We start from the raw sequence: 54930 nt of genomic DNA, 5'->3' as shown, positions 1-54930 counted from the left end.
GTTCCGAACCAAATGCGTCAATGGGTCGGTGATTTTTTCGACCAAGCTCTTGTCCAGTTCGGTAGCTTCACCCAAGGTGACCATCTCGACTTTCTTGCCCAGCTTGTTGGCCAAGTCTCTGAGCATCCGCGGAAAGCGGCTGAACACGATCGACATGGGAATCATGCGGATCGACATCACGGACTCTTGCAAATCCCGTGTGTTGCGATCCAGATCAGCCAACCCCGCGAGCAACTGCTGATAGGCCCCCGCGTCGAGGCCGCGGCTGTTCTGCGCCAACATGGCCTGGGTGATCACCAATTCGCCGACCAGATTGATCAACTGGTCAACCTTGTTCACTGCCACACGAATGGTGGTGGACTCCATCTGCGCTTGGCTGACCGCCTTGGGCTCCGCAGCGCGGGCTGCGGCTGCAGGCTGCTTGGCAGACGGGGCATCCGACACATTTGCAACGGACACCTCCGTCCGATCGCTCGGCATACCCGGGGACCCATTGAAGAATCCATAGGGTGCTTCCGTGGACACCTCGCCCGCTTGCAGCAGGGCTGCTTCCGGATCAGCTTCCACACTGGCCGAACCGTCTTCTGCACCGATCCTGACCTGGTCTTTCGACACATGGAAGGCGAACAGATCCAGCAGGTCATCGTTGGTGGAAGTGGTCTCGACCGCGAACAGCCGGATACCCTGCTCGTCAGAAGGGACGTCGCGAATGGAGCCGAGGCCGGGAATATCGCGGAACAATTCCTTGATGGCGTCAGCCTGTTCCAAACGCTCCAGCGGACCGATACGGATCTCGAGGGAGCGCGCGCTACCCGGTGCGGCTGCCGCAGCGGGAATGGATGGGGCAGGCGTGACCGGAGCTGGCGCAGGCACAGGAGTCGGCGCTGGCGGCGGTGGGGGGGGGGGCGCCACGGCCGCCACAGGTTCGGCAGGAACATTGCCGGCAGCCAATTCACTGATTCGGCGAACCAGTTCCGCCGTGGATACGGCTTCGCCCTGGCCTCCCGCTTGGTGCCTGGCGAGCAGGCTGCGGGACGCATCGGCAGACTCCAGCAGCACATCCACCATTTGGGGAATGGGCTGCAGTTCATGGCGCCGCAAGCGGTCCAGCAGCGATTCCATTTGATGGGTCAACTCTGCAACATCGGAGAATCCGAAGGTTGCAGCCCCTCCCTTGATGGAATGCGCGCAACGGAAAATACCGTTCAATTCTTCGTCATTGGCCGCACTCAGATCCAGGTCCAGGAGCATGTGCTCCATCTGGTCCAGGTTCTCACCCGCCTCTTCGAAGAAGATCTGATAGAACTGACTGAGATCGAAGTCCGCGCCACCGCCCGCGCCTTCTTGATAGGTATCCGCCATTAGGGGCTCCAGTACTTAGGTTATCTGCACGCGATGGCGTTAGCGAATGACTTTTTGAATCACTTCGATCAAGCGGTTCGGATCGAAAGGCTTCACGAGCCAGCCCGTGGCGCCTGCGGAACGTCCCGCCTGCTTCATCTGGTCGCTCGACTCGGTCGTGAGGATCAGAATGGGAATGGTCTTGAACCGGGGATGCTCACGCAGCTTGCGGGTCAGGCCGATTCCGTCGAGTCTTGGCATGTTCTGGTCGGCCAACACCAGATGGATATCGTGGGTTTCGGCCTTTTCGAGCGCGTCTTGCCCATCTACCGCCTCCACCACGTGGTACCCCGCCCCGGTCAGGGTGAAGGACACCATCTTTCGCATGGACGGTGAATCATCAACGGCAAGAATCGATTGCATGTAGGGCTCCACTCACTTGAATATATAAGGTAACCAGTTACGGGCGCGGGCTCAGAACAGGTCGATTGATCCTGCATCCATTTCGCTCTGCGTGACAGGATTGGGACGGTCGGGGGCCATTTCAGCGAAGGGCGCGGCTTCTTCGCCCTCTTCGGTACCCATGGCTTCGGAGGCCAGGCGGAAAGCGCATCCTTGAAGCACCTTCGTGGTGTGCCAGATCAGTTGGGAGGCCATGTCCTGGAATTGCAGTTCAGTGACGGCACTGCGAAGTGCCGTCCGCAGCGCGGCGAGTTCCGCCGAATCGCCGACCACATCGTCGGTCAACGCACCGTTGGCTTCGCCGAAGCGTGCCAGCAGGTTGTCGGTCGCATGGCTGAGCAGGCCCTCCAGTCGGTGCAGATCATGCATGACGACCAACAAGGAGTCTTGCAATTCTGCAGCAACCATGACTGGCACTTGAACCCCTGGGCCGCCAGGGCTAGTTAGCGTAGATTGCATCGTTTCTCCAGAACTGCAAGCGGCTGCAGGGCAAACAAATTCCAATTCGGCAAGACGCTGGTGGCGGAATCCACTGGCAAAGACGTCCCATGCAAACCATTCTCTCGGCTTTCCTCGATCACCGCCGCACGGGACAAACACCCTTGTTTGTTCCAATATGTATCCTATGATAGCGTTCCCCATGCCATCAGGAGTAACGGATCGACCCTTGCGCATCCTGCATTTAGAAGATTCTGTAGCGGATCATGAGTTGGCTTGCATTACGTTGCGCCGCGCCAACGTGGTGTATGAAATCCACCACGTGGACACACTGACATCGTTCATAGAGCAACTCGATGCAGAGCCTTTCGATCTGATCCTTGCGGACTACCGCCTGCCCGGCTTCACTGCGCTGGACGCTTGGAGTGTGGTGGCGCAGCGGGAGCCCCATCCGCCCTTCGTCTTGCTTTCCGGTGCCATCGGCGAGGCGGCAGCGGTGGATGCGATGCGGCTGGGCATTGCGGACTACCTTCTCAAAGACGACATGGCGAGGCTGCCGCACGTCATTGACCGCGCCATCGAAGTGCACGAGGCTCGGCGCGCGAGGGAGAAAGCCACGGCCGATCTGGCTGCGTCCGAACGGCGGCTGGCAGAACTCACCGAGCATTTGCAAAGCTCGATCGAAAAAGAACGGGCCGCCATTGCCCGCGAGATCCACGATGACATTGGCGGTGCATTGAGTGCCGTGCGCTTCGATGTGGGCTGGATCAGCCGGCATGCCAAGGACGACGGGACGCAAGCCCATGCGGCGGCCGCCACCGAGATGCTGCAGCACGCCATCGAGGCGAGTCAGCGCATCATGATGAATCTGCGCCCACCCATCCTGGACCAGGGCTTGGTGGCCGCCGTGCAATGGCTGGCGGAAAGTTTCGAGCGGCGCACCGGCATTCCCACCCGGGTGCACACGAGCAAGGACACAATCCACGTGGATGCAGCCATTCAGCTGGTGGCTTACCGCACGGCGCAGGAAGCCCTGACCAATGTCTTCAAATATGCCGAAGCACGACAGGTCGGCGTCGACCTGTCGGACAGCGAGGGGGTACTGACACTGGAGGTCACCGACGACGGACGGGGCATGGAGCCTGCCATGCGCGAGAAGCCCAAATCATTCGGTCTCAAAGGCCTTCAAGAACGAGCGCGCACCGTGGGAGGATGGCTCGACATCAGCAGCCATCCCGGCAGCGGAACCGCCGTCATCCTGTCGGTGCCGCTGACACCCCAAAACATTTCAGAGGAGGAGGCACCATGATCCAGGTCGTGCTGTGTGATGACCATGCGGTCCTGCGAAGGGGCATCCGTGACACGCTCTCGGAGGCACCGGACATTCAGGTGACGGGCGAGGCCAGTGGCTACTCCGAGCTGAGGGAGGTATTGCGCACCGCGCCTTGCGACGTGCTGCTGCTCGATCTCAACATGCCCGGTCGCAGCGGCCTGGAAGTGCTCGCCAGCCTTCGCGAGACGGACTCCGCCGTCAAGGTACTGGTCGTCTCGATGTATCCCGAGGATCAATATGCGCTGCGGTGCCTGCGCGCGGGCGCACAGGGCTATGCCAACAAAGCAGGCGACCCGGTGGAGTTGATCGAAGCCGTGCGCACCGTGATGAAAGGCCGCAAGTACCTCACTCCGGAGGTAGCGCAGATGCTGGCGGACAGCCTGGCGCAGCCGAGTCCCGAGTTGCCCCACGAGGCGTTGTCGGAGAGGGAACTGCAAACCCTGGTGAAGATTGCGTCCGGCAAACGCCTGTCAGACATCGCGGAAGAACTGATGCTGAGCCCCAAGACGGTCAGCGTCTATCGGTCCCGCGTGTTGGAAAAACTCAAGCTCACCAACAACGCGGAACTCACGGTGTACGCCATTCGCAACCAGTTGGTCTGAAGGCCTGGCCGCCTAACGCTGTGAAGCGAAAAGATCGATGGATTGCTGCATCAGCGCCATGACGGGCTGCTCGAGCATGGGCAGGGTCGCCGCAATGCCCAGAAGGCCCACGGTCAGCGTCACGGGAAAACCCACCGCATAGATGTTCATCTGCGGCGCCACGCGCGAGATGATGCCCATGGCCATGTTCACGAACAGCAACAGGGCAATCATGGGCAAGGCAATCCAGAGGGCACTGGAAAAAAGCGAAGCGCCCAGATCATGCAATCGCAACTGCCCCAGGGCCTGCATGAAATGACCATTCACAGGAAAACTGTCGAAGCTTTTCACCACCGCCATCAACACCATCAGGTGGCCATTGATGACGACAAAGAGCAGCATGGCCATGTGCCCGAAAAACCGGGCCACGGCACTCACCTGCGTGTTGCTGGAGGGATCGAAGAACGATGCGAAGTTCAGCCCCATCTGCAGGCCGATCACCTCGCCCGCCAGTTCCACCGCCGTGAACACCAGGCGCACCGCAAAGCCAATGGCGGCCCCCACGGCCAGTTGCTGGGCCACGGCACCCAGAGCCTCGCGCCCGTTGATGTTGATGATGGGCTGATCCGGCAGGGCGGCCTGCGCGCAAACCGAAATGAGGAAGGCCAAGCCGATCTTGGCCCGCATCGGGATCACGCGCATGGAGAACACCGGCGCCACCATGAACATGGCCAGGATGCGCAGGAAAGGCCAGAGGATCGGTGACAGCCAAGCCACCAGTTGGGCCTCTGAAAACGTGATCACGACACGACCGACGGGATGGATTCGATGGTTCTGCGGATGAAGTCCACGAGCGAAGTGATCATCCAGGGGCCGGCGATGGCGAACACCACCATGGCGGCAATCAGCTTGGGCACGAAGGCGAGCGTGGCCTCATTGATCTGCGTGACAGCCTGAAAGATGCTGACGAGCAGCCCCACCACCATGACCACGCCCAGCACCGGCATCGAAATCATCAGCAGCAAAGTCAGGGCGTCTCGCCCCATCGTCAAAACCATTTGCGAGGTCATGCGCACTCCTCAGGTGGCGAAACTGGCGGCCAGGGAGCCGATCAGCAGATTCCAGCCGTCCGCCAGCACGAACAGCATGAGCTTGAACGGCAATGCGACCAGCACAGGCGACAGCATCATCATGCCCAGGGACATCAGGATGCTGGAAACCACCATGTCGATGACCAGGAACGGAATGAAGATCATGAACCCGATCTGGAACGCCGATTTAAGCTCGCTGGTCACAAATGCCGGCACCAGCACGCGCAGGGGCGCGGTTTCCGCCGTGGCCCCTGCATCGAGCTTGGCCAGGCGGGCGAACAGGGCGAAGTCGGACTGGCGCGTCTGCTTGAGCATGAAGCCGCGCATGGGGGCCTCCGCCCTCTCCAGCGCCTGCTCGAACGTGATGGTGTTCGCGGTGTAAGGCACGTAGGCGTCCTGGTACACGCGATCGAAGGTGGGCCCCATCACGAAGAACGTGAGAAACAGCGACAGACCCACGATCACCTGGTTCGGCGGTGCCGACTGGGTGCCGATGGCCTGGCGCAGCAGTGACAGCACGATCACGATGCGGGTGAAGCCCGTCATCATGAGCAGCACTGCCGGCAAAAATGACAGGGCCGTGAAGAACAGCAGCGTCTGAATGGGCACCGAAAAGCTCGCGCCCGCGTTGCCCGAACCGACCAGCACGGGCAACGAACCCGGTGCCGCTTGTGCAAGTGCCGCCGGAGCGAAAACCGTGGCGGCAACCGCCAACGCCCACCCGCTCCAGGCGCGCCGGCGATCAGCCATGGGGCGCCTCTTGCCCCCGCAACTTGGCTGCGGCCACCTCATCGGCAAAGGACGGCGCAGGAATCGCGCCCCGGGGCGCTCCGGCAGGCACGGAAGGGTCGATCACATGCAGGCAACGGATCTGCTGCGCCGTGACCCCCAGGACCAGCCAGGTCCGCTGGTGCTCCGGCCCCACTTCCACCGTGATCACGCGTTGCTGTGGCCCGATGCCCACGGTGGAGACCACCTTGGAGGCGGCGCTCGCCGCCGCTCCCGGCCCGCCGCCCTGGCGTTGCTGCATGCGCCGGATCCACCAAGGCAGCGTGGCAATGGCCGCCACGAAGAGCACGACGATGACCAGCGTCTGCGTCATGTTGCCGCCCGCGCTATCCACGGCTGACCCTTCGCAGGCGTTCCGAAGGCGTGACCACATCGGTCAGGCGGATACCGAACTTGTCGTTCACCACCACCACCTCGCCCTGGGCAATGAGATAGCCATTGACCAGCACGTCCATGGGCTCGCCAGCCAACGCGTCCAGTTCGACCACCGAGCCTTGTGCCAGTTGGAGGATGTACTTGATCGGCACCTTGGTCCGGCCCAGCTCCACCGACAGCTGCACCGGAATGTCCAGCACCATGTTGATGTCGTTGACCGGAGAGTCCGAGTTGGCCGAGAAAGGCCGCACCGGGTCGCCAGCCAGGGGGCCACCCTGGTCCGCTGCAGGCTCGTCCGTTCGCTTTTGCTCCTCCAGCGCCTCGGCCCAGCCAGCAAACGGATCGTCTGCGCTGGCGTCCTTGTTGTCGTTGTCGCCTTCAGTTGACATTCTTTTCTCCCAGCCAGCTCAGATCGGAATTGCGCAGGCATTCCTCGATCCGGATGGCGTATTTCGCGTTGTGCGTGCCGTACTGGCACTCAAAAATGGGCACGCCTCCGATGGAGGCACGGATGCGGGGTTCACGGTCGAGTTCGATGAAATCGCCGGGCTTCATGGCCAGCAACTGCTCCACCGTGGCATCGGCCTTGGCCAGTTCCGCCACCAGCGTCACCTCGGCGGCCTGGATTTCCCGCGTGAGCACGCGCACCCACCGACGGTCCACTTCGATGGAGTCGCCCTGCGTGGACGAATACAGCACATCGCGGATGGGCTCCAGCGTCGCATAGGGCATGCAGATATGAATCGCGCCGGACAGATCCCCGATTTCCAGTTGGAAAGCCGTGGAGACCACGATTTCGCTGGGGGTCGCGATGTTGGCGAACTGGGGCTGCATTTCCGAACGCTGGTACTCCAGTTCGAGCGGATAGATGCCGTGCCATGCCTTCTTGTATTCGGCACAGATCACATCGACCAGGCGGTTGATGACCCGCTGCTCGGTCGGGGAAAAATCCCGCCCTTCGATGCGGGTCTGGAACTTGCCGACGCCGCCATACAGCGTGTCGATGATGCCGAACACCAGGGACGGCTCGCACACGATCAGTCCGCTGCCACGCAGCGGACGGATGGCAACGATGTTGAAGTTGGTCGGCACCGCCAGCTCACGCAGGAAAGCGCTGTAACGCTGCACCGACACCGTGCCCACCGAGATTTCCGGGCTGCGCCGGATGAAATTGAACAGGCCGATGCGGAAGTTGCGCGCGAACCGCTCGTTGACGATTTCCATCGTCGGCATCCGGCCGCGCACGATGCGCTCCTGGCTGGAGATGTCGTAATTGCGGACCGCTCCGGTCTCGGCCACTTCCTCGACCGACTTCTGGCTCTCACCCGTGACACCCTCCAAAAGGGCATCGACCTCTTCCTGCGACAGAAATGAATCACTCATGGCAGTCTCCTGTCGCCGTCACTGGATGATGAAACTGGAGAAAAGGACTTGCCGCACAGGATTCGTATCAGCGGCAGGCTTGGCACGCGGTGCCTCTTCTTCGTCCTCCACCTCCTGGCTGGCGGGGCGCTTGCGGGGCTTGGGCACCGTGTATCCCAAGGGCTTGGAGACTTCGCGCCGGATGTCGGTCGCCAGTTTTTCCTTGCCTTCGCGGCCCAGCAACTCCTCGGAGGTGCGCTGCGACACCAGCATCAGGATGGCGCTGCGGATGCTCGGCAGGTAGAGCTTGACCTGCTCTGCCGTTTTCGCATCGGCCAGTTCCAGAGTGAGACCGATCTGGGCGAATCGCTCTCCACCAGTATCGGCCAGGTTCACGACCATGTTGTCGATGGGCAGGAAGGTGGGTGCCACCTTGGGCGCTGCCGGAGCGTGGGGGCGGGCCTCCGCGCCCTCTTCGTCTTCGGCGTGGCTGCGGCTGCTCATGATGAACCAGGCCGCGCCTGCACCAGCGATGACCAGCAGGGCAACGACCACACCGATGATGAGCATCTTCTTGCTCTTGGCCTTGGGTGGCGCTGCGGCGGCAGGATTGGCAGACACGTTGGGATTCCTTGCGCAACAAATTCAGGACAGGGCGGCACAGCGAGGGCCGCACAGGCGGCACACCTCATTCGATGTCCCCATTATTGGGCGTCCCGGCTTTCGATAATAGCCAGAATAAAAGCCCAAAACCATGGCTTTCAGCCTCCTAGGGCGGCGCTTCGTCCAGAACCGATGCGGGATGCCGGCCCACCCGGACATGCCGCCCGCGGCCATTCTTCGGCCCGGTGCGCCTGGGCCGGCTCGCGTTCAGGCAAAGACGTCCAGCGCGCGGGCGGAACCCGAGGGGCTCTTCACGGCCAAGCCCGCTCCCGAGCCCACGCCGGCGGCGGCCTGCACCTGGGCGTGCCGTGCCGGTCCGTCGCGGTCCGAAGCGGGGCGGCGGCCGTCGCTGCCCGAAGCCCCTGCACCGTCGCTACCCGACTGCCCCACGGTGACACCGGACAACTCCAGCCCCTCGCTGCGCAACAGATCCCGCAGTTGCGCCGCGCTGGAGTCCAGCCATTCGCGGGTGTTGGCTTGGTCACTGCGGAACGTGACATGCGCTTCATTGCCCGACAGCGACACCATGACCTCCACGGGCTGGCCTTCACGATCGATGGTGAGTTCGGCGTTCTGTGTTTTCTGGTGCACCCAGTAGGCGACCTGTTCGGCGATCTGGTCCTCCACCCCCACCTGGGATGGGTCGGCCAGCACACCTGAGCCATCGTTGGCCACCGGCGCGTCGCTCAGGGAAAAGCCCATTCCGGACTCCGCTCCGGAAGCGCCACCCCGTGACGATTGCCCATCGGAGGCCCCGGACTCCATGCCACGCTCCGAAGAGCGCAACGCCACCGCTTCGGCCAGCGCGCCAGCGACCGGCACAGCCGCACCCAGGGCATCCTGCGGTGCCCGCGCCAATGCCGGCCCCCCGGCGGCGCCCGCTCCATCGCGCCGGTCCGGCGCCAAGGCAGCGACCGCTGCGGTCAATGCGCCAGGCATCTCTGCCGAAGCCGGCTTCCTGTCTTCCTTGCCCAGCGCATTGCGCAGGCCGGCAGCACCCGTTCCTGCCGCGGATGGGTCCACGCCCAAACCGGCAGCGGAGGAACCCGCAGCCGCCGAAAGGCGCGCCTGAAGGCCCTTATGAGGCGTGCTGCCAGGGACCACCGGTGCAGCCGCATCGGACAGATCCGTTGCACGGTCCATCCAGGCCGTCTGTCCGACCAGGCTGCCCGAGTCCATCAGGCCGTTGAATCCATTGGCCCAGGCGCCCGTTCCCGCGTTGTCGCCCAACACCCGGCCCAGCGGTTGGCCCAGCATGCCCTGCTGCGCACCAGCCTGTGCCAGGATCTGCCCCTGGCCTTGGGGCAGCTGGGTAGGAAACTGCCCCCCCTGCAGCGCCGCCAGTGCGGCAGGGTCCAACGGCAGTGCACCGGCTTCGCCGGCCTGCAGCCAGATGGCCTGGGCCGCGCTTGGATCGGCCGGCAGGGCCCCTGCGGTGCCATCCCCGAATGCAGTGGTATCCATGGCGGCCAGCAGCAGGGAGAAGCCACCCTGCCCCGCGGCCTGCTGCGTAGCATCCTGCGCTGAGCTGGCCTTGCCGGCGGCACGCGCGCCGCGCGTCTCGTGGGTCGTGTGCGAGCTGTTGATGCGTGTCGGTTCCATGTTCACCACTCCTTCGGCCCCTGCTGGCCCTGGGTTGCGTTTTCCTTGCCGAATTGCAGCGCAGCGCGCTCATCGGTTTGCTTCTGATCGCGACGCGCCTGGAGCTTGTCCATCTCGCGGCGCCGTTTCTCGACCACTTTCCTCAATGCCGACAGCCGCAACTCGGCCGCCAGCACGGCACGGGTGGCATGTTCCACGCGCCCGGCCTGATCGCCCACCACCCCGGTCTGCAGGCCGACCGCATGGGCGAGCCGGTCCATGAACTGGTAGTGGTGGTACATGACTTCGGGCTTGACGGTGGTGTCGGCCTGCGCGCCCCAGCGTCCCTGGGTTTCCAGCGCGTAGCCTTCCAGTTGCTGCAGTTGGGCCTGCGATGCCTGGCGCGCGCGCTGCGCGTCCTGCAGCACCTGCCGCGCCTCGTCGCGCTTGCGCTCGGCCATTTCGACGGCCACCAGAAAAGCATTCAGCGAAGACATGGTCGGTTCACCCCTGGCCCATCAATGGTTGAGCACCGCGCCCATGAAGCCCAGGCTTTCGCCCATGGGCGCCGCTTCGAACATGTTCTGCTGCAAAAAGTCCGCCATGGCGGGCTGCAGCCGGATGGCTTCGTCCAGCGCCGGGTCGGAGCCGCTCATGTAGGCGCCCACCTGGATCAGGTCACGGCTCTTCTGGTAGCGCGAATACACCGCGCGGAACCGCCGGGCCAGTTCGAAATGCTCCCGCGACACCACGTTGTGCATCACGCGCGAGGCCGACTGCTCGATGTCGATGGCCGGAAAGTGCCCCGTTTCCGCCAGCGCGCGGGACAGCACGATGTGCCCGTCCAAGATGGCGCGCGCCGCATCGGCGATCGGGTCCTGCTGGTCATCGCCTTCGGACAGCACTGTGTAGAAGGCCGTGATGGAGCCCACCCCGTGCAATCCGTTGCCGCTGCGCTCCACCAGCGCAGGCAGCTTGGCAAAGCAGCTGGGCGGGTAACCCTTGGTGGCGGGCGGCTCGCCGATGGCCAGCGCGATCTCGCGCTGCGCCATGGCATAGCGGGTGAGCGAATCCATCAGCAGCAGCACATGCTTGCCCCTGTCGCGAAAGTGCTCCGCAATCGCCGTGGCGTACGCGGCGCCCTGCATGCGCAGCAGCGGCGGCGCATCGGCGGGCGCCGCCACCACGACGGCGCGACCCCGGTCTTCCTCTCCGAGGATGTCTTCCACGAATTCCTTGACCTCGCGGCCACGTTCGCCAATCAGGCCGACGACGATCACGTCGGCCTGCGTGTAGCGCGCCATCATCCCCAGGAGCACGCTCTTGCCCACGCCCGAGCCGGCGAACAGCCCCAGGCGCTGGCCGCGCCCCACGGTGAGCAGGGCGTTGATGGCACGCACGCCCGTGTCCAGGGTCTCGCGCACGGGATCGCGGTCCATGGCGTTGATCTGGCGCCGGTCCATGGGCTCGGAATTCACGTTGACCACGGCACCGCCATGGTCCAGCGGAATGCCCTGGGAATCGATCACGCGCCCCAGCAGCCCGTCACCCATCGGCAGCCGCAGCACGCCGGCGGCCGGCGATGGCCGGGCGTCCTCGCCGAGCCTCGGCTGGGGCACATATGCCGCCGCAGGCACCACGCTGGCCCCGCTGGACAGCCCGTGGATGTCCCCCGCCGGCATCAGGAAAGCGCGGTCGGCCGAGAACCCGACGACCTCCGCCAGCACCGGCTCGTGGCCAGGCATCTGCACCATGCACTGCGACCCCACGGGCACGCGGATGCCAACGGCCTCCAGGACCAGCCCCGTCAATCGGGTGAGCGTGCCGCGGGTTTCCAGGGGCGCGCCCTGCGCGACACGGGCCCGCGCATCCGCCATGAAACGGCCCCAGGCCGTGTCCGCCGGGCTCTGGACATCAGCCCCAGCGGGTGCATCCGGCAACAGCGAAGTTTCAGGGAGGGTGTCAGCCATGGGCCTTCTCCCCTTCGGCATCCCAGGCGGACGCCAGGCCCAGCGCGGCGATCGCACGCTCCCAGCGCCGGCCCAGCGAGCCATCGATCACCGTCCCGGCCGACTCCACGAAGCAATCGCCTGCGGCCACGGCCGCATCGGGCAGCCACTGCACCTTGGCCCCCGCATAGGCTTCGCCCAGCGGTTTTTCAAGCACCTCCCAGTCGGCGGGATTCATGCGCACCGTGGCCGGGCGGCCTTCGGCGATCAGCATCCCCAGGGCTTCGCGCACCACGGGCAGCAAGGCCTGCGGCTGGCTCGACAATTCCTGGCGGATCACCTGGCGGGCGATGTCGCAGGCCAGCTGCAGCACTTCCTGCGCGACATGCTGCTGCATGTGGACGAGGCTGGCCTGGGCGGCCTGCACCACCTGGTCCATCCGCTGCGCGACCTCCTGGCCCTGGCCGGCGATGTAGTCGTCCATGCGCTGCTGCCATTCCAGCCCGGCCTTTTCCTCGCCATGGGCTTGGCCCTGCTCGAAGCCCTCCTGCCGCGCCGCTTCCAGGGCGCTCAGGTGCGTGGCCTCGTCGAAGACGACCGGCAGGGGTTCCGGTTCGGGCTCTGGCGCCGGGGGCAGCAGATCCGATCCGTCCACGGCGCCGAACTGCCACTGGGTCACCTCCCCGACCTCTTCGCTGGGGATGAACCGCGTGTAGCTGCGCGGGTTATACGAATGCGTCATCACCGCCGCCTCCGATCACGATCTGGCCTTCATCCGACAGGCGGCGAACGGTCTTGAGGATTTCCTTTTGCTGGGCCTCGACTTCGGACAGCCGCATCGGGCCACGCGACTCCAGGTCTTCGCGCATGGCCTCGGCGGCGCGCGACGACATGTTGGCCAGGAATTTCTCGCGCAGCTCGGGCACGGCGCCCTTGAGCGCCACGATGAGCGTTTCGGACGCCACTTCCTTGAGCACGGTCTGAATCGCACGGTCGTCGAGCTTGGCCACGTCGTCGAAGACGAACATCTTGTCCATGATCTTCTGGGCCAGGTCGGGGTCGTAGCCCCGGATCGACTCCAGCACCACGCTGTCCATGTTGGAGCCCAGCAGGTTGATGATCTCGGCCGCCGCCTTGACGCCGCCCAGCGAGCTCTTGCGGATCTTGTCGCCCCCCGCCAGCACCTTGAACAGCACCTCGTTGAGGTCCTTGAGCGCAGTGGGCTGGATGCCCTCCAGCGTGGCCACGCGCAGCAGCACCTCGCTGCGCTGGCGGTCGGTGAGCTGCATCAGCACGGCGGCGGCCTGCTCGGAATCCAGGTGCACCAGGATGGCGGCGACGATCTGCGGGTGCTCGTTGCGCAGCAACTCGGCCACCGACAGCGGGTCCATCCACTTCAGGCTTTCGATACCGGAAACGTCGCCGCCCTGGAGAATCCGGTCGATCAGCAACGCGGCCTTGTCGTCGCCCAGCGCGCGCTTGAGCACCGAGCGCACGTAGTTGCTGGTGTCGGACACCAGCAAGCTCTGCGCCGCGGCGTCGCCGGAGAAGCGGTTGATGACCGAATCGACCTTCTCGCGCGAAACCGAGCGCATGCGGGCGATGGTCTCGCCCAGTTTCTGCACTTCCTTCGGCGACAGATGCTTGAAGACCTCGGCGGCTTCCTCTTCGCCGAGGGACATCAGCAAAATCGCAGCATCGTTCAGGCCTTGGTCATCCATGGAAAGCTCGTGGTTTCATGCGTCGGTGGGAAATCATCGCACGGCGCCGCGTCACGACTCGCCGTTGACCCACGTCTTGAGGATATTCGCCACAGCCATCGGGTTCTCCTTGGCCAGCACACGGGCCTCTTCCAGGCGCAGTTGCTCGGGCGTCTGGGCGACCTCCTCGGGCTTGGACGGCGCGGCCAGCGCCGGGCGCTGCGGCTCTTCCGCCTCGATGGCGTCGAGCTGGCCGCCCTGGGCCACCGGAATCGCCCGGGGCTTGCCCATGCCCTTGATGGCGGGGCGCACCAGGCCGAGCAGTACCATGGCCGCGAACAGGGACATGCCCACGGGCCAGCCCAGGCTCTTGGCCAGTTCGATCATCTCGGGCTGCTTCCACAGCGGCAGGTCCACCACGGGCGTGGAATCGACCAGGAACGGCGTGTTCATGAGGTTCACCGAGTCGCCACGCTCCTTGTTGAAGCCGATGGTTTCGCGCACCAGCGCCGTCATCTGCTCCAGTTGCTCGGGCGACAGGGCCTTGTTGGTGGGCGCCTTGCCCGCGGCTTCCGCCACGGCCTGGTAATTCACCACCACCGCCGCGCTCACGCGCTTGAGGGCGCCGCTGCCGCCGCGCGTCACGCGGACGGTCTTGTCCACTTCGTAGTTGGTGATGGATTCGCGCTTGCTGCCCGTGCCCTGCGCGCCCTGCTGACCGGCGGCCGTCGGTGCGGGGTTGGCGCCATTGATGGGCGCGGTCGAAGGCTGGGGCGGCTGGTTGCTGGTGGCGCCGGGCACGCCGCTGGGCGGCTGGGCGCCCTGGGTGCCGGCGCTTTCCACGACCTGCTGGCTGCGCACGGCGCTGGCGTCGGGCGTCTGGTTGGGGCGGTGCTGCTCGGAGGTGGATTCGGTCTGGCTGAAATCGACCTCGGCCGTCACCTGCGCCTTGACGTTGTTCTTGCCCACCACCGGCTCCAGGATGTCCAGGATGCGGCGCGTGTACTGCTGCTCGATCTGCTGCACGTAGCTCAGCTGCTGTGCGTCCACGCCCGAACCGGCGGCCGTGTCGGGGGACTGCGACAGCAGCTTGCCGGTATCGTCCAGCACGCTCACGGCGGAGGGCGACAGCTCCGGCACGCTGGAGGCCACCAGGTGCACGATCCCGGCCAGTTGCGTGCGGTCCAGGAAACGGCCGGGGAACAGGCTCAGCAGCACCGACGCGGAAGGCTTTTGCTGCTCGCGGAAGAACCCGTTCTGGTTGGGCAGTGCCAGATGCACGCGTGCGCTTTGCACCGAAGACAGCGCCTGGATCGAGCGGGTCAGCTCGCCCTCCAGGCCGCGCTGGAAGTTCAGCCGCTCCTGGAACTGGGTGACGCCGAACCGGTTCGTCTCCATCAGCTCAAAGCCCGTCACCGAGCCCTTGGGCAAGCCCTGGGTGGCCAGGCGCAGGCGCACGTCGTGCACGCGCTCGGCCGGAATCAGGATGGCGCCGCCGCCCTCGGCATATTTGTAGGGCACGTTCATCGTGGACAGCTGGGCCACGATGGCACCGCCATCCTTGTCGCTCAGGTTGGCGAACAGCACCCGGTAGTCCGGCTGGCGGCTGAAGACCACCGCGGCGACCACGGCAGCGATCAGCAAGACCATGCCTGCGCCCAGGCGCATCCGCTGGCCCCGTTCGAGCGCGGAAAACCGCTGCATCCACGAGGGGTTGGCGGGACTGATGACAGGGACTTCAGCAACTGCGGACATGGTGCTTTCCAAAAGGTCCGACCCGGCAGAGGGTTGGCGTGGGGCGATTATTGGACGAGCCCCTTGCCGACGTAGCCGAGATAAGGCCGTCGTTTCACCATCTATTCCCCAGGATGGCGCAGCGCCGGCCCCCTAGGATTGCACCATCCCGCCATTCCTTCGGACACAGCCATGGACCTCCGCATATCAAGCCCCACCACGCCACTTGCAGGCGCTGGCCTTGCGCGCCGTGCCGCGGCACCGCAGGACTCGCAGGAAGTGGGGTTTTCCTCGGCGCTCAAGGGCGCGCTGCAGTCGGTCAGCGCCTCCCAGAACCGGGCGGCCGACCTGCAAAAGGAAGTGCAGATGGAAAACCCGGCCGTGAGCCTGGAAGAAACCATGGTGGCGATCCAGAAGGCCCAGATCGGCTTTCAGGCCACGCTGCACGTGCGCAACCGCATGGTTCAGGCCTACACCGACATCATGAACATGCAGGTTTGACGCCAGCCTGCAATATCGAATCCATCATTTGCTATTATTTTTACAGCGAAATGCCCTAGTGCTTATTGCACTGGAAGGCCATTTGACTGGTAATTCCTTGCACCGCTGCGGTTGATACAGCCGCGCCGCATGGGCTTTCGATTCACTGCACCGCCCGCCTCAACCCCTCTCGGCGGCGGCGCCGATCCTGAAAACAACACTGCCGAAGGCGCACTGCGCGCCAGCCTGCTGGCCGCCACCGCTCGCTGCACTGCGCGATGGCGCCGCTTGGCACTGGCCGGGCAGGCAGCCCGGCGAGGGAACGCCCCCCGCCCTCCTCAATGCATCATCTGCGGTTGGCGCTCCAGCAAATGCTCGAACTGCGACAGCCAGGGTTCCGCCAGGCAGCGGATCTGGGCATCGTTGCTCAGGATGCGCTGCATGATGCGCGTCTTTTCACGGCGGTGCTCCGGCAGCAGATCGTGCTCCTGGGCCTTGAATCGCAGTTGCTCGATGAGCACCGCGCAGGCGCCTTCGTAGCGAACCACGCCGTCCCAATCCTTGAGCTTGGCAGCCTCCAGCATCTTGGCGCTGCTGTCTTCGATGGCTTTGTAGTAATCGATGAGCATTTCAGACATTCTTAGTTTCTCCCACCGGAGGCCGAAGGACGGCCGCCGGCACCGATCTCGCCCCAACCCTGCGCCACCGGCACGATCAGGTTGACCACTTCTTCCACCAGGGTGACGTCGTTGCGCAGGTTGGCCATGGTGAGCCGGCCCACGCAGTAGTCATACAGGGCCCGCAGATTGGCAGCCAGTTCACCACCCTGGGCGGGATTGAGCGCTCCCTTGAGGCCCTCTTCGATGATGCGCACGGCCTTGCCCAGTTGACGGCCCTTTTCCTCCACATCGCCGCGCTGCATGGAGCCGCGGGCCGCGTTGAGCGACTGCACCAAGCCGTCGAACAACATCTGGATCAATTGATGGGGCGAGGCGCCATCCACACTGGATTGCACACCGACCTGCCGATAGACCGAGGCGGCGCGGGAACTGACTGGCGTGTACATCGAGAACTCCTTCATGCTACTTACATTCAATATCGGCAGATCAAGAAGGAACTCAAGGACATTTACGAGGTGTTTTGGCGTTCTGGCAGGGTGGCGCAACGGCGAGTGAACCCAGGGTTCAAGCCGGCCGCGCGGCGGCGGCGGGCTCGGACACCGGGCTTACTTGTTCCACTGGGCGACCTGCTGCGTGATGTAGCTGTTGAGGGCCGAGAGACTGCCCATCTGGGTGTCCAGCGCGGTGTATTGCGCGCGCATGCGCTTTTCCAATACGGCCGCGCGGTTATTCACCTTTTCCTGGTCGGACGTGTTGCGCTTGACTTCCAGGTCGAGGGCGTCGGACTTGTTGTTCATGAGGCCGTCCAGCGACAGCAGTCCAGAGGTGAACGACTTCATGCGAACGGCAGCGCCAGTGCCCGTGCCGCCCGAGGCCGGGTCGGACGCGAACAGCTGCTTGAGCGTGTCGGGCGTTTTCAGCGCGTTGTCCAGCTTGGTGTTGTCCACCGTCAGCTTGCCGCCGCGCTGCACTTCCAGGCCGATGTCGGAGAGCGTCTGCAAGGCAGACGTACCGCCGACTGCGGCACCGATGGCCGCCCGCAGCGAGTTCTGCAGCCCGACCGCCGTGCTGTCGCCCTGCAGCACGCCCTTGGTCTTGCTCTCGCTGTCGTATTTGGTCGAGGAACCCAGCAGGTCATTGACGGCGTTGTAGGCATCCACGAAATCCTGGATGTTCTTCTTCATCGTGGCGGTATCGGCCTTCACCCCCATCTCCACGTCGGTCGTGGTCACTTGCGACACCGTCAGGGTCAACCCGGGAATGGCTTCGGTGAACGTGTTGTCCTTGGACGTCACGCTGATGCCGTTGATCTTGGCCTGCGTGTTCTGTGCGTACTGGATGGTATTGGCCGCCAGACCCACTCCCGGGGAGTTTTGCGGATCGAAGGCGAGCTTGGAGAGGCCCGGCGCCGCCGGATCTTCCGCCACCTGCACGCGAAAGCCCGACTCTTGCCCGGTGGTCTTGGAACGCAGCAGGAGCCGCTCCCCGGAGGCATCGCGCAACACGGTGGCCGTGACGCCGGCGTCGCCCTCGTTGATCTTGGCGGCGATGTTCGTGATCGTGTCGGTCGCGCTGACCGAGACATTGATCGGCTTGGAGGACCCCACGCCGAAAGTCGGTGGATTCGCAGTGGAATCCCAGGTGCCCAACTGGATGGTCATCGTGCCTGCGCCAATGACAGAGTCCTTGGCGACGGCGGTAGAAGCATTCGATTGCGCGCGGGCCAGTTGCTGCACGCTCACACCGAAAGACGATGCGCTGGCAATTCCCGACACCGTGGCCGTGACGGCCGCACTGTTGGAAGAGCTGACCGCCATGCCGTTCCATGCGCTGTCCCGGGTCAGCTTGGCCGCGGCGTCCGACAAGGTCGAGAGCAGCGACTTCACCTGGGAGAACGTGGAAATCTTGGTCTGGATGGTGTCCGCTTTGGCTTGCAGCTGAACGAGGGGCTGCTTTTCCAGCGCCACCGTCTTGGTGACGATGGTTTCGACGTCGAGCCCGCTGCCAATGCCTATCGAGGTAATACCCATTTTGGTCTCCCAGGCAGCCGGGGCCGCCATCAACAATCAATACACGATTGTGGCGAGAATCGCTTCGATCTAAAAGCAGGAAAAGCGGCGACAGGAGTGGCCCTGTCGCCGCTTAAAAGGGTTCGGACCGCTCCGATCCCCCTTTTTAAGCCACTGATCAACCACGCAGCAGAGACAGAACGCCCTGTGGCAGCTGGTTGGCCTGTGCCACCATCGCGGTGCCGGCCTGTTGCAGGATCTGCGTGCGCGACAGGTTCGCCGTTTCCTTGGCGAAGTCGGCGTCCACGATCCGGCCACGCGATGCCGACAGATTCTCGGCCTGAATGTCGATGTTACCCACCGAGTTCTCGAAGCGGCTTTGCAGAGCGCCGAGGTCGGCACGTGCGGAGTTCACCTGATCGATCGCGCTGTCGATCTTCTTCAGGGAAACCCATGCGTCCTTCTGCGTCGCGACGGTCACGGTATCGATGCCCTTCTTGGCGGTGCCGGTGGCGGCCGCGAGCGTCGGGGCGGCGAAGCCCGTGTTCGCCACGGAGAAGCCGGTGGTGCCGCCGAAGGTGATGGTTTCCGGCACGGGAGGCGTTGCACTGTTCAGCTTGGACGAAGCGAACTCCAGGTCGTACGTGCCGTCGTCCTTCTTGGTCAGGAAGGCGGTCACACCGGTGTCGGCGGACTTGTTGTTGATTGCGGAAACCACTTGGCCCAGGCGTTCCACACCAGAACCGGCAGCCTTGATTTCGCCCAGATCGATGGCGGATGCCGAGCCCACCTGGATCGTCAGGCCACCGGCAGCGATCTTGGTGCCGAAGCCCGTGACCGTCGTGTCGGAAGCATTCAGGGAGGTCACGCTGCCCGTGGAGTACTCGATGTTCGACAGGCCCGCAGCCGACGAATTGGTCAGGGCGCCGACGGTGATGTTTTCACCGGAGTTGGCACCGACCTGGAACAGGGCGCCAGCAAAGCTGCCGTCCAGGATCTTCTGGCCGTTGAAGCTGGTTTGCTTGGCGACGCGGTCGATTTCGTCGGTGAGCTGCTTCACTTCGGACTGCAGTGCAGCGCGGTCCTTGGTGCTGTTGGTGGCATTGCTGGCCTGCACCGACAGTTCACGCATCCGTTGCAGCATGTCGCCGACCTTGCCCAGGGCGCCTTCTGCCGTCTGGGCCAGCGAGATGCCGTCGTTGGCGTTGCGGGCTGCCACGGTCAGACCCTTGATCTGGGTGTTCATGCGCTCGGCGATCGACAGGCCGGCGGCATCGTCCTTGGCGCTGTTGACGCGCAGGCCGGAAGACAGGCGCTGCATCGAGGTGGTGAGAGAGTTCGCAGACATGCCCAGATTGCGCTGTGCGTTGAGCGAAGCAATATTGGTGTTGATGGTAGAGGCCATTGAAATGCTCCTTGGTAACTTAAATTCCGGCTAGACCGCCGATCACAACGCTGACCCCCATGGCCAGCTGCCAAGACCGGGGCGGCAGTCACGTGAACCCATCCATCGCTTGCCGGTCAACAAATTCGCTTGAACCTGTTGGTTAGGTTATCGGGCAGGCCCTGGAGAACTTGAGCGTCTCCACGCAAAAAAATCGACTTTCCCCGGCACCGCCCGGGTCAGCCACCTCCCACAAGGGTGGATATGGACGGTTTTCCGCCCTTTTTTCCCCACGCCAGGAAAACCCCACCTGGGGAGAATTCTCCCAACGCTAGGGTTGCCCGCTGATGGTGGTGTCCTTGGCCACGGCAGCTGTGCCTTGTCCCTTTTGCGAAGGAGTTCCGTAATGGCCTCGACGATCAACACCAACATCGCCTCACTCAACGCCCAGCGCAATCTGGGAATGTCGGCAGCCTCGCTGACGACCACCATGCAGAGGCTGTCTTCCGGCCTGCGCGTCAACAGTGCCAAGGACGATGCGGCCGGCCTGGCCATCGCCGAGCGCATGAACACCCAGGTCAAGGGCCTGGCCGTGGCCTCCCGCAACGCCAACGACGGCATCTCGCTGGCTCAGACGGCAGAAGGCGCCCTGGGCAAGGTGGGCGACATGCTGCAGCGGATGCGCGAACTGGCCGTTCAGGCCAGCAATGCCACGAACAGCAAGGCCGACCGGGCCGCGTTGCAGTCCGAAGTCAAGCAACTCACCGACGAAATCGACCGCGTCTCCAAGCAGACCAGCTTCAACGGCCAGAAGATCCTGGACGGCAGCTTTGCGGGCGCCTTGTTCCAGGTGGGCGCCAATTCCGGCGACAACGTCACGCTCGGCGCCCTGGCGGACACCCGCGCCTCGGGCCTGTCCAGCATCATGTACTCGAGCACGAGCACCGCGATCGCCGTGGACGCGTCAGATACGTCGATCTCCGCCTTCGGCAGCGCGATCCCCGCGGGCGGCCTGACGATCCAGGTCGGTTCGGGTTCCGCCATCGACCTGGGAAGCATCAAGGCCGCCGGCTCCGGCGTGGAACGTCTCGGCCAGGTGATCTCGGCGATCAACAACAAGACGGCCGATACGGGGGTGACCGCCTTCCTGACCAAGAACGACGACGGCAGCTACGGGCTGGAGTTCGCCTCCTCGAAACTGACGAATGCCGTTCCCCCCGTGCCAGAGACCGTCACGTTCGGCGGCACGACCGGATTCACCGTGGCCAATACGGGCTTTACCCCGCCCACGCTGACGAACGCCACGGGCACCGGCCAGAAGGGGATCGACAGCGTCGATGTCGGAACGCAGAGCCAGGCCTGGGTGGCTCTTAAAAAGATCGACAGCGCGATCGATCAGGTCAATTCGGCGCGCGCTGACCTCGGAGCCCTGCAAAGCCGCTTCGAAAATGCCATCGCCAATATCGACATCCAGGGCGAAAACATGTCGGCAGCCCGCGGCCGCATCGTGGATGCAGACTTTGCCAAGGAAACGGCGAACCTGTCGCGCACGCAGATCCTGCAGCAGGCGGGCACTGCGATGGTGGCCCAGGCGAACCAGTTGCCCCAGCAGGTGCTGAAACTCCTGCAGGGCTGAAGAAGAAGGCATCCGGGGCTAATACACTGCCGTTGGAGGCCGAAATCTTCGGTCTCAGCGACATTTTTCATTCTGGAGTACGCATGCCTTCGCCTTCCATCGAGCAATTCATCGAAAGCTTTCTGACCGCCGTCGATTTCCAGGAGCCGGTGGAGGTCACCGCGGATACCGAACTGCGTGCTCTGCCCGAGTGGGACTCCCTTGCCGCCCTGGGTGTCATCGTGATGTTCGACGTGGAGTACGGGAAAACCATCGTGGGCGACGACCTGAAGAACTGCGTCACGGTCACGGACCTCTACAAGCTGTTGGGGTAGACCACCATGGGCCTGTCCACCCTGCACAACGTGCGCTTTGCAGGCATGGCGAGCTGCGTGCCCAAGCGCGTGGTTTCCAACCTCGAGGATTGCCCTCCGAAAATCCGCTCGGAGCGGGAAAGGCTGGTTCGCAACATCGGCATCCAGCAGCGCCGCCTGTGCGCGTCGTGGCAATGCTTTTCCGATCTGGCGCAAGACGCCACGGAAAAGCTGCTGCAGGAACTGCAGTGGGCCCGCGAAGACGTGGATGCGCTGATCGTCGTGACGCAGTCGCCCGACTATCCCATTCCCTCCACCGCCATCATCCTGCAGGACAAGCTCGGGCTGTCGCAGTCCACGATCGCGTTCGACGTGAATCTCGGCTGCTCTGGCTACCCGTTCGGGTTGCACCTGCTGGGCAGCATGATCGCGTCCGGCACGGTGAAAAAGGGCCTGCTGCTGGTGGGAGACCGCTCCGCAAGCGAAAAGGACCCGCTGTTCTCCGACGCCGGCACGGCGACCGCACTGGAATTCGATCCTTCAGCCGCGCCCATGTATTTCGACCTCAACAGCGACGGCAGCGGCTACAAAGCCATCATCAAACCGGTGGGTGGGCATCGGGAGCCCTATGCCTTTCATCACAGCATCCCCACACGCGACGAGGACGGGGAACTGCAATGGCCGGACCGCCTCCTCCTCGACGGACCGGCCGTGCTCAGCTTCTCCACGCAGAAAATTCCTCCGGCCGTGGAGCGCACGCTGCAATATGCAGGCGTGTCCAAGGACGATGTGGACTACTTCGTCTTCCATCAGGCCAACCGGATGATCAATGAAACCATCCGCAAGAAGCTGGCACTCCCCCCTGAGAAAGTCCCATCGACGCTGGCCGACTATGGCAACACCAGTGGGGCGACCCTGCCGGTCACCATGACCGCGCGCCTGAACGAAACGCTGGCCAGCGGCACGCACAAGCTGCTGCTGAGCGGCTTCGGCATCGGCCTGTCCTGGGGCACGTGCATCCTGGACATTGCAGGGGCACGCTTCCCGGCCATGCTGGAGTCTTGACCCGATGGACGCAACGCCCACCCCCTTCCACCTGCAGGGACAGCGCATCCTCGTCACGGGGGCCACTTCGGGCCTGGGCCATGCCATCGCCATCGCCTGCGCACGCATGGGAGCCCAGGTCATCGGCGTGGGCCGAGACGAAGAGCGCCTCACCCGCACGTTGCAGGCACTGCAAGCCGTCGCACCGGCAGCCGAGCACCTCGTGGTGCGTGCAGACCTGACCCAGCCTACCGATCGCTCCGCGCTAGTGGAGCAGATCGCTTCCGTGCCATTGAACGGCATCGTCCACAGCGCAGGCATTTCTCGCCTGTCTCCCGTGCGAATGATCACGGAACAGCATCTGCGCGAAGTGCAGAGCATCAACGTGGACGCCCCGATGCTGCTGACGCAGGCCCTACTCAAGCGCAACCTGATCGCGCCGGGCGGATCGATGGTGTTCATCGCCTCGATCGCCGCACACATCGGTGTGCCGGGAGTGGCCGCCTACTCGGGCACCAAGGCCGCATTGATTGCGATGATGCGCTGCCTCGCGATGGAGGTCGTCAAGCGGGGCATCCGGGCCAACTGCCTCTCGCCCGCCCTGGTTGAAACGCCATTGCTCGACGCCACCGCCACGCTCGTGGGCTCGATGGAAAAGGAGCGAGGCAACTACCCGCTCGGTTTCGGCCAGCCGGAGGACGTGGCCAATGCCACCGTGTTCCTGCTGTCCCAGGCCAGCCGATGGATCACCGGCACGACGCTGGTGATGGACGGCGGCCTCACCATCAGTTGATCCCCCCTCATGGCTACGCCCTCCACGGATACGTCCGCTCCGCATCGGAACCTGCTCATCGTGGGCGCTGGTGGCTTCGGCCGCGAAGTCCTGACGTATATCGAAGACGACAACCCGCTGTTTCGCCCCAAGGGCTTTCTGGATTCGCGCACTTCGGCGCTGAACGGCATGCAGCGCTCGATCGGCATCGTGGGCGATCCCCTGACCTACACCCCCGTGGATGGCGACGTTTTCATGGCCGCACTGGGCGATCCGATGGCGAGATACAAGTACACCGAGGTACTGCGATCGGTCCACGACGTCGACTTCGCCACGGTCGTGCATCCCCAGGCCCATGTGACGCGGCATGCCCGGCTGGGCCGTGGCTGCATCATCGCACCCCGTGTCGGCATTTCGGTGGATGTCCAGCTGGGCGATTTCGTGTGCGTCCAGGAATATACGGTCATCGGGCACGATGTCCGCGTCGGGGATTGGTGCCAGATCAACAGCCACTGCTCCATCGGCGGCGGCGCGAAGATCGGCAACTTCGTGTCGATCCATCCCAATTGCGTCATCACCAGCGGCACGGTCATCGGCGACAACGTCAAGGTCGGTGCGGGCAGCGTGGTGTATGGCCGCATTCCGCCCAACATCACCATCATGGGCAATCCGGCCCGGCGCTTTTCCTGGAGTTGAACGTCTCCGGCGCCCCGGCACCGCATGCCCCCGCGAGCGACCCACCATGGCCTCACTGCCCCCTTCCTTCCCGCCCGACGCCTTGGTCAGCCGCATCAACCTGGATCGCTTCCAACTCGATGAAGCACTGCTCGCCATGCTGGACCTGTACCGCCGCGACCCGCATTTCTGCATACCTGAGCAGGCGCGCGAGATCTTCGCCCGGCGCGGGGACCGGACGCGCTTCATCCTGCTGGGAACTAAGACCTTCGCGGAAGTCTTCATCCGTGCAACCCGCGACCAAGGCTGGGCCCTGGCCGTGGTGGATGATTTCAAGCACGCCAGCGGCGAGGACTACTACGGCGTGGACATCATTTCCACCGACCGCTTCCTTGCGATGCTGCGCGAGGACCCGGACATCATTGCCATCAACTGCTGCCGGACGGATTATTCAAGGCGGTTTTTCGACCGGCTCTGCACCCGCCACGGCATCGCCCATTTGAACCACGAGCAGGTCACCCGGCTCTTCGGCATGAATGACCGGGTGGACTACCGCACGGCCGACTGGGCCCCTGCCATCAGCAGCAGGTTCGATGAATTCCTGGCGCTGGAGCGGCGGCTTGCGGATGCACACTCCGTGAGCACATTGCGCAGCGTGCTCCTGTTCCACCTGAGCTGCAATCCCGAGTGGTATCTCACTGTGGCCAGGCCCTATTCGACGCTGTACTTCCGCTCGGGCCTGCTGACATTCTCGGACCACGAGAGGTTCGTCGATTGCGGCGCCTCCATCGGCGAATCCACGACCGGGCTGCTGGGCCTCACGGGCGATCGCATCGAACACTCCTGGATGATCGAGCCCGATCGGCTGAACATCGAGGTGCTGCGCAAGCTGCAGCAGGGCTACGCAGGCACCGCGCTCGAATCCCGGATTTCGCTGCATCCCTTCGCCGTCGGGGAGAACGACGCGGAAGCCCCGTTCCACCATCTGGGAGGGCATGGCGGCAGCATCGCCGTCGATCCGAGCGCGCCCTTGGAGACCGTGCGCATCCGGCGCATCGACGATCTCATCGATGCGCCTCCGACCTTCATCAAGATGGACATCGAAGGATTCGAGATCCCGGCGTTGCGGGGCGCCCAGGCGGCCATCCGCGCCGGCCTGCCCAAGATGGCGATCTCCGCCTATCACCGCGCGACCGACCTGCTGGACATCCCGGCGCTGGTGGATGCCGTAGCCCCCGGCTACTCGATCGGGCTGCAGCACCACACCGAAGATCGCTGGGATACCTGCCTGTATTTCTATCGCTGAAACGCCTCTCCAGAGGCATTCACTCCACTACCCAGAGGGCACCGCAGGATGGCCAAGATTCGGGGCGGCCTTGACCGCGTTCTACTGAAATATCCGGAAATCGACCCGGCCAAGGTCCGGCTGATCGGCTGGGGCGCTGGACAGGCGTTCACGGACTACTACCCGCTGCTGGGCCTGCCGGTGGAATACACCGTGTGCCCGTTCACCGCCCACCAGGACAGGCAGATCCATGGCGTTCCCGTCCGCAGCCCCGAAGCGCTCATGAAGGAACCGCATGAGGAAGTGCTCCTGGTGATCTTCGCAGCGCATTCGGCGGAAATCATGAACCAGATCCGCAACCTGTGGGGCGACTACCGCTGCGTGCCGGCGCTCACCCACAGCGGCCGGCATGGAGACATCGACCAGCTCCAGGCTTTCTCCAGGGTGTTCGAAGGACTGTCCCTGCAGCGCAAACCGCCCCTGCGAACGCCTTCGCTCGGCATCTTCGTGCAGGGCCCGGTGTTTCCCTATACCCCCATGGCACTGGCCTGGCAGCGAATGGCGTGCCCCGAGGCGCATCTGTGCTTCGTCACCTGGGATCACCAGTCCGCCGCCAGCCTCGATGCCTGCCGACCATGGGTGGACGCCGTGATCACGCTTCCCCAGCCCCAGAACATGGTGGACAGCCGCAATGCCATCATTCGCTCGGCCAAGGCGGGCGCCCGGCATCTGGCCGAAGTGGGCGTGCCGTACTCGGTGCGCATGCGAAGCGATACGGTCGTCACCGGATCGCTCTACCGGGCGGTGGAAGAACTGTTCGACGATGGCAGCAGGAACGAGGGGAAGTTCGGCTTCCTGGCGCATTCGTCCTGGAAGCAGATTCCCTTCCATTTCTCCGAGCGTTTTCTCGTGAGCCGCACCCAGGACATGTGCGAGCTGTGGGCACTGCCGGAAGACCTGCGCGGTGCGTCCGAGATCCAGCACCGGACCGACGAGCCCTACCAGCAGATCCAGAAGGCGGCCGTCGAATGCCTGCTGTGGCAGAGCCTGGCGCGCAAGTGGGGTGAGCCGGCCCGGGACCTCGCCGATGGCTACCGGTTCGCCGCGAACCATCTTCTGCCGATGGACGAGTACGCCGATGTCCTGTCGCTCAAGAGCGTCCCGCTGTTCAATCTGACCCTCAACAAGGGCTTCGTCGGCACGCCTGCCTGGTGGCGGGAGGTCTACGCCGATCTGCCCTCGGCCATGCGGCAGGCGCACGAGGAAAGCGCTCAGGGCTTCACGATCGCCGAATTCTTCAGTGGCCGGGTCGGCTGACGGCCCCCGACCCGTTCAATAGAGCACGGCGCGCCGCTCGGGCGTCATGGGCTCGAGGGCTTCTCCACGCTCCAGCCTTTGCACGAAGTCCGGGTTCGCAAGGAGCGCGCGGCCCCAGGTGACCATGTCGAGATGCCCCTCCTGGATTTCGTGCTCGGCATCCGCAGCGGACAGCGAAGCGCCCCCCATCAGGAAGTGGGGCCAGAGGGGACGCACACGGCGCACGATTTTTCCGGAAGTTTCGGCATAGGGCGCATCCGCGCAACTGATGTCCAGTTGCCTCAGTCCCAGGCGATCCAGCTGGGGGATGAGATGCTGCAGCATGTCGTCGAGGTCCGGCCACTCGTACAGTCCGCCCATCATCCGCGCAGGCGAGAGGCGGATCATGAGTCGCTGGGGGCCGCAAATGGGCAGCAGGCGCTCCACGAGTTCCAGCACGATGCGGCAACGGTTCTCGACCGATCCTCCATAGGCATCGGTCCGGTCATTGATGCGCGCATCCAGGAACTGGTCGATCAGGTATCCATGTCCCATATGGATCTGCACGCCGTCGAAACCTGCATTCAGGGCGCGCTGCGCGGCCTCCTCGAAAAGACGGTAGATGGCCGGCATCTCCGACGCATGCAGCGCACGGGGCTGCCCGTAGGGCTGGCCATTCTGGCGGTTGATGCCGGCCGCTGGCCGATCGGTGGAACTGACCGGCGCCATGCCGCCAGTGAAGTCCGGGTGCGAGATCCGCCCGCAATGCCACAGTTGCGCCACGATGCGCCCGCCGGCCTCCTGCACCTGCCGGACGGCGGGGATCCAGCTGTCGGCCTGCTCGTCGTTCTGCAGGTGGGGCACGTTCCGGTAACCATCCGCCGAAGCATGGACCACGATGCCTTCCGTCAGGATGAGCGATACGCCGGCAGCGGCACGCCGTGCGTAGTAGGCAGCGATTTCGTCCGTGCAGCGGTGCTGCGCATCGGCAAAACCACGCGTCATGGCGGCCATGGCCACACGGTTGCGCATGGGACCGAACATGTCGTGGTGAACGAAGGGGCTCAGCAGTTGCAGGCTCATGGGGCGAACATTCCAGTGAAATAAGGGTGGTCGAGATAGGCGGCCAGACTGTCCTGCCATGTGCGCTGACGATCCAGCCCGCGGGCCTTCAGCGCAGCGTTGCGCATCACCACCGCATCGGGGCGCACGGCTTTTTCCTTGCGGGCCATGGTTTCCGCAGGAACACGCGCGATCTCGATGCGGCGATCCAGCCCCAATCGGAGCACGATCTCCCGCGCCAGTTCGAAGAAAGAGGCTTGCCCATGGGAAGCCATGCAGAACCGGCCCGTCTCGCCGCGCGCCAGCAACAGCAGGCTGTTGTAGGCCAGATCGTCCGTGAGCGTGGGCTGCCAGATGCGGTCACCGATCTCCATGCGGTCCACGCCGGAGCGCAGCAGTCCCGCGAGGTGCGGAATCAGCTTGCCGACGAAATTCTTGTCGCGCGCATGCTCTCCGAAAAACCCGCCCATGCGCACAGTGAGCGCCTGCGGCGATGCCTCCAGCACGATCTGCTCCGCCTCCAGCTTGAGCCGTCCGTACACGCTCAAAGGACGGGGGGGCGTGGCCTCGTCCACTGTCTGGCTTCCGTCGTAGATCAGGAAGGTCTGCGGGTAAAAAAAACGGGCCCCGCATTCGCGGGCCAGCTCGACCACGTGGCGGGTTCCTTCGATCTGCACCTGCGCCGCCGCGTCCGCATGGTCCTCGCACCAGTTGACGTCGGAACACACGGCGCAATGGATCACGATATCGGGCCGCCAAGCGCGCAAGGCCTGGGCCTGCTCGCGCTGGCGCACATCGAACGCGTGGCGGTCGAGGGCCGCGACCAGGGCAGTGGGTACCTGCTCAGCCAAGTGGCGGGTGAAAGCCTGCCCGAGCATTCCGCCGGCACCCGTGATCAGGATGCGCGAGCCCTCCAGGGCGGACAGTTCGTTGAATTCACGCAAATCGTCGCCCCTCATGTTCAGATCCAGACAAGAACAGGTCGGCAGCCATTTCGGGGACGCAGCGCATCACCTCGTTGGGCCGGTACGGCAGGGCGCCGACGAGCAGTCGGCCCGGCGCCTTCCAGACAGACCACCAGTGCTGCGCGAAATCCTGCATCGATACCGGCGAGCCCGATCCCACATTGCGCACCCAGGGCCTGCCCGCCTCGACGTCACCGCGCTCAGCCGCATGCCGGAATGCCCGGGCGACCGCCTCCACGGGGACGTAGTCGCGCACCTGCGCACCGGGTGTCATCGAAAAATCAAGGCCCTGCGATGCGGCCAGACGCAATGCCGGCCAGAAGTTCCCGGCGTACTGGCCTTCGCCGAAGACCGAGAAGATCCGCAGGTAGCACAACTCCATGGCGTGTTCGATCGCGTGCGCATGCGCAGCCTGGAAACCTGCGGCCTTGGATGCCGCGTAGCCATACGCGGGTGCCAGCGGTGCGCTGGCCGGAATGAAGTCGAAGGCATCCGCGCTGCGACCGTATTCCGCGAAAGTGCCCGCCAAGACCGACCGCTTCACGCCAGCGGCACGCGCCGTATCGAGCAGTTGCAGCAAAACGGTGACGTTCCAGTAGAACAGGGCCTGCCAGTCGGCCTGCTGCGGCGGGACGCCCGGCGACGCCAGGTGCATCAGCACGTCCGCCCCGGCCAGATCGGCGGGCGCCAACTGGTCCATGGCGCGGCTGAGCCACACAAGGCGAGGATGCACCGATGCAGGCGCGTCGGCCGGATGCCTCAGGACGGTGACGCGATGGCCCGCCTCCAGCAGGGATGCCAGCACGTGTCGGCCGATGAACCCCGTCCCTCCCGTCAGGAATACATGCCGCTCAGTGGTCATTTGGTGGCCCTTCCGGCATCTCGAAGGGGCTGGCGAAATCCTCCATCCGCGGATGCTCGCGGTCACGCACCGACAGCACAGGATGGTCATCGGGCCAGGGAATGCCGGCAGAGTCCCAGCGGATGCCGGCATCATGCCGAGGTGCGTGGGCCGAGGTGACGTGATAGACGATGGTCGCGCCCTCGGTCATTGCATAGCAGCCGTGGGCACACCCCGCCGGAATGTAGACCTGGTTGCCAAGCTCGGCGTCCAGCTCGAAGGTGGCAAAGCGACCCTGTGTCGGCGAGCCTCGGCGCAGATCGACCACCACATCGAAGAGGCGGCCGTGGCTGCAATGCACCAGCTTGGCATGGTGGTGCGGCGGCAACTGAAAGTGCAGCCCGCGCAGCACGCCACGCCGCGATACGCTGTAGAAACTCTCCACCCAGTCGCAGTAGAGCCCCCGGGCAAGGAACGCCTCGCGGCTGAAGGTCTTCACGAATCGCCCGCGCTCGTCGGGCCGCACTTCGGGCTGGATCAGGTAGCAGCCCGGCAGAGGGCTTTCTTCGAAGCGCATGGTGGGTGCTAGAAGTTGACGCCGAAATAGGTTTCGATGCGATCGGCCACAAAGTCGATCATGGCCTCGCTCAATCCGGGGTAGATGCCCAGCCAGAACGTGTGCTCCATGACCGTGTCCGTATTCGCCAGGCTGCTGGCCACCCGGTACGTCTGTCCCTGCATCGAAGGCTGCCGGGTCAGGTTGCCGGCGAACAGCAGCCGCGTGCCGATGCGGCTCTGCTCCAGGTACTCCAGCAGATCGACGCGGCGGGTACCGGCCGCTTCGCGCAGCGTGAGCGGGAATCCGAACCACGAAGGCTGCGAATTCTCCGTGGCCTGGGGAAGCACCAGGAACTCCTCGCAGCTTTTCAGCCGGCCAGCGAGATGCTCGAAATTGCGCTGCCGTGCCGCGATGAAACCGGGCAACCGGTCCATCTGCGCCAGGGCACAGGCCGCCTGCATGTCGGTGATCTTGAGGTTGTAGCCGACGTGCGAATACGTGTACTTGTGGTCGTAGCCTGGCGGCAGATCGCCCAGTTGCCAGCCATACCGCTTTCCGCAGGTGTTGTCCTTGCCGGGCCCGCAATAGCAGTCCCGCCCCCAGTCGCGGAATGACGTGACGATGCGTGCCAGTTCATCGTCGTTGGTGAAGACGGCGCCGCCTTCGCCCATGGTGATGTGGTGGGCCGGATAGAAGCTCAGGGTTCCGATATCACCGAAGGTGCCTACCAGCCGTCCGTCGTAAGTGGACCCCAGGGCGTCGCAGCAATCCTCGATGAGCCACAGTCCATGCTTGCGGCACAGCGCTTGCACCGCTTCCAGGTTGTAGGGATTGCCGAGGGTGTGGGCCAGCATGATGGCCTTGGTGCGCGGCGAGATCGCAGCTTCGATCAGCGCGACATCGATGTTGTACGTGCCGAGCTCCACATCCACGAAAACCGGCACCGCGCCATTCTGCAGGATGGGATTGACGGTGGTGGGGAACCCCGCCGCCACACCGATCACCTCGTCGCCCGGGCGGATGGCCCTCTGGCCCAATGCAGGAGACGTGAGCGCCGAGAAGGCGAGCAGATTCGCGGACGAGCCGCTGTTCGTCGTGAGCGCATGGCGCACCCCGAGGTACTCGCGTAGGCGCTTTTCGAACGCATCGTTGAAACGCCCCGTGGTCAGCCATCCGTCGAGCGACGCAGCCACCATGTTCTGCAGTTCGGCCTCCCCGATCACCTTACCGGAGGGTGGAATGGCCGTGGCGCCCGGCAGGAATGGCTGGGCGCGATACGCGTGGGCCGCGTATTCGCCAACGAGCGCGGCGATCTGCTCGCGAATGTGGTGCAACTTGTCCATAGAATTTCAGCGCTCAGCGGCGCAATACGATTCGATCTGACGCTCGGTCACCTGGCGCATGTCTTCGCCGCGAGCGTGTGCGGAATGCCATTGGGCAATGCTCTCCACGGCCTGCGCCAGCGACCACCGAGGCCCCCAGCCCAACAGAGAGCAGGCCTTGCTGCTGTCGAGCCGAAGCATCTGCGCCTCGTGCACGCCCTCGGGCCCGGCCGCGAAGCGGCATTCGACAGGGCAAGGCCACGCGGCAGCCAATTGACGAATGACGTCGCCGACGCTTCGCACGTCCTGCTCGGCGGGCCCGAAATTCCAGGCGCCCGATGCCACCGGACCCTTCTCGACGAGTCTCTGCGCCAATTGGAGGTACCCGGCCAGGGGCTCCAGCACATGTTGCCATGGCCGTACGGCAGCGGGATTGCGCACGTCCAGCGGATCGCCGCCGCAGGCGGCTCGCAGGAAGTCCGGAATCAGCCGGTCGCGGGACCAGTCACCGCCGCCGATCACATTGCCCGCCCGCGCCGTGGCTAGCGCCACACCGTGATCCGCGTGCCTTGCCGGGGCGAAAAACGAGTCGCGGTAACAGGCGGCCACCAGCTCGGTGCATGCCTTGCTGTTGCTGTAAGGGTCGAACCCGCCCAACGCGTCGTCCTCGCGATAGCCCCAGGGCCACTCGCGGTTCTCATAGCATTTGTCGCTCGTCACCACCACCACCGCGCGCACCGACGGCACGCGACGGACGGCGTCCAGAAGGTGCACGGTACCCATGACGTTGGTCAAATAGGTGCCGACCGGATCGGCGTAGGACTTGCGCACCAGGGGCTGTGCAGCCATGTGGATCACGATCTCCGGCGCCGCCGCTTCCAGCGCGCCCGCAAGCAACGCCGCATCCCGCACATCGCCGATGACCGAATGCATGCCTCGCGCGGCCCGGGTCAGCGCGAACATCGCGGGCATGGAGTCCGCCTCCAGCGCATACCCCGTCACCTGCGCGCCCAAACGCTGCAGCCAGAGCGACAGCCAGGTGCCTTTGAAGCCTGTGTGGCCCGTGACGAACACCTTGCGTCCGGACCAAAAACTGCTGTCGGGACCGCTCACCATGACTTCCAGGGCGCATGGCCCCCCTGCCAAAGCTGTTCGAGATAGTTCTTGTCCCGCAGCGTATCCATGGGTTGCCAGAAGCCTTCGTGCCGATAGGCCCGCAACTGCCCAGACCGCGCCAACGCCTCGAGCGGAGGGCCTTCCCACACCGTCTCGTCGGAGTCGATCAGATCGAAAACGGCAGGAGACAGCACGAAGAACCCGCCGTTGACCATGCCGCCGCCGCCATCGGGCTTTTCGCGGAACGACAGCACGCGGTCGCCCTCCATGTCCAGCGCGCCGAAGCGGCCGGGTTGCCGGGTGGAGGTGAGCGTGGCCTGCCGTCCATGCGCCCTGTGGAACCGGATGAGTGCCGTGATGTCGATGTCGCCCACCCCGTCGCCATAGGTGAAGCAGAAGGCCTCGTCCTCGCTCACGTAGCGCCGCACACGGCGCAGGCGGCCACCCGTCTGGGTGGCATCGCCGGTGTCCACCAGGGTCACCCGCCAGGGTTCGGCATACCGCTCGTGAACGTCCATGCGGTTGTTCACCAGATCGAACGTCACATCGGACATGTGCAGGAAATAGTTCGCGAAGTACTCCTTGATCACGTAGCCCTTGTAGCCGCAGCACACCACGAAGTCATGGATGCCATGGTGCGAATACATCTTCATGATGTGCCAGAGAATCGGGCGGCCGCCGATCTCCACCATGGGTTTGGGCTTTTGCTGCGTCTCCTCGCTCAGGCGGGAACCCAGCCCCCCCGCCAGGATGATGGCCTTCATGCTTTTCCGCCCATCGATGTTTCGGAGCCCTGAAGCGCCCGGGCATAGGCCGCCTGGAAATGCGCCACCCGGTCCTCGATCCCGGCGCCCACGAGGGCCGGGCGCTGCGCCTGATCGACGCCCGCCTGCACCTTAATGCAAATACCACCGTCTTCCGCGAACACCTTGCGCGTGAAGGCGTGGCCGTCGGCATGGATGTGTTCCATCATCTTGGCGCCGGCAGGCGTGGTCCCGGTGAACTCCACGCCCACAGTCCTCGAGTGAACCGAGGTCTGGCGAGACGTGGTCGGCTCGAACGACTGGACATGGAAGCTGTAACCCATGAACGACGTAACAGTCAGGTTCGGAAAAATATGGTGGTGGGTGTAATGCGCGAAGCGCCAGGGCCACTGCCCGATCTTGCTCTCCATGCGGGCGAACCGCGCTACCCACTGCGCATCGGCGGCATGCTCTAGGTGGCTGTGCAGGCGATCCTCGAGGAAGAAGCGGGGTGCCGTTTCGGCCCGGTCCATGCCGTCGACCTGCATGAAGGTGCGCGAATGCACGGCAGGGACGTGATACCCCTCGAGGGCATTTTCGATCACGATTTTCCAGTTGGCGTCCACCGGCTCTCGGAACTCGTCCAGCAAGCCTTGCATTCCCTCGCTGGCACGCTCGAGAAAGGCGTATTGCTCGCCCAGATACTCGCGCAGTGCCGGGCCGCCTTCGGAAATACGGACGAATACGAACTGCCCCACCGCCTCGCAGTTGAATTCCTGCAGGCGAAAGCGGGCAGGTTCGGCCACCACCTCGGGAAAGCAGTGTTTCGCCGGGATGCCGACCGGAACGCCCTCCCGGTCGTACACCCAGCCATGGTAGGGGCAGCGCGCAGGCCCGCGGTGCGTGCCCGATTCGCACAACTGGGCATGCCGGTGGGAGCAGACATTGAGGAAAGCACGCGGCCGCCCCTGGCTGTCACACTGGAGCAACAACGACACCCCGCCCACCTGCACACCGCGGTGCACGAGACCGTCGAGTTCGAAGCGCATGCAGACGAAAACCCAGCTTTCGCGGAACAGCCCCTCCAGTTCGCGGGCGTGGTGATCGGGATCTCGATAGAAGTGGGGGGAAACGACACTGGTCGGCATGGATCGACTCTTATGGATGGATGTTGCAAGGACCGCGGCCCCGAGTTCGGTACCGGTCTGGGGCCTGCCGAGCCAGCGGCGGCTCGTACAGCCCATTGTCTCTACAGTGATCTGAAATGGGCCCCTTCCTAGCTGCGCATTGCCTGCTCCATCACACGGGTGAGCCGCTGCATCTGCGCAGGATCCATCTTCGGAAAGAACGGCAGACCGATCAGGGTCTCGGCGAGCGCATCCGCTTGGGGCGTGGGCAATAGCGTACAGAAGGGCAACAGGGCTTCCATGCGGTGCATGAGAGGCTGGTACCAGCGACGCGTCGCGATGCCCTGCGCGGCACACAGTGCCTCGAGCCGTCCCCGGCAGGCAGCGTCGGGCATCCGTGCACACAACAGCGTCGGTGCTGCAATGGCACCGGCCGGGCCCGCCATCTGCCATGCAATCCGGCCGTCCGCCGCGCGTGCAAGGGCATCCTGCATTTCCCGCTGCAACGCGCGCCGGACCTGCGCGCCCTGCTCCCAGCAAGCGAGCGATGCCAGCGCCACGGCAGCGTGCAACTCGCTCATTTTGGCGTTCGTTCCCACCGCAGCCAGGGCGCCGACCGGCAGGTGGCTGGCCGGGTCGAGGTTGATGCCGAAATTGGCCAGTTGACGCACTCGCGCCGCCAACCCGGGACGGGACGAGACCACGAAACCGCCCTCTCCCGCCGGCAGCGACTTGGTGGCATGGAGACTGAACACGAGCGTGCCAGAAGCGCCTGCCAGCCACTGGCTGCCAAAGCCGGCTGCCGCATCGATCACCACCGGAAGGCCCGTTTCGTCCTCGAAGCGTTGCCAGGCCGTCATGTCGTGCGGCATGCCGAGGGCCGCCACGGGCAGGACGGCATCGACGGCATCGGTGGCATGGGCCGCGCGCGCGATGTCGGGCGTCAGCAGCCAGCTGTCGGCATCCACATCGCAGAGTACCGGCACGTGGCCGGCGCGCAGCACGGCCGTCGCCGTGGCTGCGAACGTGAAGGTGGGCATGAGCACCCGGGAGCCGGCACGCAGCCCCAGCGATTGCAGCACCAGCTCCAGGCCCAGGGTGGCGCTTGCCACGGTCGTGACCTGTTCTGCGCCCAGGCCGAAGCGCTCGGCGAAGCGGTCCTCCAGTTCGCGCACCAGGGGGCCGCCGTTGGAGTAATAGCGCGCGGAATGCATGCGCTGCAGATAGGGCAGGAGGGACAGCGGGTCCGGCACATCCGGCACCAGCAGAGGAATGGGATCGGTGGGAGCGCCGGCGGTCATACGGAGGGCGTGCCGTGCACACGCTTCTCGCCACCGTCCAGGCGTGCCAGGACCGGCTCCGCATCGGCGAACACATCCAGGAAACGGTCACGGCCTTCCAGGTAGTTGAGCCACATGAGCCGGAACGCCTTTTCCAGCTCGGCCGTGCGGGCGGCATAGTCCATGAGTGCGCAGGCGGAAACGCGTTGCCGTGTTTCGTGGCGCAGGCGGGCCAGGGTTTCCGGATCGGCCATGAACGCCAGGGCCCGCTCGACGTATTGGTCGTCACTGCGCGCCACCCAATCGGGATAGCCCACGCCCTGCAGCGTGCGCGCGGTGCTCGCGTCCACACCGCGCTCGGCGTCCAGCGCCACGATCGGCAGCCCCATCCAGAGGGCATGCAGCGTGGTGGTGCCGCCGGAGATCGGGGCCGTGTCGAGCGCCACGTCGGCGATATGCCCCAGTTCCATGAACTGGTTGAGCGGTTGCTGGTGCATCACGAACACCCGGTCCAGCGGCAGGCCCTGTGCCTCGACCCGCATCTGCATGTTGGCCTGCGCGGCCTCGGCAGACCGCTCCTTCACCATGATGACGAGGCGCGCATCGGTGCGTGCCTGCAGGATGCGGCCCCAGACGCCCAGCATGCGGTCCGTGACCTTGGCGGAATTGTTCAGCGAGATGAGCGTGGGGTAGCCGTTGCGCAGCATCGGCGGCTCTTCGCACAGCGGCGCATAGGTGGGCGGCGCGTAGCTCGCCATGCAGGCCAGGCGAAAGAGCCGCTCGCTGTAGAAGACTTCATGTCCCGGCGGGGTGATGCCAACATCCGTCAGGCGGTAGTCCATGGCCTTCATGCCCAGCGGGCTCATGAATCCGAGCCACGTCACCTGCACGGGCGCTGCGCGGCGCGCGAAGACCAGCAGGCGGTTGCCGGCGGTGTGGCCCGACAGGTCCACCAGCACGTCGATGCCGTGCGAGCGGATGAGCGTGTACAGCTCGTCGTCGGACAGATGGATCATCTCGTGCCAATGGGGCACGCATTGCTGCAGGGCATCGGTGATGCCGTCTCGCCGCCCGCCCGAATACACATGCACCTCGACCTCCTGAGGGTCGTGGTGGCGCAGCACGGGCAGCATGAAGAATGCGATGGAGTGCTCCCGGAAGTCGGCCGTGACGTAGCCGACCTTGAGGCGCTTCTTCGGCCGCCGATCGGCCACCACGAGCGCAGCGGCCTTGCGCGTCAGCGGATCGGCGTAGCGCCGGCCCCAGTCCCGGTAGACCTCCAGCGTCTTGACGGGATTGCCCTCGATCTGGTCATGCAGGAAGGCGCGCATCACCCACATGGCCGGATTGTTGCCGCGGCGACACACATCGTCGATCATTTGCAACGCTTCGGCATGCCGGCCCAGGTTGAACAGCGCGAACGACAGGCCATGCTGCGCATCCGGCATGCCGGGCTGCAGGTTCAGGGCGGTCTCCAGCGCCGGAATGGCCTGCGCCCAGTTTTCCATCTTGAGGTAGGTGCGCCCGACATGCATCCACACGTCCGCACGCTGCGGATCGAACGCCAGGGCGGTCGCGAATTTCGTCAGGGCACCCATCAGGTCCTGCTGCGCCAGGCACTGCTCGGCCTGGAAGAGCGCGATCAGCAGCTCGGCATGCTCTTGCACATCGGCGTCGTCGGTGGAAGTGGGCATGGAGCACATCGGCGGCAGGCAATGGGGAAGGGTTGGATCAGGGCAGTGGATCGAAACGGCTGGGGTCCATCTTAGGGGCTCGCGGAGCCTGCGGTGGCCCCAATAAACCATGGTTTGCCCGCCTGTTTTGGCGGTGGGCGGCCGGTTTCACCAACAGGGCAACGGGACTTGTCAAGGGGAACGAATTGGGGTGTATCCCGCCTGCATTTCCGTTTTTGCGCTTCAAAAAGACTCTGACAGAATGGCCCCATGTTTGTAATCATCGGTTACCTGGTCTGTCTCGGGTGCATTTTCGGCGTGTACGTGGTGCACGGCGGGAATGTGAGCGTGATCATCAAAGCGCTCCCGTTCGAGATGATCACGATCTTCGGCGGCGCGCTGGGCGCGTTCGTGGTGAATAACCAGCCGAAGGTGCTCAAGTCCACGCTGAAGGCGCTGCCCATGGCGCTCAAGGGGTCCAAGTACACCAAGGCGCGGTACATGGAACTGATGGCCATGCTCTACGACATCCTGCAAAAAGCCCGCAAGGAAGGGCTGATGGCCATCGAAAAGGATGTCGAGACGCCCCACGAGTCGGAAATCTTCAAGAAATACCCCACGGTCGGCAACGACCACCATGTGATCGAGTTCATGACCGATTACCTGCGCATGATGGTGTCCGGCAACCTGAACGCCCACGAGATCGAGGCGCTGATGGACAGCGAGATCGAAACCCACCACCAGGAAGCACATGCCCCCGTGGCAGCGCTGGCCCGCCTGGCCGGCGCCCTGCCCGCCTTCGGGATCATCGCGGCCGTGCTCGGTGTGGTGAACACCATGGGCTCGGTGGGCCAGCCGCCTTCGGTGCTGGGCGGCATGATCGGCTCGGCGCTGGTCGGCACCTTCCTTGGGATCTTGCTGGCCTATGGCGTGGTGGAACCGCTGGGCGGCCTGGTCGAGCAGAAGCTGGAAGATGCCGCCAAGGAACTGCAGTGCATCAAGACCACGCTTTTGGCCAGCATGCAGGGCTACAACCCCGCCACCGCGATCGAATTCGGCCGCAAGGTCCTGTTCTCCACCGACCGACCGAGCTTTTCCGAGCTGGAAAGCCACGTGAAGGGCAAGAAGTAGGCTGAAGACGCCACCATGGCCGACAAGAAACTCCAGCCGATCATCATCAAGCGCGTCAAGAAGGGCGGCCATGCCGTGCATGGCGGCGCCTGGAAGATCGCCTATGCCGACTTCGTGACGGCCATGATGGCGTTCTTCCTGCTGATGTGGCTGCTGGGCTCCACCGCCAAGGGCGAACTGCAGGGCATTGCCGCCTACTTCAACTCGCCGCTGAAGGTGGCCATGCAGGGGGGCGACGGCGCGGGCAACAGCTCCAGCGTGATTCCCGGCGGCGGCAACGACCTGTCCAAGGTGCACGGACAGGTGCGGCGCTCCGACTCGGAGACGTCGACGAACCGCCGCGCCAACCTCGAAGCCGCACGCGCAGAGCGCGCCCGCCAGGACGAGATGCGCATCAAGGCGCTGCAGGCCAAAATCGACGCGCTGATCACCGAAACGCCCAAGCTGAATGAATATCGCTCGCAGATCCGCATGGATGTGACGCCCGATGGCCTGCAGATCCAGATCGTGGACGACCAGAACCGGCCCATGTTCGACAGCGGCAGTGCGTTGGTAAAACCCTACATGCGCGACATTCTTCGAGAAATCGGAACCGCGCTCGGCGGCGTGCAAAACCGCATCAGTTTGGCGGGCCACACCGACGCGACGCCCTACGGCAACGGCGACCGCGGCTACAGCAATTGGGAACTGTCGGCCGACCGGGCCAACGCCTCGCGCCGCGAACTCGTGGCCGCCGGCATGCCGGATGCCAAGCTGGGCCGCGTTGTCGGGCTGGCGGCCAGCGATTTGCTGGAACCCAAGGAGCCGCGCGCGCCCGCCAACCGGCGCATCACGATCACGGTTTTGACCCAGGAAGCCGAGGAACGGCTGCTCGGAAAGAAATCTGCCACCATCACTTCCACGGAGTTCACCGCCGAAAAGCGCGAGAATCCGGCATCCGCCCCTCGGCCGTAACGTCTTGTCACCAAACCTGCGGCCCATGACAATACACACTGCAATTTCCGACCGAAAGGGTCCCACGTGACCACTGCACTCCGCTTTTTGATCGTTGACGACTTCTCCACCATGCGACGCATCGTGCGCAACCTGCTCAAGGAAAGCGGCTTCGCCGATGCCGACGAGGCGGAAGACGGCGTGGTGGCGCTGAACAAACTGCGCAACAGCAAGTTCGATTTCGTCGTCACCGACATCAACATGCCCAACATGAACGGATTCCAGCTGCTGGCTGAAATCAAGAAGGACGACAAGCTCAAGCACCTGCCTGTGCTGATGGTGACGGCGGAAGCCCGCAAGGAAGACATCGTGGCAGCCGCCCAGAACGGGGCAGCCGGCTACATCGTCAAGCCGTTCACCAAGGCCACGCTGGAAGAGAAAGTCACCCTGATCCTCAAGAAAATGGGCCTGTGATCATGGATACCTCGGACAACAACCTTCCGGAAGCCGGCGCCGTTCACAACAAGATCGGCCAGCTGACCCGCCAGCTGCACGACTCGCTGAACGAACTCGGCTACGCCGACAAGCTGCGCGGCACGATGGGCGAGTTGCCCGATGCGCAAAGCCGACTTTCCTACATCGCGCGCCTCACGGGCGAAGCGGCGGAGAAGGTATTGAGCCGGGTGGAGCAGGCCAAGGCCCAGCACGACTTCATCGCCGAGGAAACCCGCCGCGTCGTCTCCTCGCTGGTCAAGGACCCCGTGGCGGCCGTCGCCAAGGGCGAGATCATGAACTTCCTGCACGACGTGGAACGCGTCACCAAGGAAGCCGACGGCCACCTGACCGAAATCATGATGGCGCAGGACTTCCACGACCTCACCGGCCAGGTGATCGCCCGTGTGGTCAACCTGGCGGCCACGATCGAAGAGCAGCTGGTGCAGTTGCTCATCCAGACCGCCCCCCCGGCCGCGCAGGCGCAGGTCGCCCCAGTGGTGGAAGCGCGCCGCGAACACCTGGCCGGCCCGGTGGTCGATCCCGAAGGCACGCCCGATGTGGTCACCGACCAGTCGCAAGTGGACGATCTGCTGGCCAGCCTGGGCTTCTGATGGCGCGCGGGCGCTGGCGCTCCTGAAAAAGGAGCGCCCCCTGCATATCCACATGTGATTTCATGGCCTTTTGGCATGCAATAGCAATAAGTACTAGGGCATATTGCTATCAATTTTGATGCAACGGCGTGCGTGACGCCCCGCCCCTGCCGGCCCACCCCACCGGCCGCCATCCTGAATAGCCGCCCGACAAGCCGTCTATTCGCGCTTTAGGTTTCCGGGGCGCTCACGACAATGGCATGACCACCAGCCGTCATGCCACCATGGACTCCAGCCAAGACAAAGACCTCCCCGCGACAGAGCACAAGCTCCAGAAAGCGCGCAAGGACGGCCAGGCTGCGCGCTCGCGGGACCTGTCCCACATCGCCGTCCTCGGCATGGGCGCCTGCAGCGTCCTCGTGCTGGCGCCCATGCTGACCGAACACCTGCAGCTGGCCGTGCGCGAACAGCTGGTGTTCAACGCCGCCACGGTGCAGGCCACGGGCAGCATGGTCACCCGGCTGCACCAGATGGCTCTGATCGGCGTGGTCGCCAGCCTCGTCTTCGCCGTTCTCACCAGCGCCGCAGCCGTGGTCAGCGCCATCGGCGCCGGCGGCTGGGTGTTCAGCTTCCAGCCCATCACGCCCCAGTTCAGCCGGCTGAACCCGATCTCGGGGTTCACCAACCTGGTGTCCAAACAGCAGCTGGTCAACGTGGGCAAGATGGTGCTCATGACCGGCGTGATCACCGCCGTGGCCTGGAATTTCCTGGGCAACAGCATCCAGAAGCTGTCCATGCTGGTGCTGCAGCCCTCGCCGGTGGCTCTGCGCTGGGTGGGCGAATGGATGACCTCGGGCGTGAGCCTCATGCTGCTGGTGGTGTTTCTCGCGGCGGTCGTCGACGTGCCGCTGCAGGCGTTCTTCTTCAAGTCGCGCCAGAAGATGTCGCACGAGGAAATCAAGCAGGAGCACAAGGAATCCGAGGGCAGCCCCGAGACCAAGAGCCGCCAGCGCCAGCGCGCCCGCGAGATCGCCGACCGCGCCAGCATCGCCGCCGTGCCCAAGGCCGACTTCGTGGTGATGAACCCGACCCACTATGCCGTGGCCCTCAAGTACGAAGAAGGCACGATGAGCGCCCCGCAGGTGATCTCCAAGGGCACCGACCTGCTGGCCTTCAAGATCCGCGAAATGGCCACGCAGCATTCGGTGCCGGTGCTGCAGTCGCCCATGCTGGCCCGCGCGCTCTACGCGCATGCCGAGCTGGACCAGGCCATTCCCGCCACGCTGTACGCCGCCGTGGCGCAGGTGCTGGCCTACGTGTACCGCCTCAAGGCCGCGATGCGCGGCGAAGGCCGCATGCCCGAGGCCCAGCCCGACCCGTTCGTGCCGCCCGAGCTTGATCCGCTGAACCGCACCACCGACGCAGGGACCGCCCCATGACGCCCTCCATGAAATCCGTCCGGCAGTGGGCCGGCACCAACGCCTCGGCCGTGCAGGGCATGTCCGCCCCGCTGCTGGTGGTGGCCATCCTGGCGCTGATGGTGCTGCCCATCCCCGCCTGGCTGCTGGACACCTTCTTTACGCTGAACATCGCCGTCGCGCTGATGGTGATGATGGTGGCGGCCTACATGCTGCGGCCGCTGGACTTCGCGGCGTTTCCCTCGGTGCTGCTGCTGACCACGCTGATGCGGCTGTCTCTCAACGTGGCCTCCACCCGCGTGGTGCTGCTGGAAGGCCACACCGGCCCGGGCGCGGCGGGTGCGGTGATCGAGGCCTTCGGCCACTTCCTGATCGGCGGCAACTTCGCCGTCGGCCTGATCGTGTTCGCCATCCTGGTGGTGATCAACTTCGTGGTGGTGACCAAGGGCGCCGAGCGGATCGCCGAAGTGTCGGCCCGCTTCACCCTGGACGCCATGCCCGGCAAGCAGATGGCGGTGGACGCCGACCTGAATGCCGGCCTCATCGACGAGAAGGAAGCCAAGCGCCGGCGCCTGGAAGTGGCGGAAGAGGCCAACTTCTTCGGCTCGATGGACGGCGCCTCGAAGTTCGTGCGCGGCGATGCGGTCGCCGGCATCCTGATCCTGCTGATCAACATCGTCGGCGGCTTCGCCATCGGCATGCTGCAGCACGACCTGTCGGCCGGCCAGGCGGCCAACAGCTACATCCTGCTGGCCGTCGGCGATGCGCTGGTGGCGCAGATCCCGGGCCTGCTGATCTCGGTGGCCGCGGCCATGGTGATCTCGCGCGTGGGCAAGGAAGAGGACATGGGGCACCAGATCGTGCAACAGCTCTTCATGTCGCCCCGCGTGCTGGGCGTGACGGCCGGCATCCTGATCCTGCTGGGACTGATCCCGGGCATGCCGCACGCCGTGTTCCTCATCATGGGCTCAGGCTTGGGCTACGCCGCCTGGACGCTGATGAAGCGCGCCAACGCCCCGCAGCCGGTGGTGGAAGCGCCCCCGCCCGCGCACGACGGCGAAGCCAGCTGGGACGACCTGCAGCCCGTGGACCTGCTGGGCCTGGAGCTGGGCTACCGCCTCATCACGCTGGTGGACAAGAACCGCCAGGGCGACCTGCTCACCCGCATCAAGGGCGTGCGCCGCAAGTTCGCGCAGGAAGTGGGTTTCCTGCCGCCGGCCGTGCACGTGCGCGACAACCTGGAACTCAAGCCCAGCGCCTACCGCATCACCCTGCGCGGCGTGGTGGTGGGCGAAGGCGAGGCCTTCCCCGGCATGCACCTGGCGATCAACCCCGGCGGCATCACCACCCCCCTGATCGGCACGCCCACGACCGACCCCGCATTCGGCCTGCCCGCCCACTGGATCGACGAACACCAGAAGGAAGCGGCACAAATGGCGGGTTTTACGGTCGTTGATTCAGAAACCGTGATGGCGACGCATTTGTCACACTTGATGCAAGTTCAAGCCGCCAAGCTCCTGAGTCGCACCGAAACCCAGCAACTCGTGGAACACGTGGCAAAACTGGCCCCCAAGCTCATCGAGGAAGTGGTTCCCAAAATGGTGTCGATCGCAACGTTCCAGAAAGTCCTCCAGCTGCTGCTGGAAGAGTCTGTGCACATCCGCGACATCCGCACCATCATCGAGACGCTGGCCGAACATGCCGGCGCCACCACCGACCCGGTGGAACTGGCCCGCCGCGTGCGCATCGCGCTGTCGCCCGCCATCGTGCAGCAGATCTACGGCCCGACGCGCGAACTGAACGTGATCGCCATCGAACCCGGCCTGGAGCGCCTGCTGGTGCAGGCCCTGAGCAACAACGCGGGTCCTTCGCTGGACCCGGGCGTGGCCGACATCCTCACGCAGAAGGCCGCCGAAGTCGCCATGAAGCAGGAAGAACTGGGCATGCCCGCCTGCCTGCTGGTGCCCGACGCCATCCGCAACGCCATTTCCCGCCTGGTGCGCCGCGTCGCGCCCCGGCTGCAGGTGCTCGCCCACAGCGAGATCCCTGAAACCCACACCATCCGCATTGGCCCGATCCTCAAAGGTGCATCCGCATGAACATCAAACGCTTCACCGCCCCCACCTCGCGTGAGGCCCTGGCCAAGGCGCGCATGGCCTTCGGGGACGGCACCCTCATCCTGTCCAACCGCCCCACCGCCAATGGCGTGGAAGTCATGGCCACGGCGGAAGACACGCTGTCCAGCCTGGAAAACGCGCCCGAGCAAGCCGCGCCGAGCCGCCTGCAGGAGCGCGCCTCCGACATGGCCGCCAGCCCCGCGCGCACCCTGGCCCGCCCCGCAGCCGCCGCGGCCCGGGCCGAGCCCCAGCGCAATGCGGTGGCGCAGGACACCGAGCAGCTGGCCATGAGCACGCTGTCGTTCCAGGACTACGTGCGCGAGCGCATGCTGCGCCGCCGCCACGAAGCCCTGACCGGCACGGCCGAGGCCCCTTCGATCAACGAGCGCAGCCGCGAACGCGCGCCGGACCGCGAGCGCGAACGCATGCCCGCACCGGCCGCCGCGCCCGTGGTGCGCCACAACCCGCTGCGCTCCATTCCGATGGACGTCGCCCCCGAGCCCGTGGCCCCGCGCCGCGTGCAGGTGCCCGTGCCCTCGCTGGCCCCCGCCGCCGGCCAGCAGAACCTGATGAGCGAGCTGCAGTCCATGAAGGACCTCATCGAGGACCGCTTCAACACCCTGGCCTGGCTCGGCCAGGCCCGGCAGAACCCGATCCAGTCGAACCTGATGCTCAAGCTCATCCGCGCCGGCTACTCGCCGTCGCTGGCCCGCGCCGTGCTGGAGCGCCTGCCCGAGGAACTGGGCGCAGGCGATGCGGTGCGCTGGCTCATGGAAGTGCTGGAGCGCAACCTGAAGACCGACGCGCACGCCCGCCCCCTGTATGAAGAAGGCGGCATCTACGCCATGGTGGGCTCCACCGGCGTGGGCAAGACCACCACCACGGCCAAGCTCGCCGCCCTGTGCGCCCGCATCCACGGCCCGGGCAGCGTCGGCCTCATCACCCTGGACACGTACCGCGTCGGCGCCCACGAGCAGCTGCGCACCTATGGCCGCATGCTGGGCGTCGTGGCCCACCTGGCGCACGACCGCGCCGCACTGCAGGACCTGCTCGGCCTGCTGGGCGGCAAGAAGATGGTGCTCATCGACACCACCGGCGTCGCCCCGCGCGACCCGCGCAAGCGCGACATGCTGGATGTGCTGGACCTGCCCAACGTCAACCGCCTGCTGGTGCTGAACGCCGGCTGCCATGGCGACACGCTGGACGACGTGCTCAGCGCCTTCAAGACCGCCGGCTCGCAGCAGGCCATCCTGTCCAAGGTGGACGAAGCCGTGAAGCTCGGCCCTTCGATCGACGCCCTGATCCGCCACCAGATGGTGCTGCGCGGCGTGACCAACGGCCAGCGCGTGCCTGAGGACTGGGAGGCCGCCGATGCGCACAAGCTCATCAGCACCTCGATGCGCTCGCCCGCCAAGTCGGCCTTCGACCCCAAGGCGCCGGACCTGAACTTCTTCTTCTCGCACTCGCCCGAGCTGGCCTCGGAAAGGGGACTGGTCGATGCTTGATACCGGATTCCACCAGGCCACGAGCCTGCACAGCATCACGCCGCAGTCGGACCTGCGGGTCGTGTCCGTCGTGGCGCAGCCCGACGCCGCCTACGGGTTGGAAACCCTGTGGCAGGTGTGTTCCAGCCTGCAGCGGCTGGGGTATCCCGTGGCCGTGCTGGACGGCACCGCCCGCGAAACCGACGACGCGCCGGGCCTGGCCCACCTGCTCGCCGAGCCCTCCTGGCAGAACGGCGCTCCGCTCGAAACCGGTCCGGCAGCCTCGTCGCTGGCGGTGATTCCGGCCGGCTACGGCATGCAGCGCCTCGCCCGCCAGACCGCCGACGGCCCGGCCGCGATGCAGGCGCTGCAACCCTTATTTCGCACCTATGCGCTGCTCGTGCTCTACGCCAGCGCCGAGGTGCTGGCACCGCTGGTGCGCGCGACCTCGGCCATCCCCCTGGTGATCGCTGAGGGCGGCCCCGACAGCGTGGTGCAAAGCTACCGGCAACTGAAACACATGGCGATGCACGCCGGCGTTCACTGCTCGGTGGCTTCCATCCTGCCGCCGGGCGGGCCGGCCCAGGCCGACCCGACGCATGCGGCGTTGAACACGCTGCAGCGCTGCGCCGAGCGGCACCTGGGCAGCGGCATCCTGACCAGCACGGTGCGTGCCAACCACGCCCAGGACGTGCAGCGCCTGGCCTTGCAACTGCTGGAAAACGCGTGCACCATTGGCGCCGCAACGCCGCCCCCCACCCCGCCCTTCGGCATGACGGAGACGGCTGCGCATTTCGCCCGGAGACATTGACCCGATGTACACCGCCAAAGGACAGCTCGACCGCGATGCGCTGATCCGCCAGCACGTGCCGCTGGTTCGCCGGATTGCGCACCACATGATCGCCAAGCTCCCGCCCAACGTGGAGCTGGACGACCTCATCCAGGTGGGCATGATGGGCTTGAGCGAGGCGCTGTCGCGCTACGAGGTGGCGCAGGGCGTGCAGTTCGAGACCTTCGCCACCCAGCGCATCCGCGGCGCCATGCTCGACGAACTGCGCGAGGGCGACTGGATGTCCCGCAGTTCGCGCAAGAGTCAGAAGGAAATCGAACACGCCGTCCACCGGCTGGAGCAGAAACTCGGCCGCAGTCCGCTCGAGTCAGAAATCGCCGCCGAGCTGGACCTGAGCCTGGGCGAATACCAGACGCTGCTGGGCAAGGTGCGCGGCACGCAGTTGGTCTACCTGGAAGACATGACGCGGGGCGACGACGGCGACGACAGCTTCCTCGACCGACACGTGGCCGATGGCGAAGCCGATCCGATGGCCATGCTGCGCGACCAGCGGCTCAAGGCCTCGCTGGTGGCCGCCATCAAGAGCCTGCCGGAGCGCGAGCAGCACATCATGGGCATGTACTACGAGCACGACATGAACCTGAAGGAGATCGCGGCCGTGCTGGGAGTGACCGAATCGCGCATCTGCCAGCTGCACAGCCAGTCCATCGCCCGGCTGCGCGCCAAGATGCGCAGCCACTAGCGGAGCGCCGTGGCCCCCAACGGGCTCATCCCCTGGAGCCAACGAAAAAGGCCGCATGCAGATGCGGCCTTTTTGCTTTGGGGGACTGGCTTTTGCCAGGAGCGAAGGGGAAGCCGGGCGGGATCAGCCCTGCGACCGGTAGATCCGTGCGGCGCCGCCCGATCGTGCCGGAGCACCGTTTCCGTAGGTCGCAGCCTCCTGGGGCGGCAGCAGGGTCGCCACCTGGCGCTCGGTCAAAGCGGACAGGCGTGCCAATTGTTCACGCTGCTGGGACAACTGGCTGCGCAGGGCCTGGATGCGGCGCTGGATGTCGGCCGGCAATTCGGTGGGGCGGGGGATTTTCTGGAGCGCCTGGGACAGATCGAGAGCGGCCTGGCGCAACAGGGGGGCGGTACGTTCTACCGCGAGCGCGTCGGTTTCCAGCAGGGCGGCACCGACGTCTTTCAACCGGGATTCGACTTCAGACAGCGTGGTTTCGAGTTGCATGGGTGGATCCTGTGCCGATCAACCCCTGCAGGAAACCCGGGGTCAGTGGCTGTTGCTGGTGTGGGAGATGATTTCCTGCGCATTGGACAGCAGCTTGTCCGCGATCGCATCGGCGTCCACCGTGAACGTGCCCTTTTCGATGGCGGCGCGCACGGCCTTCACCTTGTTGGCATCGAAATCGGTGCTGGCCCGGCCGTTGGCTTCGAGTCCGCGGGCGGCGCTGGAAAACGTGACAGGCACGCCAGCGGCCGCAGCAGCAGCGGGCGCGGCGCTCTTGGCTGCCGTTTCGGCGGCGACCGCAGGGGCCTTGGCCTGCTTGGCAGCAGTGGCGGCTTGCGACACTGCATTGGCTATTTCGGGGTTCTGACCTATCTTCATCGCTCTCTCCCACCCCGCTCGATGTGGGGCACAGTAGCAATGTTTTCGACCACTTCGGCAGGGACTTTAGGCTTTTATTGCGCCCCATCGCTTACAAAGTGATCTCTACTGTTCCATTTTCGGACACAACACCAGCGACGACACGGCCATTCTCCATACGGATGCGCACAGTCTCGCCAACGGCGCCTGCGGTGATCGCCTGGCCTGCGGATGTTACCGAATAACCCCGCCCCTGCGCCACCACCCGCACCGCCGCCCCCGCCTTGAACAGGGTCGGCGCCTTCACCATGTGCTGTCGCACGGCCTGGCCGGCCATGAGCTGGCGCGAGGCCACCATGCCAACCCAGCTTTCGGGATTGGCCACGATCGCGGTGGTTTCCGCCGCCCAGTCCACTTCGGCCTCGGTCGCATCGGCGGCCGTGAGCACGGCCCCGGACGCGACATTGCCCGTGAGCACCCACGCCGGGCCATACGCCTTGACGGTGACGGGCAGGAACACGTTCCACGCGGTGGCACCGTCCACGCAGCGCAGCCCGAGGCGGGTGCGGCCCCACAGCCGCGAGCCGGCAGGCAGGTAGGGCTCGACGCGGGCGCACGGCGCCAGGCGCAGGCGCGGGTCCAGGGCCCCCACGCTCACTTCCATGCGCAGCGGCATGCTGGCCGTGCCCGACTGGCCGCGCTGCAGCGCATCGTCCAGCCAGCGCTGGGTGATTCCGCCCAGGTCTGCCGCCGGTTCGGCCACGGCCTGGGCCCGCAGTGCCGCGGCGGGCAGGGCAAAGGCCGCCGCCAGCGCGGCCATCCGGGCCAGGCGCAGGGTGGAAAAGAATCGGGGAGCGGTGGTATGTGACATGGGAAGGCCTCCTGTGGCAGGGAATGCGCCGCCCAACAGGGAAGGCCATTCGACCCCTGGCACTTTAGGGCCGGCCGGCGCGCACGAAGCACCGAACTGCGCGCCAATCGCCGCGTTCTTCGCGCTTTAGAAAAACCGGCCCATTTCCATAATCGAACCCACGCCGGAACCCCTCTTTTCCTCCGGCCAGGACCCAACGCTTTGCGAGGCTGACATGCTCAACAAGATGACTGAAAGGCTGGATTTCCACGGCAACGCGCTTTTGCTGCGTGCCGAGCGCCAGCGTGCCATCGCGAGCAACATCGCCAATGCCGACACGCCGGGCTACGTGGCCCGCGACTTCAATTTCGCCGACGCGATGCGCGATGCGACCGGCGGCGGCTCGACCACGCTGAGCACCGGATCGGGGTCGACCATGTCCCTGGCCACCGGCCAGCGCCAGCAAAGCGCCACCGATCCGCGCCACATTCCGCTGCCGGCCGCCACGACGGGCATGGGATCGGGCAGCACGCTGGGCTACTCGGTGCAGACCCAGCCCAACCTGGACAACAACACGGTGGACCTCGATCGCGAGCGGGCCGCCTTCGTGGACAACGCCGTGCGCTACGAAGCCACGCTGCGGTTCATCAACGGCAACGCCAAGACGATGCTCAGCGCCATCCAGGGCCAGTAAGCGCCGTAACGCCCCCACCCACGGAAAGCGGAAACCGCCATGTCCATGTTCTCCATCTTCAACGTCTCGGGCAGCGCCATCAGTGCGCAGTCGCAACGGCTCAACGTGGTGGCCAGCAACCTGGCCAACGTCGAGGCCGTGGCCGGCCCGGACGGCCAGGCCTACAAGGCGCGCCAGGTGGTGTTCCAGACGGCGCCGATGGGCGCCGAGAGCGCCGCCGGCGTGCGGGTGAGCGCGATCAGCGAGAGCAACGCGCCGGGCAAGCGGGTGCACGACCCGAGCCACCCGTCCGCCGATGCGGAGGGCTACGTCACCCATTCCAACGTGAACGCGGTGGAGGAGATGGTCAACATGATCTCCGCCTCGCGCTCCTACCAGAACAACGTCGAGGTCATGAACACGGCCAAGTCGCTGCTCCTCAAGACCCTGCAGATGGGCCAGTAACTTTTTGGGAAGAACCTCGCCATGATCCTCAATCCCATCGGCTCCACCGCCACCGTGAATTCGGGCACCAGCGCCAATTCGGCCACCGACCCCAACGCCGCGCAGGACCGCTTCCTGAAGCTGCTGGTCGCGCAGTTGAACAACCAGGATCCGATGAATCCGATGGACAACGCGCAGATGACCTCGCAGATGGCGCAGATCAACACCGTCACCGGCATCCAGACGCTGAACCTCACCATGCAGACCATGGCCGAGCAGTTTTCCACGATGCAGACGCTGCAGGGCACGGCCATGATCGGCCGCTCGGTGCTCGCGGAAGGCTCCAAGATGACCTACACCGACAGCACGGGCAAGGGCTACTTCGAGCTGGCCGGCGCGGCGACCAGCACCAAGGTCGAGGTCGTCACGCCCGGCGGCGCGGTCGTCGGCACGGTGGACATGGGCGCTCAGGACAAGGGCCGCCACGAGTTCGAGTTTGACGCCAGCAAGTACGCGGGCAACAAGAGCGACCTGCAGTTCCGCGTGGTCGCCTCCACCAAGGACGGCACCGTGCAGTCCACGGCGCTCATGCAGGCGAAGGTGGTGGGCACCGGCTCCAACAGCGGCGCGCTGACGCTCGACCTGGACACCGGCAGCACCGTCAACTACAGCCAGATCAAAGCGGTGCTCTGACCGGCACGCCCTTCCCACCTATCCACGCGCTTTCCTTCTTCCTCTCAGGAGAACACCATGAGCTTTCAGCAAGGCCTGTCCGGCCTCAACGCCGCCAGCAAGAACCTGGACGTGATCGGCCACAACATCGCCAACTCCAACACGGTGGGCTTCAAGGCCTCCCGCGCCGAGTTCGCTGAAATGGTGGCCTCGGCCATCGGCTCCGCGGGGGGAACCAACGCCGGCATCGGCGTGGAGACCGCCGACGTGGCGCAGCAGTTCAACCAGGGCAACCTGTCGATCACCGGCAACAGCCTGGATGTGGCGATCAACGGCGACGGCTTCTTCAAGCTGCAGCAGCCCGACGGCACCAATGCCTATACCCGTGCGGGCAATTTCAAGCTCGACGACCTGGGCAACGTGGTCACCAACAGCGGCGCCAAGGTGATGGGCTACACGGTGGACCCGGCCACGGGCCTGCGCACGGCCAGCAACGCCACGCCGCTGTCGTTCCCCACCTCGCAGCCGATCCCGGCCAAGCAGACCACGTCGATCACCGCATCGTTCAACCTCGATGCGCGCGCGCCGGACGCCGCGGGCGACTCCACCGCCACGCCGCCCGTGCCCGCCACGCCGCGCGCCACCTACGGCACCTCGATCAACGTGTACGACAGCCAGGGCGTCGCCAAGCCGGTGAGCCTGTACTTCCAGAAGAACGGCGCCAACACCTGGGATGTGTACGACAAGCTGGACGACCCCACGGCAACGCCGCCCGTGGTGGCCGCGCCCGTCGGCCAGATCACCTTCGACAACAACGGCAAGATCACCGCGCCCGCGGCCACGGCGCCCGCCACGGGCTTCCAGATGCCCATCACGATCTCGCCCACGCCGCCGAATCCGAACAACCTCACCGACTACAGCGTGAACGTGAAGCTGGACGGCGTGACGCAGTTCGGCACCAAGTTCGCCGTGTCCGACCTGTCGCAGGACGGCTACACCGCCGGGGAGCTGACGGGCATCAACATCGAAAACAACGGCATGGTGATGACGCGCTACTCCAACGGCGTGACGCGCGCCGAAGGGCAGTTGGCGCTGGCCAGCTTCCGCAACACGCAGGGGCTGGCCTCCATCGGGAACAACAACTGGGCCGAGACGTTCGAGTCCGGCCAGGCCGTTATGGGCTCGCCCACCGACGGCAAGTTCGGTGCCCTGCGCTCCGGCGCGCTGGAAGACTCCAACGTGGACCTGACGGCCGAGCTGGTGAACATGATGACGGCACAGCGGGCCTACCAGGCCAACGCGCAGACCATCAAGACGCAGGACCAGGTGATGTCCACGCTGGTCAACCTGCGCTGATCCTTTTCCTGACCCTTGCCCTCACCGACTGAGACGCCTGCGCGAGACCCTCCATGGACCACATCATCTACACCTCGATGACGGGCGCCAGCGCTGCCGCGCAGCGCCAGTCGGTGCTGGCCAACAACCTGGCCAACGCCTCCACGAACGGCTTCCGGGCGGAAATGTCCACCTTCCGCGCCGTGCCAGTGCAGGGCGACGGTGCCAAGACCCGCGTGTTCGCCCTGGAGGCGACCTCGGGCCACTCCGAAGCGTCCGGCCCGGTGCAGCGCACCGGCCGCAACCTGGATGCCATGGCGGTGGGCAATGCCTGGTTCGCCGTGCAGGGACTCGACGGCACCGAGGCCTACACCCGCAACGGCAGCCTGGAAGTCTCGGCCACGGGCCAGTTGCTCACGAGTAACGGCCTGACCGTGCTCTCGGACGGTGGAGGCCCCATCGACGTGCCCCAGGGCGCGGAGATCGCGCTGGGCTCGGACGGGACCATCACCGCCAAGGTCGGCAGCCAGCGCCCCGCAGCCGTGGGGCGCCTGAAGCTGGCCACGCCCACGCTGGAAGACCCGCTCAAGCGCGGCGACGATGCCCTGTTTCGCACCACCTCGGGCGATCCGCTGCCCAGTGATCCCAATGCCCGCATGCTGTCCGGCGCGCTGGAAGGCTCCAACGTGAATGCCGTGGAGAGCATGGTCGGAATGATCGCTGCCTCCCGCCAGTTCGAGGCGCAGTTGCGCCTGCTGCAGACGGCCGAGACCAACGACAAGTCGGCCAGCCAGCTGCTGAGCCTCAACGGCTGACCGCCGAGCCCGACGCAACCGCCTCCCCAAAGGAACCGCCATGATCAATTCCCTGTGGATCGCCAAGACCGGCATGTCCGCCCAGCAAACCCAGCTGGATGTCATCTCGCACAACCTGGCCAACGTCTCCACCAACGGCTACAAGCGCAACAACGCGGTCTTCGAAGACCTGATCTACCAGAACCAGCGCCAGGTCGGCGCGCAGACCACCGAGCAGAACCAGCTGCCCACCGGCCTGCACCTGGGCCTGGGCGTGCGCACCGTGGCCACCAGCCGCAACTTCACGCAAGGCAGCCTGCAGCAGTCCAACAACAACCTGGACGTGGCGATCAACGGCAACGGTTTCTTCGAAATCACCCAGCCCGACGGCACCATCGGCTACACCCGAGACGGCTCGTTCCAGCTCGACGCGCAGGGCCGCATGGTCACCTCCAGCGGCCTGCCGGTGGCCAACGGCATCACGGTGCCCGCCAACGCCACGGCCATCAGCATCAGCACCGAGGGCGTGGTCTCCGCCACCGTGCCGGGCAGCACCGCGCCCCAGCAGCTGGGCAGCATCGCGATGGCCAACTTCATCAACCCGGCCGGCCTCGAGCCCATCGGGCAGAACATGTACAAAGAGTCGGCCGCGTCTGGCCAGCCCCAGCAGGGCACGCCGGGCACGAACGGCCTGGGCTACATGCGCCAGGGTTTCCTCGAAACCTCGAACGTGAACGTGGTGGAAGAGCTGGTGACCATGATCCAGACCCAGCGCGCCTACGAAATGAATTCCAAGGCCATCCAGACATCGGACCAGATGCTGGCCAAGCTCGCGCAGCTTTGAAGCGCAACGCCGACCGTTCCCACGAAGAACGCCCACGCCCCCACCGCTTGTTGCAGGATTCCGCCATGCGTACCGCCTCCTTCCTCCGTTCGTCCCCCCTGCCGGCGCCGTCCGCTCGCCTGGCCGCCGTCGCCGGCCTGGTGCTGCTGTGCACCGGCTGCGCCACGCTGTCGCCGCCGCCGCCCGTGGACCTGCTGCCCACCACGCCGCCGCCCGTGGCCGCCACGCCGCGGCCCTCCGGCCCCGCGACGGGCAGCTTGTTCCACGCGGCCAGCTACCGGCCGGTGTTCGAGGACCGCCGCGCGCGCCTGGTGGGCGATGTGGTCACCATCCAGATCATCGAGACGGTGTCGGCCAGCCAGAAATCGACCTCCACCGTGGACCGCAAGTCGGGCACGGCGTCGGGCATCACCGCGCTACCGTTCATCAGTTCGACCAACCTGGGCAAGGCCTCGCTGGGCGCGACCAGCACCAACAACTTCGAAGGCAAGGGCGGCACCGAAAGCACCAACACCTTCACCGGCACCATCACCACCACCGTGATCGACGTGCTGCCCAACGGCCACCTGGTGATCGCCGGCGAAAAGCAGATCGGCGTGAACGACAACGTGGACGTGCTGCGCTTTTCCGGCACGGTGGACCCGCGCGCCCTGCAGCCGGGCAGCGTGATCAGCTCCACGCTGGTGGCCAACGCCCGGGTGCAGTCGCGCGGCCGCGGCGCCCAGAGCGAGGCGCAGGCCATGGGCTGGCTGTCGCGGGCTTTCAATTCGGTCACGCCGTTCTAACCGCGCCGCCACCCATCCCCGCAATCTGCCGCCACGGCCTGGCGGCAGATTGCTACTATTTTAATAGCACAATGCCCTAGTGTTGATTGCACTGGCGGCATTTTTCGCTTGTATTCCCCCGGGGCCGGCCGCCCCAATTGACCGGTAATCCGGCATCTTTTTGGCCCATCCCGTGAAGCGGTCCGCTTTCACAATCGAGGCCATGAAAGCCCTGCCCTCTCCCCTGATTTCGCGCGCGTCGCGGCTCGTGTGGCTGCTGGCCGCCCTGGCCACCCTGTGCGCGGCGTTGCCCGCCCATGCCCTGCGCATCAAGGAAGTGGCGGCCGTGCAAGGCGTGCGCAGCAACCAGTTGACGGGCTATGGCCTCGTCGTGGGCCTGGACGGCACGGGCGACCAGACCACGCAGATG

The 54930-nt window shown here is 65.2% G+C and carries 60 protein-coding genes (2 of these 60 cut by a window edge); 27 read left to right on the top strand and 33 right to left on the bottom strand.

Features of this window, described 5'->3' with window-relative positions:
• The 3 genes in view from AVTE2539_RS24695 to AVTE2539_RS24685 are tightly spaced (at most 51 nt apart) and all read right to left on the bottom strand, a layout consistent with a single transcriptional unit that may run on beyond the window.
• On the bottom strand, positions 1-1362 hold the 5' portion of the coding sequence (locus AVTE2539_RS24695; RefSeq protein WP_284414747.1) for a chemotaxis protein CheW. Its footprint begins 801 nt before the window's first position; the window shows 1362 of its 2163 coding nt (coding positions 1-1362); the start codon lies at positions 1360-1362; its stop codon lies off the left edge, out of view.
• Positions 1363-1401: 39 nt separating this feature from the next.
• A complete protein-coding gene (locus tag AVTE2539_RS24690) occupies positions 1402-1764 on the bottom strand; it encodes a response regulator (RefSeq protein WP_092745705.1) in 363 nt (120 codons plus the stop codon).
• Between the two features lie 51 nt (positions 1765-1815).
• Positions 1816-2262 (bottom strand): hypothetical protein, encoded by a 447-nt coding sequence (locus AVTE2539_RS24685; RefSeq protein ID WP_272565370.1) that lies wholly within the window; start codon positions 2260-2262, stop codon positions 1816-1818.
• 166 nt (positions 2263-2428) lie between these two features.
• On the opposite strand from AVTE2539_RS24685, the gene AVTE2539_RS24680 reads away from it, so the two are divergent.
• Both AVTE2539_RS24680 and AVTE2539_RS24675 read left to right on the top strand, forming a co-directional pair.
• The gene (locus AVTE2539_RS24680; RefSeq protein WP_502868979.1) at positions 2429-3550 is read left to right on the top strand and encodes a hybrid sensor histidine kinase/response regulator; all 1122 of its coding nucleotides are present in this window, start codon (positions 2429-2431) and stop codon (positions 3548-3550) included.
• Complete coding sequence (locus AVTE2539_RS24675; protein ID WP_284414743.1) at positions 3547-4176, top strand: response regulator; 630 nt, start codon at positions 3547-3549, stop codon at positions 4174-4176. The genes AVTE2539_RS24680 and AVTE2539_RS24675 overlap by 4 nt, the downstream gene beginning before the upstream one ends.
• 12 nt (positions 4177-4188) lie before the next feature.
• Here AVTE2539_RS24675 and fliR read toward each other — a convergent pair whose 3' ends face one another.
• The 13 genes from fliR to fliF form a co-directional block, all read right to left on the bottom strand.
• Positions 4189-4959 (bottom strand): flagellar biosynthetic protein FliR, encoded by a 771-nt coding sequence (fliR, locus tag AVTE2539_RS24670; RefSeq protein WP_272565373.1) that lies wholly within the window; start codon positions 4957-4959, stop codon positions 4189-4191.
• On the bottom strand, positions 4956-5225 hold the full coding sequence (fliQ, locus tag AVTE2539_RS24665) for a flagellar biosynthesis protein FliQ (RefSeq protein ID WP_272565375.1): 270 nt from the start codon (positions 5223-5225) through the stop codon (positions 4956-4958). The genes fliR and fliQ overlap by 4 nt, the downstream gene beginning before the upstream one ends.
• Before the next feature lie 9 nt (positions 5226-5234).
• Positions 5235-5996 (bottom strand): flagellar type III secretion system pore protein FliP, encoded by a 762-nt coding sequence (fliP, locus tag AVTE2539_RS24660; protein ID WP_284407475.1) that lies wholly within the window; start codon positions 5994-5996, stop codon positions 5235-5237.
• Entirely contained in the window at positions 5989-6348 is a 360-nt protein-coding gene (locus AVTE2539_RS24655) for a FliO/MopB family protein (protein WP_284414741.1), read from the bottom strand. The genes fliP and AVTE2539_RS24655 overlap by 8 nt, the downstream gene beginning before the upstream one ends.
• A gap of 13 nt (positions 6349-6361) precedes the next feature.
• The gene (fliN, locus tag AVTE2539_RS24650; protein ID WP_284407477.1) at positions 6362-6799 is read right to left on the bottom strand and encodes a flagellar motor switch protein FliN; all 438 of its coding nucleotides are present in this window, start codon (positions 6797-6799) and stop codon (positions 6362-6364) included.
• Positions 6789-7793, bottom strand: coding sequence for a flagellar motor switch protein FliM (gene fliM / locus AVTE2539_RS24645; protein WP_272565382.1), 1005 nt, complete (start codon positions 7791-7793; stop codon positions 6789-6791). Before fliM ends, fliN begins: the two co-directional genes overlap by 11 nt.
• An 18-nt stretch (positions 7794-7811) precedes the next feature.
• Positions 7812-8393 (bottom strand): flagellar basal body-associated FliL family protein, encoded by a 582-nt coding sequence (locus tag AVTE2539_RS24640; RefSeq protein ID WP_272565383.1) that lies wholly within the window; start codon positions 8391-8393, stop codon positions 7812-7814.
• Between the two features lie 249 nt (positions 8394-8642).
• The gene (locus AVTE2539_RS24635) at positions 8643-10037 is read right to left on the bottom strand and encodes a flagellar hook-length control protein FliK (RefSeq protein WP_284414739.1); all 1395 of its coding nucleotides are present in this window, start codon (positions 10035-10037) and stop codon (positions 8643-8645) included.
• A gap of 2 nt (positions 10038-10039) precedes the next feature.
• Complete coding sequence (fliJ, locus tag AVTE2539_RS24630) at positions 10040-10513, bottom strand: flagellar export protein FliJ (RefSeq protein ID WP_284414737.1); 474 nt, start codon at positions 10511-10513, stop codon at positions 10040-10042.
• Positions 10514-10534: 21 nt separating this feature from the next.
• Complete coding sequence (fliI, locus tag AVTE2539_RS24625) at positions 10535-11893, bottom strand: flagellar protein export ATPase FliI (protein ID WP_284414762.1); 1359 nt, start codon at positions 11891-11893, stop codon at positions 10535-10537.
• Positions 11894-11978: 85 nt separating this feature from the next.
• Positions 11979-12707 (bottom strand): FliH/SctL family protein, encoded by a 729-nt coding sequence (locus AVTE2539_RS24620; RefSeq protein WP_284414736.1) that lies wholly within the window; start codon positions 12705-12707, stop codon positions 11979-11981.
• Positions 12691-13686, bottom strand: coding sequence for a flagellar motor switch protein FliG (gene fliG / locus AVTE2539_RS24615; protein ID WP_272565391.1), 996 nt, complete (start codon positions 13684-13686; stop codon positions 12691-12693). Before fliG ends, AVTE2539_RS24620 begins: the two co-directional genes overlap by 17 nt.
• A gap of 51 nt (positions 13687-13737) precedes the next feature.
• Positions 13738-15420 (bottom strand): flagellar basal-body MS-ring/collar protein FliF, encoded by a 1683-nt coding sequence (gene fliF, locus AVTE2539_RS24610; protein ID WP_284402654.1) that lies wholly within the window; start codon positions 15418-15420, stop codon positions 13738-13740.
• Positions 15421-15591: 171 nt separating this feature from the next.
• Between fliF and fliE the strand changes: the two genes are divergently transcribed.
• A complete protein-coding gene (gene fliE, locus AVTE2539_RS24605) occupies positions 15592-15900 on the top strand; it encodes a flagellar hook-basal body complex protein FliE (RefSeq protein ID WP_272565395.1) in 309 nt (102 codons plus the stop codon).
• Between the two features lie 317 nt (positions 15901-16217).
• Here fliE and AVTE2539_RS24600 read toward each other — a convergent pair whose 3' ends face one another.
• The 4 genes from AVTE2539_RS24600 to AVTE2539_RS24585 form a co-directional block, all read right to left on the bottom strand.
• The gene (locus AVTE2539_RS24600; protein WP_092745692.1) at positions 16218-16517 is read right to left on the bottom strand and encodes a flagellar protein FliT; all 300 of its coding nucleotides are present in this window, start codon (positions 16515-16517) and stop codon (positions 16218-16220) included.
• Positions 16518-16519: 2 nt separating this feature from the next.
• Positions 16520-16945, bottom strand: coding sequence for a flagellar export chaperone FliS (gene fliS / locus AVTE2539_RS24595; RefSeq protein ID WP_272565397.1), 426 nt, complete (start codon positions 16943-16945; stop codon positions 16520-16522).
• Between the two features lie 159 nt (positions 16946-17104).
• On the bottom strand, positions 17105-18529 hold the full coding sequence (gene fliD, locus AVTE2539_RS24590) for a flagellar filament capping protein FliD (protein WP_284414733.1): 1425 nt from the start codon (positions 18527-18529) through the stop codon (positions 17105-17107).
• A 157-nt stretch (positions 18530-18686) separates the two neighbouring features.
• Positions 18687-19913 (bottom strand): flagellin, encoded by a 1227-nt coding sequence (locus AVTE2539_RS24585; RefSeq protein ID WP_284402652.1) that lies wholly within the window; start codon positions 19911-19913, stop codon positions 18687-18689.
• 385 nt (positions 19914-20298) lie between these two features.
• On the opposite strand from AVTE2539_RS24585, the gene AVTE2539_RS24580 reads away from it, so the two are divergent.
• The 7 genes from AVTE2539_RS24580 to AVTE2539_RS24550 all read left to right on the top strand — a co-directional run bounded on the left by AVTE2539_RS24580 (position 20299) and on the right by AVTE2539_RS24550 (position 26914).
• Positions 20299-21528, top strand: coding sequence for a flagellin (locus AVTE2539_RS24580; protein WP_284402651.1), 1230 nt, complete (start codon positions 20299-20301; stop codon positions 21526-21528).
• A gap of 83 nt (positions 21529-21611) precedes the next feature.
• Positions 21612-21842 carry an acyl carrier protein gene (locus AVTE2539_RS24575; RefSeq protein WP_272565401.1) on the top strand — a complete coding sequence of 77 codons (231 nt, stop codon included), beginning with the start codon at positions 21612-21614 and terminating at the stop codon, positions 21840-21842.
• Between the two features lie 6 nt (positions 21843-21848).
• Positions 21849-22886, top strand: coding sequence for a ketoacyl-ACP synthase III (locus AVTE2539_RS24570; protein WP_284407485.1), 1038 nt, complete (start codon positions 21849-21851; stop codon positions 22884-22886).
• Between the two features lie 4 nt (positions 22887-22890).
• Positions 22891-23658 carry an SDR family NAD(P)-dependent oxidoreductase gene (locus tag AVTE2539_RS24565; RefSeq protein ID WP_284414730.1) on the top strand — a complete coding sequence of 256 codons (768 nt, stop codon included), beginning with the start codon at positions 22891-22893 and terminating at the stop codon, positions 23656-23658.
• 9 nt (positions 23659-23667) lie between these two features.
• The gene (locus AVTE2539_RS24560) at positions 23668-24333 is read left to right on the top strand and encodes a NeuD/PglB/VioB family sugar acetyltransferase (protein ID WP_284402647.1); all 666 of its coding nucleotides are present in this window, start codon (positions 23668-23670) and stop codon (positions 24331-24333) included.
• Between the two features lie 46 nt (positions 24334-24379).
• Entirely contained in the window at positions 24380-25618 is a 1239-nt protein-coding gene (locus tag AVTE2539_RS24555) for an FkbM family methyltransferase (RefSeq protein ID WP_284414728.1), read from the top strand.
• A 48-nt stretch (positions 25619-25666) separates the two neighbouring features.
• Positions 25667-26914: a WavE lipopolysaccharide synthesis family protein gene (locus AVTE2539_RS24550; RefSeq protein WP_284414726.1), complete on the top strand. Its 1248-nt coding sequence runs from the start codon at positions 25667-25669 to the stop codon at positions 26912-26914.
• Between the two features lie 15 nt (positions 26915-26929).
• Here the strand turns inward: AVTE2539_RS24550 and AVTE2539_RS24545 are convergent, their stop codons facing one another.
• The 10 genes from AVTE2539_RS24545 to AVTE2539_RS24500 form a co-directional block, all read right to left on the bottom strand.
• On the bottom strand, positions 26930-27976 hold the full coding sequence (locus AVTE2539_RS24545; protein WP_284414724.1) for an oxidoreductase: 1047 nt from the start codon (positions 27974-27976) through the stop codon (positions 26930-26932).
• Positions 27973-28914, bottom strand: a complete 942-nt coding sequence (locus AVTE2539_RS24540) for an SDR family oxidoreductase (protein WP_284414722.1) — start codon at positions 28912-28914, stop codon at positions 27973-27975. Before AVTE2539_RS24540 ends, AVTE2539_RS24545 begins: the two co-directional genes overlap by 4 nt.
• On the bottom strand, positions 28892-29782 hold the full coding sequence (locus tag AVTE2539_RS24535) for an NAD-dependent epimerase/dehydratase family protein (protein WP_284407491.1): 891 nt from the start codon (positions 29780-29782) through the stop codon (positions 28892-28894). Before AVTE2539_RS24535 ends, AVTE2539_RS24540 begins: the two co-directional genes overlap by 23 nt.
• Complete coding sequence (locus AVTE2539_RS24530) at positions 29772-30338, bottom strand: dTDP-4-dehydrorhamnose 3,5-epimerase family protein (protein ID WP_284414720.1); 567 nt, start codon at positions 30336-30338, stop codon at positions 29772-29774. The genes AVTE2539_RS24535 and AVTE2539_RS24530 overlap by 11 nt, the downstream gene beginning before the upstream one ends.
• Before the next feature lie 8 nt (positions 30339-30346).
• Positions 30347-31663, bottom strand: coding sequence for a lipopolysaccharide biosynthesis protein RfbH (gene rfbH, locus AVTE2539_RS24525; RefSeq protein ID WP_284414718.1), 1317 nt, complete (start codon positions 31661-31663; stop codon positions 30347-30349).
• A gap of 6 nt (positions 31664-31669) precedes the next feature.
• Entirely contained in the window at positions 31670-32758 is a 1089-nt protein-coding gene (rfbG, locus tag AVTE2539_RS24520) for a CDP-glucose 4,6-dehydratase (RefSeq protein WP_284414716.1), read from the bottom strand.
• Complete coding sequence (gene rfbF, locus AVTE2539_RS24515) at positions 32752-33522, bottom strand: glucose-1-phosphate cytidylyltransferase (protein ID WP_284414714.1); 771 nt, start codon at positions 33520-33522, stop codon at positions 32752-32754. The genes rfbG and rfbF overlap by 7 nt, the downstream gene beginning before the upstream one ends.
• On the bottom strand, positions 33519-34649 hold the full coding sequence (locus AVTE2539_RS24510; RefSeq protein ID WP_284414711.1) for an aromatic ring-hydroxylating oxygenase subunit alpha: 1131 nt from the start codon (positions 34647-34649) through the stop codon (positions 33519-33521). Before AVTE2539_RS24510 ends, rfbF begins: the two co-directional genes overlap by 4 nt.
• A 128-nt stretch (positions 34650-34777) precedes the next feature.
• The gene (locus tag AVTE2539_RS24505; RefSeq protein ID WP_284414709.1) at positions 34778-35929 is read right to left on the bottom strand and encodes a DegT/DnrJ/EryC1/StrS family aminotransferase; all 1152 of its coding nucleotides are present in this window, start codon (positions 35927-35929) and stop codon (positions 34778-34780) included.
• Positions 35926-37602: an O-linked N-acetylglucosamine transferase, SPINDLY family protein gene (locus AVTE2539_RS24500; protein WP_284414707.1), complete on the bottom strand. Its 1677-nt coding sequence runs from the start codon at positions 37600-37602 to the stop codon at positions 35926-35928. Before AVTE2539_RS24500 ends, AVTE2539_RS24505 begins: the two co-directional genes overlap by 4 nt.
• 249 nt (positions 37603-37851) lie before the next feature.
• Between AVTE2539_RS24500 and motA the strand changes: the two genes are divergently transcribed.
• From motA to AVTE2539_RS24455, 9 genes are all read left to right on the top strand, one after another.
• Complete coding sequence (motA, locus tag AVTE2539_RS24495) at positions 37852-38712, top strand: flagellar motor stator protein MotA (protein ID WP_272565425.1); 861 nt, start codon at positions 37852-37854, stop codon at positions 38710-38712.
• Positions 38713-38727: 15 nt separating this feature from the next.
• Positions 38728-39666 (top strand): flagellar motor protein MotB, encoded by a 939-nt coding sequence (gene motB / locus AVTE2539_RS24490; protein WP_284402630.1) that lies wholly within the window; start codon positions 38728-38730, stop codon positions 39664-39666.
• A gap of 66 nt (positions 39667-39732) precedes the next feature.
• Positions 39733-40119, top strand: coding sequence for a chemotaxis response regulator CheY (gene cheY / locus AVTE2539_RS24485; protein WP_092745669.1), 387 nt, complete (start codon positions 39733-39735; stop codon positions 40117-40119).
• 2 nt (positions 40120-40121) lie between these two features.
• Positions 40122-40751: a protein phosphatase CheZ gene (locus AVTE2539_RS24480; RefSeq protein WP_272565428.1), complete on the top strand. Its 630-nt coding sequence runs from the start codon at positions 40122-40124 to the stop codon at positions 40749-40751.
• Positions 40752-41014: 263 nt separating this feature from the next.
• Complete coding sequence (locus tag AVTE2539_RS24475) at positions 41015-42169, top strand: EscU/YscU/HrcU family type III secretion system export apparatus switch protein (RefSeq protein ID WP_272569821.1); 1155 nt, start codon at positions 41015-41017, stop codon at positions 42167-42169.
• Complete coding sequence (gene flhA / locus AVTE2539_RS24470; RefSeq protein ID WP_284414705.1) at positions 42166-44247, top strand: flagellar biosynthesis protein FlhA; 2082 nt, start codon at positions 42166-42168, stop codon at positions 44245-44247. The genes AVTE2539_RS24475 and flhA overlap by 4 nt, the downstream gene beginning before the upstream one ends.
• Positions 44244-45770 (top strand): flagellar biosynthesis GTPase FlhF, encoded by a 1527-nt coding sequence (flhF, locus tag AVTE2539_RS24465; RefSeq protein WP_284414703.1) that lies wholly within the window; start codon positions 44244-44246, stop codon positions 45768-45770. The genes flhA and flhF overlap by 4 nt, the downstream gene beginning before the upstream one ends.
• Complete coding sequence (locus AVTE2539_RS24460; RefSeq protein WP_284414701.1) at positions 45763-46560, top strand: hypothetical protein; 798 nt, start codon at positions 45763-45765, stop codon at positions 46558-46560. Before flhF ends, AVTE2539_RS24460 begins: the two co-directional genes overlap by 8 nt.
• 4 nt (positions 46561-46564) lie before the next feature.
• The gene (locus tag AVTE2539_RS24455; RefSeq protein ID WP_284414699.1) at positions 46565-47281 is read left to right on the top strand and encodes an RNA polymerase sigma factor FliA; all 717 of its coding nucleotides are present in this window, start codon (positions 46565-46567) and stop codon (positions 47279-47281) included.
• Positions 47282-47404: 123 nt separating this feature from the next.
• Here AVTE2539_RS24455 and AVTE2539_RS24450 read toward each other — a convergent pair whose 3' ends face one another.
• The 3 genes from AVTE2539_RS24450 to flgA form a co-directional block, all read right to left on the bottom strand.
• Positions 47405-47767 (bottom strand): hypothetical protein, encoded by a 363-nt coding sequence (locus tag AVTE2539_RS24450; protein WP_284402624.1) that lies wholly within the window; start codon positions 47765-47767, stop codon positions 47405-47407.
• 42 nt (positions 47768-47809) lie between these two features.
• A complete protein-coding gene (gene flgM / locus AVTE2539_RS24445; RefSeq protein ID WP_284414697.1) occupies positions 47810-48145 on the bottom strand; it encodes a flagellar biosynthesis anti-sigma factor FlgM in 336 nt (111 codons plus the stop codon).
• A gap of 91 nt (positions 48146-48236) precedes the next feature.
• A complete protein-coding gene (gene flgA, locus AVTE2539_RS24440) occupies positions 48237-48995 on the bottom strand; it encodes a flagellar basal body P-ring formation chaperone FlgA (protein ID WP_502868977.1) in 759 nt (252 codons plus the stop codon).
• 214 nt (positions 48996-49209) lie between these two features.
• Between flgA and flgB the strand changes: the two genes are divergently transcribed.
• The 8 genes from flgB to AVTE2539_RS24400 all read left to right on the top strand — a co-directional run.
• Positions 49210-49668: a flagellar basal body rod protein FlgB gene (gene flgB, locus AVTE2539_RS24435; RefSeq protein ID WP_272565438.1), complete on the top strand. Its 459-nt coding sequence runs from the start codon at positions 49210-49212 to the stop codon at positions 49666-49668.
• A gap of 39 nt (positions 49669-49707) precedes the next feature.
• The gene (gene flgC, locus AVTE2539_RS24430; RefSeq protein WP_272565439.1) at positions 49708-50112 is read left to right on the top strand and encodes a flagellar basal body rod protein FlgC; all 405 of its coding nucleotides are present in this window, start codon (positions 49708-49710) and stop codon (positions 50110-50112) included.
• A 21-nt stretch (positions 50113-50133) separates the two neighbouring features.
• Positions 50134-50784 (top strand): flagellar hook assembly protein FlgD, encoded by a 651-nt coding sequence (locus AVTE2539_RS24425; protein WP_272565440.1) that lies wholly within the window; start codon positions 50134-50136, stop codon positions 50782-50784.
• A gap of 57 nt (positions 50785-50841) precedes the next feature.
• A complete protein-coding gene (gene flgE / locus AVTE2539_RS24420; RefSeq protein WP_284402621.1) occupies positions 50842-52119 on the top strand; it encodes a flagellar hook protein FlgE in 1278 nt (425 codons plus the stop codon).
• Between the two features lie 53 nt (positions 52120-52172).
• Complete coding sequence (gene flgF / locus AVTE2539_RS24415; protein ID WP_272565443.1) at positions 52173-52913, top strand: flagellar basal-body rod protein FlgF; 741 nt, start codon at positions 52173-52175, stop codon at positions 52911-52913.
• A 40-nt stretch (positions 52914-52953) separates the two neighbouring features.
• Positions 52954-53736, top strand: coding sequence for a flagellar basal-body rod protein FlgG (gene flgG / locus AVTE2539_RS24410; protein ID WP_272565444.1), 783 nt, complete (start codon positions 52954-52956; stop codon positions 53734-53736).
• Between the two features lie 65 nt (positions 53737-53801).
• Positions 53802-54521, top strand: a complete 720-nt coding sequence (locus AVTE2539_RS24405) for a flagellar basal body L-ring protein FlgH (RefSeq protein WP_284407502.1) — start codon at positions 53802-53804, stop codon at positions 54519-54521.
• Between the two features lie 202 nt (positions 54522-54723).
• On the top strand, positions 54724-54930 hold the beginning of the coding sequence (locus AVTE2539_RS24400; protein ID WP_272565446.1) for a flagellar basal body P-ring protein FlgI. The gene runs 939 nt beyond the window's last position; the window shows 207 of its 1146 coding nt (coding positions 1-207); it begins with the start codon at positions 54724-54726; its stop codon lies beyond the right edge, outside the window.

The sequence above is a fragment of the Acidovorax sp. SUPP2539 genome, from assembly GCF_030158975.1.
Taxonomy (GTDB): domain Bacteria; phylum Pseudomonadota; class Gammaproteobacteria; order Burkholderiales; family Burkholderiaceae_C; genus Paracidovorax.
The sequence above is the reverse complement of the archived record's forward strand: the minus strand, read 5'-3'. Positions and strand labels throughout refer to the sequence as shown.

Coding starts and splice junctions, on each gene's coding strand:
- AVTE2539_RS24580 (WP_284402651.1), top strand. CDS start 20,299: ATGGCCTCGACGATCAACACCAACATCGCCTCACTCAACGCCCAGCGC.
- AVTE2539_RS24685 (WP_272565370.1), bottom strand. CDS start 2,262: ATGCAATCTACGCTAACTAGCCCTGGCGGCCCAGGGGTTCAAGTGCCA.
- fliF (WP_284402654.1), bottom strand. CDS start 15,420: ATGTCCGCAGTTGCTGAAGTCCCTGTCATCAGTCCCGCCAACCCCTCG.
- AVTE2539_RS24550 (WP_284414726.1), top strand. CDS start 25,667: ATGGCCAAGATTCGGGGCGGCCTTGACCGCGTTCTACTGAAATATCCG.
- flgG (WP_272565444.1), top strand. CDS start 52,954: ATGATCAATTCCCTGTGGATCGCCAAGACCGGCATGTCCGCCCAGCAA.
- AVTE2539_RS24690 (WP_092745705.1), bottom strand. CDS start 1,764: ATGCAATCGATTCTTGCCGTTGATGATTCACCGTCCATGCGAAAGATG.
- flgA (WP_502868977.1), bottom strand. CDS start 48,995: ATGTCACATACCACCGCTCCCCGATTCTTTTCCACCCTGCGCCTGGCC.
- AVTE2539_RS24480 (WP_272565428.1), top strand. CDS start 40,122: ATGGATACCTCGGACAACAACCTTCCGGAAGCCGGCGCCGTTCACAAC.
- motA (WP_272565425.1), top strand. CDS start 37,852: ATGTTTGTAATCATCGGTTACCTGGTCTGTCTCGGGTGCATTTTCGGC.
- AVTE2539_RS24460 (WP_284414701.1), top strand. CDS start 45,763: ATGCTTGATACCGGATTCCACCAGGCCACGAGCCTGCACAGCATCACG.
- AVTE2539_RS24455 (WP_284414699.1), top strand. CDS start 46,565: ATGTACACCGCCAAAGGACAGCTCGACCGCGATGCGCTGATCCGCCAG.
- flgF (WP_272565443.1), top strand. CDS start 52,173: ATGGACCACATCATCTACACCTCGATGACGGGCGCCAGCGCTGCCGCG.
- AVTE2539_RS24620 (WP_284414736.1), bottom strand. CDS start 12,707: ATGACGCATTCGTATAACCCGCGCAGCTACACGCGGTTCATCCCCAGC.
- fliP (WP_284407475.1), bottom strand. CDS start 5,996: ATGGCTGATCGCCGGCGCGCCTGGAGCGGGTGGGCGTTGGCGGTTGCC.
- fliM (WP_272565382.1), bottom strand. CDS start 7,793: ATGAGTGATTCATTTCTGTCGCAGGAAGAGGTCGATGCCCTTTTGGAG.
- AVTE2539_RS24600 (WP_092745692.1), bottom strand. CDS start 16,517: ATGTCTGAAATGCTCATCGATTACTACAAAGCCATCGAAGACAGCAGC.
- AVTE2539_RS24675 (WP_284414743.1), top strand. CDS start 3,547: ATGATCCAGGTCGTGCTGTGTGATGACCATGCGGTCCTGCGAAGGGGC.
- AVTE2539_RS24535 (WP_284407491.1), bottom strand. CDS start 29,782: ATGACCACTGAGCGGCATGTATTCCTGACGGGAGGGACGGGGTTCATC.
- AVTE2539_RS24570 (WP_284407485.1), top strand. CDS start 21,849: ATGGGCCTGTCCACCCTGCACAACGTGCGCTTTGCAGGCATGGCGAGC.
- AVTE2539_RS24425 (WP_272565440.1), top strand. CDS start 50,134: ATGATCCTCAATCCCATCGGCTCCACCGCCACCGTGAATTCGGGCACC.
- AVTE2539_RS24555 (WP_284414728.1), top strand. CDS start 24,380: ATGGCCTCACTGCCCCCTTCCTTCCCGCCCGACGCCTTGGTCAGCCGC.
- AVTE2539_RS24530 (WP_284414720.1), bottom strand. CDS start 30,338: ATGCGCTTCGAAGAAAGCCCTCTGCCGGGCTGCTACCTGATCCAGCCC.
- rfbG (WP_284414716.1), bottom strand. CDS start 32,758: ATGGTGAGCGGTCCCGACAGCAGTTTTTGGTCCGGACGCAAGGTGTTC.
- flhF (WP_284414703.1), top strand. CDS start 44,244: ATGAACATCAAACGCTTCACCGCCCCCACCTCGCGTGAGGCCCTGGCC.
- AVTE2539_RS24575 (WP_272565401.1), top strand. CDS start 21,612: ATGCCTTCGCCTTCCATCGAGCAATTCATCGAAAGCTTTCTGACCGCC.
- AVTE2539_RS24565 (WP_284414730.1), top strand. CDS start 22,891: ATGGACGCAACGCCCACCCCCTTCCACCTGCAGGGACAGCGCATCCTC.
- AVTE2539_RS24505 (WP_284414709.1), bottom strand. CDS start 35,929: ATGACCGCCGGCGCTCCCACCGATCCCATTCCTCTGCTGGTGCCGGAT.
- AVTE2539_RS24545 (WP_284414724.1), bottom strand. CDS start 27,976: ATGAGCCTGCAACTGCTGAGCCCCTTCGTTCACCACGACATGTTCGGT.
- flgC (WP_272565439.1), top strand. CDS start 49,708: ATGTCCATGTTCTCCATCTTCAACGTCTCGGGCAGCGCCATCAGTGCG.
- AVTE2539_RS24680 (WP_502868979.1), top strand. CDS start 2,429: ATGATAGCGTTCCCCATGCCATCAGGAGTAACGGATCGACCCTTGCGC.
- flhA (WP_284414705.1), top strand. CDS start 42,166: ATGACGCCCTCCATGAAATCCGTCCGGCAGTGGGCCGGCACCAACGCC.
- rfbF (WP_284414714.1), bottom strand. CDS start 33,522: ATGAAGGCCATCATCCTGGCGGGGGGGCTGGGTTCCCGCCTGAGCGAG.
- fliS (WP_272565397.1), bottom strand. CDS start 16,945: ATGTACACGCCAGTCAGTTCCCGCGCCGCCTCGGTCTATCGGCAGGTC.
- AVTE2539_RS24655 (WP_284414741.1), bottom strand. CDS start 6,348: ATGACGCAGACGCTGGTCATCGTCGTGCTCTTCGTGGCGGCCATTGCC.
- motB (WP_284402630.1), top strand. CDS start 38,728: ATGGCCGACAAGAAACTCCAGCCGATCATCATCAAGCGCGTCAAGAAG.
- AVTE2539_RS24560 (WP_284402647.1), top strand. CDS start 23,668: ATGGCTACGCCCTCCACGGATACGTCCGCTCCGCATCGGAACCTGCTC.
- fliN (WP_284407477.1), bottom strand. CDS start 6,799: ATGTCAACTGAAGGCGACAACGACAACAAGGACGCCAGCGCAGACGAT.
- rfbH (WP_284414718.1), bottom strand. CDS start 31,663: ATGGACAAGTTGCACCACATTCGCGAGCAGATCGCCGCGCTCGTTGGC.
- AVTE2539_RS24450 (WP_284402624.1), bottom strand. CDS start 47,767: ATGCAACTCGAAACCACGCTGTCTGAAGTCGAATCCCGGTTGAAAGAC.
- flgM (WP_284414697.1), bottom strand. CDS start 48,145: ATGAAGATAGGTCAGAACCCCGAAATAGCCAATGCAGTGTCGCAAGCC.
- flgB (WP_272565438.1), top strand. CDS start 49,210: ATGCTCAACAAGATGACTGAAAGGCTGGATTTCCACGGCAACGCGCTT.
- fliJ (WP_284414737.1), bottom strand. CDS start 10,513: ATGTCTTCGCTGAATGCTTTTCTGGTGGCCGTCGAAATGGCCGAGCGC.
- fliD (WP_284414733.1), bottom strand. CDS start 18,529: ATGGGTATTACCTCGATAGGCATTGGCAGCGGGCTCGACGTCGAAACC.
- fliE (WP_272565395.1), top strand. CDS start 15,592: ATGGACCTCCGCATATCAAGCCCCACCACGCCACTTGCAGGCGCTGGC.
- AVTE2539_RS24475 (WP_272569821.1), top strand. CDS start 41,015: ATGGACTCCAGCCAAGACAAAGACCTCCCCGCGACAGAGCACAAGCTC.
- AVTE2539_RS24635 (WP_284414739.1), bottom strand. CDS start 10,037: ATGGAACCGACACGCATCAACAGCTCGCACACGACCCACGAGACGCGC.
- fliQ (WP_272565375.1), bottom strand. CDS start 5,225: ATGACCTCGCAAATGGTTTTGACGATGGGGCGAGACGCCCTGACTTTG.
- fliG (WP_272565391.1), bottom strand. CDS start 13,686: ATGGATGACCAAGGCCTGAACGATGCTGCGATTTTGCTGATGTCCCTC.
- AVTE2539_RS24540 (WP_284414722.1), bottom strand. CDS start 28,914: ATGAGGGGCGACGATTTGCGTGAATTCAACGAACTGTCCGCCCTGGAG.
- flgE (WP_284402621.1), top strand. CDS start 50,842: ATGAGCTTTCAGCAAGGCCTGTCCGGCCTCAACGCCGCCAGCAAGAAC.
- AVTE2539_RS24405 (WP_284407502.1), top strand. CDS start 53,802: ATGCGTACCGCCTCCTTCCTCCGTTCGTCCCCCCTGCCGGCGCCGTCC.
- AVTE2539_RS24510 (WP_284414711.1), bottom strand. CDS start 34,649: ATGCCGACCAGTGTCGTTTCCCCCCACTTCTATCGAGATCCCGATCAC.
- fliI (WP_284414762.1), bottom strand. CDS start 11,893: ATGGCGGATGCGCGGGCCCGTGTCGCGCAGGGCGCGCCCCTGGAAACC.
- AVTE2539_RS24500 (WP_284414707.1), bottom strand. CDS start 37,602: ATGCCCACTTCCACCGACGACGCCGATGTGCAAGAGCATGCCGAGCTG.
- AVTE2539_RS24585 (WP_284402652.1), bottom strand. CDS start 19,913: ATGGCCTCTACCATCAACACCAATATTGCTTCGCTCAACGCACAGCGC.